General features: G+C 38.5%; 44 protein-coding genes and 2 tRNA genes (1 of these 46 only partly in view). 22 read left to right on the forward strand and 24 right to left on the reverse strand.

Annotation, left to right across the window (positions count from 1 at the left end; translation table 11 throughout):
* Window positions 1-8: the beginning of a hypothetical protein gene (locus SJY45_RS18920; RefSeq protein WP_400072731.1), read on the reverse strand. 1,225 nt of this gene lie to the left of the window's left edge; the window shows 8 of its 1,233 coding nt (coding positions 1-8); it begins with the start codon at window positions 6-8; its stop codon lies off the left edge, out of view.
* Window positions 5-3,091 (reverse strand): hypothetical protein, encoded by a 3,087-nt coding sequence (locus SJY45_RS18925; RefSeq protein ID WP_400072732.1) that lies wholly within the window; start codon window positions 3,089-3,091, stop codon window positions 5-7. Before SJY45_RS18925 ends, SJY45_RS18920 begins: the two co-directional genes overlap by 4 nt.
* Before the next feature lie 535 nt (window positions 3,092-3,626).
* On the opposite strand from SJY45_RS18925, the gene SJY45_RS18930 reads away from it, so the two are divergent.
* The 8 genes from SJY45_RS18930 to SJY45_RS18965 all read left to right on the forward strand — a co-directional run bounded on the left by SJY45_RS18930 (window position 3,627) and on the right by SJY45_RS18965 (window position 12,126).
* A complete protein-coding gene (locus tag SJY45_RS18930) occupies window positions 3,627-4,883 on the forward strand; it encodes an oligosaccharide flippase family protein (protein ID WP_400072734.1) in 1,257 nt (418 codons plus the stop codon).
* A gap of 56 nt (window positions 4,884-4,939) precedes the next feature.
* Window positions 4,940-6,178: a glycosyltransferase gene (locus SJY45_RS18935; RefSeq protein ID WP_400072736.1), complete on the forward strand. Its 1,239-nt coding sequence runs from the start codon at window positions 4,940-4,942 to the stop codon at window positions 6,176-6,178.
* A 36-nt stretch (window positions 6,179-6,214) separates the two neighbouring features.
* Window positions 6,215-7,354, forward strand: coding sequence for a response regulator (locus tag SJY45_RS18940; RefSeq protein ID WP_400072738.1), 1,140 nt, complete (start codon window positions 6,215-6,217; stop codon window positions 7,352-7,354).
* 159 nt (window positions 7,355-7,513) lie between these two features.
* A complete protein-coding gene (locus tag SJY45_RS18945; protein ID WP_400072740.1) occupies window positions 7,514-8,077 on the forward strand; it encodes a TetR/AcrR family transcriptional regulator in 564 nt (187 codons plus the stop codon).
* Between the two features lie 61 nt (window positions 8,078-8,138).
* A complete protein-coding gene (locus SJY45_RS18950) occupies window positions 8,139-8,702 on the forward strand; it encodes a carboxymuconolactone decarboxylase family protein (RefSeq protein ID WP_400072742.1) in 564 nt (187 codons plus the stop codon).
* Window positions 8,703-8,855: 153 nt separating this feature from the next.
* The gene (locus SJY45_RS18955) at window positions 8,856-9,164 is read left to right on the forward strand and encodes an EthD family reductase (protein ID WP_400072743.1); all 309 of its coding nucleotides are present in this window, start codon (window positions 8,856-8,858) and stop codon (window positions 9,162-9,164) included.
* Window positions 9,165-9,243: 79 nt separating this feature from the next.
* Window positions 9,244-9,888 carry a DsbA family oxidoreductase gene (locus SJY45_RS18960; RefSeq protein ID WP_400072745.1) on the forward strand — a complete coding sequence of 215 codons (645 nt, stop codon included), beginning with the start codon at window positions 9,244-9,246 and terminating at the stop codon, window positions 9,886-9,888.
* A 276-nt stretch (window positions 9,889-10,164) separates the two neighbouring features.
* A complete protein-coding gene (locus tag SJY45_RS18965; RefSeq protein ID WP_400072747.1) occupies window positions 10,165-12,126 on the forward strand; it encodes a DUF5060 domain-containing protein in 1,962 nt (653 codons plus the stop codon).
* 42 nt (window positions 12,127-12,168) lie between these two features.
* Here SJY45_RS18965 and SJY45_RS18970 read toward each other — a convergent pair whose 3' ends face one another.
* The 4 genes from SJY45_RS18970 to SJY45_RS18985 all read right to left on the reverse strand — a co-directional run bounded on the left by SJY45_RS18970 (window position 12,169) and on the right by SJY45_RS18985 (window position 16,239).
* Window positions 12,169-13,422 (reverse strand): mechanosensitive ion channel family protein, encoded by a 1,254-nt coding sequence (locus tag SJY45_RS18970; RefSeq protein WP_400072749.1) that lies wholly within the window; start codon window positions 13,420-13,422, stop codon window positions 12,169-12,171.
* Between the two features lie 142 nt (window positions 13,423-13,564).
* On the reverse strand, window positions 13,565-14,413 hold the full coding sequence (locus SJY45_RS18975) for a universal stress protein (RefSeq protein WP_215441847.1): 849 nt from the start codon (window positions 14,411-14,413) through the stop codon (window positions 13,565-13,567).
* 420 nt (window positions 14,414-14,833) lie between these two features.
* Window positions 14,834-15,325 (reverse strand): DUF2271 domain-containing protein, encoded by a 492-nt coding sequence (locus SJY45_RS18980; protein WP_215441848.1) that lies wholly within the window; start codon window positions 15,323-15,325, stop codon window positions 14,834-14,836.
* Complete coding sequence (locus SJY45_RS18985; RefSeq protein ID WP_400072752.1) at window positions 15,322-16,239, reverse strand: DUF6607 family protein; 918 nt, start codon at window positions 16,237-16,239, stop codon at window positions 15,322-15,324. The genes SJY45_RS18980 and SJY45_RS18985 overlap by 4 nt, the downstream gene beginning before the upstream one ends.
* A gap of 119 nt (window positions 16,240-16,358) precedes the next feature.
* Between SJY45_RS18985 and SJY45_RS18990 the strand changes: the two genes are divergently transcribed.
* The 3 genes from SJY45_RS18990 (at window position 16,359) to SJY45_RS19000 (ending at window position 20,465) form a co-directional block, all read left to right on the forward strand.
* Window positions 16,359-18,485, forward strand: coding sequence for a TonB-dependent receptor plug domain-containing protein (locus SJY45_RS18990; RefSeq protein ID WP_400072754.1), 2,127 nt, complete (start codon window positions 16,359-16,361; stop codon window positions 18,483-18,485).
* An 11-nt stretch (window positions 18,486-18,496) separates the two neighbouring features.
* Window positions 18,497-19,921 (forward strand): HmuY family protein, encoded by a 1,425-nt coding sequence (locus SJY45_RS18995; protein WP_400072756.1) that lies wholly within the window; start codon window positions 18,497-18,499, stop codon window positions 19,919-19,921.
* A gap of 205 nt (window positions 19,922-20,126) precedes the next feature.
* The gene (locus SJY45_RS19000) at window positions 20,127-20,465 is read left to right on the forward strand and encodes a hypothetical protein (RefSeq protein WP_215441851.1); all 339 of its coding nucleotides are present in this window, start codon (window positions 20,127-20,129) and stop codon (window positions 20,463-20,465) included.
* A gap of 127 nt (window positions 20,466-20,592) precedes the next feature.
* On the opposite strand, the gene SJY45_RS19005 is transcribed toward SJY45_RS19000, so the two are convergent.
* Window positions 20,593-20,665: transfer RNA gene (locus SJY45_RS19005), tRNA-Lys, on the reverse strand.
* Window positions 20,666-20,764: 99 nt separating this feature from the next.
* Window positions 20,765-20,840: transfer RNA gene (locus tag SJY45_RS19010), tRNA-Lys, on the reverse strand.
* A gap of 139 nt (window positions 20,841-20,979) precedes the next feature.
* Between SJY45_RS19010 and SJY45_RS19015 the strand changes: the two genes are divergently transcribed.
* Window positions 20,980-21,495, forward strand: coding sequence for a shikimate kinase (locus tag SJY45_RS19015; RefSeq protein ID WP_400072758.1), 516 nt, complete (start codon window positions 20,980-20,982; stop codon window positions 21,493-21,495).
* Here SJY45_RS19015 and SJY45_RS19020 read toward each other — a convergent pair.
* Together SJY45_RS19020 and SJY45_RS19025 are read right to left on the reverse strand one after the other, a co-directional pair.
* A complete protein-coding gene (locus SJY45_RS19020) occupies window positions 21,487-21,984 on the reverse strand; it encodes a phosphoribosyltransferase family protein (RefSeq protein ID WP_215441854.1) in 498 nt (165 codons plus the stop codon). The genes SJY45_RS19015 and SJY45_RS19020 overlap by 9 nt on opposite strands.
* Before the next feature lie 52 nt (window positions 21,985-22,036).
* On the reverse strand, window positions 22,037-22,438 hold the full coding sequence (locus SJY45_RS19025; protein WP_215912744.1) for an RNA-binding S4 domain-containing protein: 402 nt from the start codon (window positions 22,436-22,438) through the stop codon (window positions 22,037-22,039).
* A gap of 77 nt (window positions 22,439-22,515) precedes the next feature.
* On the opposite strand from SJY45_RS19025, the gene SJY45_RS19030 reads away from it, so the two are divergent.
* Window positions 22,516-23,367 carry an FKBP-type peptidyl-prolyl cis-trans isomerase gene (locus tag SJY45_RS19030; protein WP_400072760.1) on the forward strand — a complete coding sequence of 284 codons (852 nt, stop codon included), beginning with the start codon at window positions 22,516-22,518 and terminating at the stop codon, window positions 23,365-23,367.
* 83 nt (window positions 23,368-23,450) lie between these two features.
* Here SJY45_RS19030 and SJY45_RS19035 read toward each other — a convergent pair whose 3' ends face one another.
* The 3 genes from SJY45_RS19035 to SJY45_RS19045 form a co-directional block, all read right to left on the reverse strand.
* A complete protein-coding gene (locus SJY45_RS19035) occupies window positions 23,451-24,044 on the reverse strand; it encodes a porin family protein (RefSeq protein ID WP_400072762.1) in 594 nt (197 codons plus the stop codon).
* Window positions 24,045-24,091: 47 nt separating this feature from the next.
* The gene (locus SJY45_RS19040; RefSeq protein ID WP_215441858.1) at window positions 24,092-25,045 is read right to left on the reverse strand and encodes a transketolase family protein; all 954 of its coding nucleotides are present in this window, start codon (window positions 25,043-25,045) and stop codon (window positions 24,092-24,094) included.
* A gap of 63 nt (window positions 25,046-25,108) precedes the next feature.
* Window positions 25,109-25,978, reverse strand: coding sequence for a transketolase (locus SJY45_RS19045; RefSeq protein WP_289041482.1), 870 nt, complete (start codon window positions 25,976-25,978; stop codon window positions 25,109-25,111).
* 267 nt (window positions 25,979-26,245) lie between these two features.
* On the opposite strand from SJY45_RS19045, the gene tgt reads away from it, so the two are divergent.
* The 6 genes from tgt (at window position 26,246) to SJY45_RS19075 (ending at window position 33,454) form a co-directional block, all read left to right on the forward strand.
* Entirely contained in the window at window positions 26,246-27,376 is a 1,131-nt protein-coding gene (tgt, locus tag SJY45_RS19050; RefSeq protein ID WP_215441860.1) for a tRNA guanosine(34) transglycosylase Tgt, read from the forward strand.
* Window positions 27,376-28,458 carry an LptF/LptG family permease gene (locus tag SJY45_RS19055; protein WP_215441861.1) on the forward strand — a complete coding sequence of 361 codons (1,083 nt, stop codon included), beginning with the start codon at window positions 27,376-27,378 and terminating at the stop codon, window positions 28,456-28,458. Before tgt ends, SJY45_RS19055 begins: the two co-directional genes overlap by 1 nt.
* 25 nt (window positions 28,459-28,483) lie before the next feature.
* Entirely contained in the window at window positions 28,484-29,377 is an 894-nt protein-coding gene (locus SJY45_RS19060) for a DMT family transporter (RefSeq protein WP_400072765.1), read from the forward strand.
* A 45-nt stretch (window positions 29,378-29,422) separates the two neighbouring features.
* Window positions 29,423-30,376: an acetyl-CoA carboxylase carboxyltransferase subunit alpha gene (locus SJY45_RS19065; protein WP_215441863.1), complete on the forward strand. Its 954-nt coding sequence runs from the start codon at window positions 29,423-29,425 to the stop codon at window positions 30,374-30,376.
* Window positions 30,377-30,531: 155 nt separating this feature from the next.
* Window positions 30,532-32,079: a replicative DNA helicase gene (gene dnaB, locus SJY45_RS19070; protein WP_215441864.1), complete on the forward strand. Its 1,548-nt coding sequence runs from the start codon at window positions 30,532-30,534 to the stop codon at window positions 32,077-32,079.
* 109 nt (window positions 32,080-32,188) lie between these two features.
* On the forward strand, window positions 32,189-33,454 hold the full coding sequence (locus SJY45_RS19075) for an asparagine synthetase B (RefSeq protein ID WP_400072767.1): 1,266 nt from the start codon (window positions 32,189-32,191) through the stop codon (window positions 33,452-33,454).
* 38 nt (window positions 33,455-33,492) lie between these two features.
* Here SJY45_RS19075 and SJY45_RS19080 read toward each other — a convergent pair whose 3' ends face one another.
* The 6 genes from SJY45_RS19080 to SJY45_RS19105 all read right to left on the reverse strand — a co-directional run bounded on the left by SJY45_RS19080 (window position 33,493) and on the right by SJY45_RS19105 (window position 41,622).
* The gene (locus tag SJY45_RS19080; protein WP_400072769.1) at window positions 33,493-34,467 is read right to left on the reverse strand and encodes a hypothetical protein; all 975 of its coding nucleotides are present in this window, start codon (window positions 34,465-34,467) and stop codon (window positions 33,493-33,495) included.
* 36 nt (window positions 34,468-34,503) lie between these two features.
* Complete coding sequence (locus SJY45_RS19085) at window positions 34,504-35,688, reverse strand: PepSY-associated TM helix domain-containing protein (protein WP_400072771.1); 1,185 nt, start codon at window positions 35,686-35,688, stop codon at window positions 34,504-34,506.
* A gap of 5 nt (window positions 35,689-35,693) precedes the next feature.
* A complete protein-coding gene (locus tag SJY45_RS19090; protein WP_400072773.1) occupies window positions 35,694-36,191 on the reverse strand; it encodes a DUF2271 domain-containing protein in 498 nt (165 codons plus the stop codon).
* A gap of 6 nt (window positions 36,192-36,197) precedes the next feature.
* On the reverse strand, window positions 36,198-37,703 hold the full coding sequence (locus SJY45_RS19095; RefSeq protein ID WP_400072775.1) for an ankyrin repeat domain-containing protein: 1,506 nt from the start codon (window positions 37,701-37,703) through the stop codon (window positions 36,198-36,200).
* A gap of 88 nt (window positions 37,704-37,791) precedes the next feature.
* The gene (locus SJY45_RS19100) at window positions 37,792-39,189 is read right to left on the reverse strand and encodes a hypothetical protein (RefSeq protein WP_400072777.1); all 1,398 of its coding nucleotides are present in this window, start codon (window positions 39,187-39,189) and stop codon (window positions 37,792-37,794) included.
* Between the two features lie 18 nt (window positions 39,190-39,207).
* Entirely contained in the window at window positions 39,208-41,622 is a 2,415-nt protein-coding gene (locus SJY45_RS19105) for a carboxypeptidase-like regulatory domain-containing protein (RefSeq protein WP_400072779.1), read from the reverse strand.
* Window positions 41,623-41,749: 127 nt separating this feature from the next.
* Here SJY45_RS19105 and SJY45_RS19110 point away from each other — a divergent pair, with 127 nt between their 5' ends.
* Both SJY45_RS19110 and SJY45_RS19115 read left to right on the forward strand, forming a co-directional pair.
* Window positions 41,750-42,739 carry an AraC family transcriptional regulator gene (locus tag SJY45_RS19110; protein ID WP_215441871.1) on the forward strand — a complete coding sequence of 330 codons (990 nt, stop codon included), beginning with the start codon at window positions 41,750-41,752 and terminating at the stop codon, window positions 42,737-42,739.
* A 264-nt stretch (window positions 42,740-43,003) separates the two neighbouring features.
* Window positions 43,004-43,444 (forward strand): hypothetical protein, encoded by a 441-nt coding sequence (locus tag SJY45_RS19115; protein ID WP_215441872.1) that lies wholly within the window; start codon window positions 43,004-43,006, stop codon window positions 43,442-43,444.
* 57 nt (window positions 43,445-43,501) lie between these two features.
* On the opposite strand, the gene SJY45_RS19120 is transcribed toward SJY45_RS19115, so the two are convergent.
* A complete protein-coding gene (locus tag SJY45_RS19120) occupies window positions 43,502-44,305 on the reverse strand; it encodes an HAD family hydrolase (RefSeq protein WP_215441873.1) in 804 nt (267 codons plus the stop codon).
* Between the two features lie 93 nt (window positions 44,306-44,398).
* On the opposite strand from SJY45_RS19120, the gene SJY45_RS19125 reads away from it, so the two are divergent.
* The gene (locus tag SJY45_RS19125) at window positions 44,399-44,821 is read left to right on the forward strand and encodes a secondary thiamine-phosphate synthase enzyme YjbQ (protein ID WP_215441874.1); all 423 of its coding nucleotides are present in this window, start codon (window positions 44,399-44,401) and stop codon (window positions 44,819-44,821) included.
* Window positions 44,822-44,876: 55 nt separating this feature from the next.
* On the opposite strand, the gene rplT is transcribed toward SJY45_RS19125, so the two are convergent.
* From rplT to thrS, 4 genes are all read right to left on the reverse strand, one after another.
* Window positions 44,877-45,221 (reverse strand): 50S ribosomal protein L20, encoded by a 345-nt coding sequence (gene rplT, locus SJY45_RS19130; protein WP_215441875.1) that lies wholly within the window; start codon window positions 45,219-45,221, stop codon window positions 44,877-44,879.
* Between the two features lie 89 nt (window positions 45,222-45,310).
* Window positions 45,311-45,508 carry a 50S ribosomal protein L35 gene (rpmI, locus tag SJY45_RS19135; protein WP_038239114.1) on the reverse strand — a complete coding sequence of 66 codons (198 nt, stop codon included), beginning with the start codon at window positions 45,506-45,508 and terminating at the stop codon, window positions 45,311-45,313.
* A 102-nt stretch (window positions 45,509-45,610) separates the two neighbouring features.
* Window positions 45,611-46,159, reverse strand: coding sequence for a translation initiation factor IF-3 (gene infC, locus SJY45_RS19140; RefSeq protein ID WP_289041480.1), 549 nt, complete (start codon window positions 46,157-46,159; stop codon window positions 45,611-45,613).
* Window positions 46,160-46,197: 38 nt separating this feature from the next.
* Window positions 46,198-48,138 (reverse strand): threonine--tRNA ligase, encoded by a 1,941-nt coding sequence (thrS, locus tag SJY45_RS19145; protein WP_215441876.1) that lies wholly within the window; start codon window positions 48,136-48,138, stop codon window positions 46,198-46,200.
* Between the last annotated feature and the right edge of the window lie 350 nt (window positions 48,139-48,488).

The raw sequence follows: 48,488 nt of genomic DNA on the forward strand, positions 1-48,488 counted from the left end.
GTTCTCATTTGGGATTACCTATGTAACTGTTCAACTCAAATTTTAAATAGTCAAAACCATTTCCAGAGTATGGTTGGAGTTGGTCTTCCGCATGCGATGTATCTCTATCGGGAAAAAGTTTTTTACTGATTTCCGAGTTGGGACTTCCGTTTACGAAACAATTCTCTAGGCTGCTGTTTATAAGTTTTATATCCGTTAAACAAGCGGGTTCATACTCAAAATAGCGCTTTCTTTGAATACGTACTCCATCGGTCAAAAACTCGTGTTCCACCCACAAAAGGTCTTTGTTTTCACCATAATAGGAAATTAAAAGTTGAGGGATGGTCACTTCCTGTATTCCCGAATTAAATAGCGTCCCACTTATTTTATCGCCTTCAAAAACCAACTCCTGTAGGCTTACCTGTTTGTATAGGTCTGTATTGGCAACATTACCTGCACATTGTAAATTGAATTTAGTTGGTTGCTCTTCAAACGTCATAGGGGTAAACTGGTCAGGATTGAATGTAGGGGGCAAAGTATCCTTTGTAGAAGACCATGCGATACCCTCAAAATCTATCCTGAACGTAGTAGTTTCTTTAGGCATTAACTTATGTTTGGCTACGTCCTTGGCGTTGTACGTAGCCAATTCTTTGTTCAGGTCATTGTATAAAGTTCCTTTTATAACCACATCTGCAGGTACATGGTCTACATTTTGCAATTCGCCTATAATGCTATAACTCCCTTGGTACTGCACTAGTTTGGCTTTGAGCACCTCAAGAACCGGTTGTTTCAATACATCTTCATGATGCGTTTGCTGGGTAGTTATTTTTCTCCTACCATGATTAAAGAAGGTAGTGTTGATAGAAGTAAACAATTGGTCCGGAGGCAAATCATTATCCAACGAAGAGGGTTCTATATACCACTTACCCTTCTTTTTTATAAGACTGTGGTAATAATCTTTGTTTATACTTTCCAAAGGGGTAATCCATCGTGTGGCCGCTTTTACTCGTGCACTGGTATCGTTTTCCTGTAAAAATTCAATACCCAATGAATCCAGTTTGGCATAAGAGCTAAGAATACCATCTGTGACGGAAACCTCTAGCATGTACTGCGCAATGGTTTTTCCGCTATCGGGATTCAGAAATGAATGTGCTTTGTTAAACTCTTTAAAATCCAAAGCATCATAATAGGCTTCCACTACATTGGTAGGAGCTATTTGGTCTACATTTTTGATATAGAATAGGTAAATACCGTACCCAAGCACAATCAATAGTATAAAGGCCCAAATATGATTTATAACCACTAGTTTCTTAGGAAAATTTTTGTGCTCAATGGCATACTTCATAAATTCTCCTTGCGGTAAAGCTTTTGCCTTTAACGCTCTGATCCATATCCATTGAATATTGATTACAAATGCAATCAGTACGGTTAAAATAGGAATGATGCCCCACATAACCTTTAACGCCACGTGCACATCTTCCTTGGGCATAATGGTAGGAAAGGGCGGGACGTTCAGCTTTTCCCAGACCATAATACCGTTCTCCAACTGTTGCAGTCGTTGCCATCCACAGAAATAGAGAATGGGATCATAGAATTTATCGTTGGAAAATATGTATTTCAGGTTGTATTTTTCGGGTACGGTCAAAAATTGCTGTAATGAACCAATACCTTCTACACCCCTAAATTTTGAATTTTCAAGACGTTCAATAGCTCTTGTGGTCAACTCGGGTAAACGCCGTGCAGAATGGTAATTTCCGTCTACGGTCATAGCTCTGGTCTGCGCCGATAACCACGCCATTTGATCACCGAATCCTAAGGGTAGATAGCGCCAATGGTCATGTGAATCCTGACTCAGGAAATTAACAATAGGCTGCATCTTTATTTTCTGGGGTTGCGATGGTCTAAAATAACCCAAGCTCATAGTGAAAATAACCATGAACAAGATACCGCCCATAATGACGCCACCAAGAATACGGTGATATACGCGTCCCCAATTTTCTTGAATTCGGTCTTTTAGGTCTCCTTCAACCATACGGTAGGCAAACTCCCCAAAAAGGGGCAATGCCATTATGGTAGCCCAGAGTGTAAAGCGATCCAACGTCAAAATATTAAAAGCAGTTTCACCCAACAGTATTAGTGGAAGAGGTGTTGTACCTCCAGTTCCCAAGAGCGTAAGTGCGGAAAAAGATAAACCAAAAAAGATGTATCGCCTACTATAATACCTATAGAATAGAAAAGGGAGGATAAAGGTTAAAATCCCCCAAGGGATAACGAAAAACACGAGTCCGGATGAAGTAACCTCAAGAAAATTATCGCGAGATCCATGTGGTATAGGTACTTGAGTAATCGGGTTTTTCTTTGAATTTATCCAGTAGGGCAGGATACAAGTAACGATAAGTACTAAAGAGGAAAATCCAAAAATAACTATTCTCCAAAAGCACTTTTTAAATTGCTTGAAAAAGACCCAAAAACGAACTTCCTTAAAACTATTTACCTGATCTCTGGCAGAATCCATTACAGCCATCCCCAGAAGTGGGAATATGAAAAAAACCATGCCGAATATTGGGGTAACATGATGAGAAGTTACGGTTACCGCAATTAACGACAGACTGGTGGCTATGTATCTGGATTTTCCGGTTTTTACCCATAGATATATCTCTGGCAAGGAGTGCAGAAGTACCGATAAACCAACGATACTGGGCAACTGACCAAAAGTATGAAGGGTTTCCACAAACGTAGAAGAAAATACGGCTAGAAGCGCTGTGTACCCGGCAATTTTTCTGTCTCCGGTCATGAGAAGCCCAAACCTATAGGCGCCGGTAATAAAAAGGATAATGCCAACCAATGCTACGCTGAACATTCCAAATTTGAGTCCGCCAATATAAGATAAGATTCCAATAGACTGATGTACGAGTGGAGGATAGGCCTGTACTGTAAAACCTGTATACCAACGGTAATCCCAAGGTTCAAACCAACTATTGGCGTAATGGTCCGCAAAAAATAGATGTATCAAAGCGTCATAGGTAGTCTCAAGGGTAAAGAAGATACTAGACCCGTGAAAAGCGATACCTATGACCAGTGCTAAGATTAATAAAACATTGGTGCGTTGCATTCCTGAATAATTGTCAGAAAATATAACATTATAATGCTATTAATATTGTATTTCGTCGATGGTATTGCTTGTCTATTGCTTTAAGCCATTCATCTACGGTTAAGTGTAGATGGACTTTTATAGGTCTGAATTAAGGTAGTTTGACTGAAATTTGTTTTAAAAAAGCGGCCTATCTAAAGCCATTAAAGAACTGTTTTAGTTTCCAATTATTGATTTTAAAGGGTTCTATTACAGACGTTAGAAGGCATCCTAGGAATAAATCATTAATACTCTAATGAAATATGAAGGTTCTGCTTTTGCATGTACATTTTATCGATAAAATGCCGATTAGTTCTATGAAATGCTACATTTTATCGATTATAAGTTTAATCCTACAATAATCTTATAAAATTCCGTTTAGGTATCAAGCTTATATTTTGAACAAAATCTTGCTGCTACATATTTGAATCCCAGATAGCTATATATTTTAAAAACTAAAATGTTCAAGAAAGCACATAATAAAAGAAAAACAGCATAAACTAAGACCATACCAAATATGACTGCCATTAAGTTAATGTTTAAGAAAGTTTCTCAGGAACAATTGTTCATGGGAAGCGTGCTTTTGGTCAATGGGGGAAACTACTTGTATAACCTTTTATTAGGTAGGTTATTAGGACCAGCGGCATTTTCGGAAGCGGCACTCCTTGTCACCTTATTATTGGTACTATCCTTTATGGGAATGACCTTTCAACTGGCTACGGCAAAATTCGCGGTTATATTCTCTGGTAAGGAATGGGATATTTTCAAAAACATAACCTATCGTCAAGCTAGTGTAGTTGGTCTCATCATTGGAGTACTCATTCTTATTTTTTCTAAACAATTACAAGCACTTTTCAATACGGAAAGTCATTGGATGTTTATCATATTTGGTCTGGGTATACCTATTTACTTTTTTATGAGTGTAAATAGAGGAGCATACCAGGGCAGACAGGAATTTGGAAAACTGTCGATCACCTACCAGACGGAGATGTGGAGTAGGTTGGTGCTTACGATGCTTTTACTTTTTCTATTGGATATAGAACCGGGAACATTGGTGGCATTGGGCATTTTCCTTTCTTTTCTTTTTGGACTTTTTCCATCCGATAGCACATCAATATCCTTTAGGGAAACTAGAAAGCTTGATGGAGAAAACACAAAACGGGTTTCTCAGTTTATTTGGTTGACTGCCTGTTATGAGTTCACGCAAATCATAATCAATAATAGCGATGTGCTTTTGGTAAAGCATTACTTTGAACCTATGGAAGCCGGTCTTTACGCTTCACTGGCCTTAATTGGAAGGGTGGTGTATTTTGTAGCATGGATGTTCGTCATGTTATTGCTTCCGGTAGTGGTGCAAAAACAAAAAGATGGCGAGCCAACAGCTCCCGTTTTATTTAAATATGTATCCTACATCGGGCTACTTTCAGCAGGCATTGTTGTAGTATGTTATTTGTTCCCTGAATTGATAATATCATTAATGTTCGGCGATTCCTATATAGCCATGTCCAGTTTATTATGGCAATATGCTTTGGCAACATCGCTCTTTGCCATCTCCAATATTTTCGCTTATTATTTTTTATCGTTGGATCATTATGTGCCGGTTATATTATCCGGTGTATTGGGTCTTTCGCAAATTGTGTTAGTGGTATTGTATCATGACACTTTAGAAAGTGTGGTGTATATGCAATTAATAGCCATGAGTATATTATTGGTAGTCCAGTTGATGTATTTTTCGAATAAAGAAATAAGAAAGAAAAGTATATCCGAAAGTTGAAAAAATTAAAATCCAGAAATATAATTAAATAGTCCCAAATCTATCAAACCTATAGTATGAAACTAGCCATTGTAACTGCATATCCGCCCAGTAAGGTAACCTTAACGGAGTACGGATATTATCTTGTAAAGCATTTTAGATTACAAGAAGAAGTAACTGAAATCATTTTAATGACGGATAAGACCGAAGCTCCAAAGGATCTTTCTTTTGAAGGGGAAGGTTGTAAGATAACCGTTTCGGAATGCTGGGAGTTCAATAGCTATTCTAATTTACTTACAGTAAACAAAGCTATTAAAACCCATAAGCCAGATGCCGTACTTTATAATTTACAGTTCCTGAAATTCGGTGATAAAAAAATACCTGCAGCTTTAGGATTAATGTTGCCTTATGCAACCAAATTTAAAGGAATTCCTACCATATCATTATTGCATAATATTTTAGAGCAGGTAGATTTGGATAGTGCCGGTTTTACCAAAAGCAAAATATTACAGAGCATATATGGTTTTATAGGTACGACCTTGACCAAGTTTGTTCTTGCATCGGATATTTTAGCCGTGACCATAAGCAAATACGTAACCATCCTTGAGAAGAAATATAAAGCAAAAAATATAGCATTAATTCCTCACGGCTCTTTTGAAACTCCACCAGAACCGGATTTTAATCTTCCAGCTGGACCAAAACAGGTAATGGCTTTCGGGAAGTTCGGGACCTACAAAAAGGTTGAGGTACTTATTGAGGCAATAGAGGTAATTCGTAATAGGAGCAATGAAGATATAGAAATTGTAATTGCCGGAACGGATAGTCCTAATACACCAGGCTACCTTAAGAAGATGGAAGAAATATACAGCCATGTACCGCAAATACGATTTACAGGCTATGTAGCCGAAGAGGACGTGCCCGTTATTTTTGGAGAAAGTGCGGTAGTGGTCTTCCCGTATACCTCTACCACAGGTAGTTCGGGTGTATTGCACCAAGCCGGAAGCTACGGAAAAGCAGTTGCCCTTCCTGATTTGGGAGACTTAAGCGTGCTAGTTAAAGAAGAAGGGTATAGGGGCGAGTTCTTTTTACCCGAGGACAAAAATTCATTAGCGGACGCCATAGAAAAAATACTCACGGATGATGCCTATAGAGCGGAGTTGGCCAAAACCAATTATGCGGCTGCATGTTCATTGCCTATGAGTACCATTACCCAGATGTATCTGGATTATTTTAAGGCTATTCAGGTTCAAAAATCCAAAGGGCAGATTATAGACGTTAACGCCATTGGACTAACCCACGAAAAAGTAAAAGCATAAAAAATAGGTTCCCACTTCTTAATAAAATATACCACCATGAAAATATTAACCATAGACGACCAGCAATTGATTTTGCTTTCAGTTGAAAAGAGATTACTAGAATTAGGTTATGAGGTTAAAACGGCCAGTTCTGGAGAACAGGGCATAGAAGTATTTGATAGTTTTCAGCCAGATTTGGTCTTGGTAGATATAAATATGCCAGGTATGTCCGGTCTTAAAGTAGTTGAGCATATACGGGTCGATAAGAAATCCGAAACACCTATTCTGGTTATGTCAGGTAATACCGATGAAAAAATCATTGTAGATGGTTTTGATTTAGGAATTAACGACTACATGAAAAAGCCCGTGAGCCTAGACGAAATGGCGGCACGTATAAAACGAATTATCGGAGCACCTGATATTCAGAAAGAAACGGTAGCGAGTGATAATGCGCGTATGCTTCAAAAGAATTGCGTGGGTGTAATAATTCCTTGCTATAATGAAGAAGACCGTTTGTCCGGTCCTGAATTTAAGGAATTTGCACACAAGAATTTGGGCTACCATTTATGCTTTGTAAATGATGGAAGTACAGACAGAACTTTAGAAGTACTGCATGAACTACGCAAAGGGCATGAATCCAATATAAGCGTTTATGATTGTGAAAAGAACGGTGGTAAGGCGGAAGCGGTACGACAGGGAATTTTGCACATGATAAAAGATGAGCAGTTAGATTATCTAGGATATTTAGATGCCGATCTTTCAACTGATTTTAGAGATTTTGATGATTTAGTAAAAACCATTGAAAACTCGGAGTTTAAAATTGTAAGTGGTTCCAGAATCAGTAGAATGGGGGCGAACATCACCAAAGAGTCGGCTCGTAAAATTATAAGCATGACCATCAATATGATCATACAGACTATTCTTGGTATGCCGTTTAAGGACACCCAATGTGGGGCCAAAATAATGGACCGTGAGATAGCTTCTACCATGTTCAACAAAAAATTTATTACCAAATGGCTTTTTGATGTGGAGATTTTTATGCGCATGAGAAAACACTATGGTAAAGAAGAAGCAAAACGCGTTATTTGTGAGCAACCATTAAAACGATGGATTCATGCAGACGGTTCTAAACTTTCTATGAAGGATTCAGTTAAAATTGTTGGCCAACTCGCCAAGATTGCTGTATCGTACAGATAATTCAATATATTCCTTAATTAGTTGACAGTTCAAAATTTTAATTCATGGGGCTATGAATTAAAGGTTTGAGCTGTTTTTTTATGCCCTAAAGCTAAAGTATTCTTAATTTTTTGTTCGTTTCAAAGCAAGTGCTTAGTTTTGTATTGTAGTTTAGAAATAATGGCTAGAAGAAAGCAATATAACGAAGATGAAGTAATTGAAAAGGCCACAGCTCTTTTTTGGAGAAATGGTTATGAGGCTACTACGGTTCGTATGCTTGAAAAGGAAATGGGGATTAACCAATTTTCTATTTATTCTAGCTTTGGGAATAAGCAAGGGGTTTTTGTTGAAAGCATTAATGCCTACCGAAAGCGTGTACGCGTCATAACGGATAAACTTTCTAAGTCTAATAATGGTAAGGAAGGTATTAAGCAATATTTTTATGATTTCTTGGAGTTTGCAAAAGAAGATGGGAAAAATAAGGGATGTTTGGTAACCAATACCGTAAATGAAATTAACGCAGATGCAGACCCAGTAATTATGGAGCAGTTAATAGAATTTGCCAATAGCATCAAGCAACTATTTGTAGATAATCTTTTGCAAGAGGAAGGAAAAACTCAAGAAGAAGCTATTAGGCAGTCAAATTATTTAATGAATAGTTTGTTGGGTTTGTCAGTTTCATCAAAAGTTTTCGACCAAAACCAAATCAATGATACGATTGAAATAACGTTTTTGAATATTTAAAAATTTTTTAACCATAAACTAAGCGTTTGCTTAGAAATATAAATAAATTAAAATTAGAACTATGAGTACATTAACGATTCACACTTTAGAAACCGCACCGGAAGATAGCAAGCCACTATTGGAAAAATCAATAAAGGCGTATGGTAATATACCTAATCTACATGGCGTATTGGCCTCGGCACCTGGTCTTTTGGAAGCATACCAATCTATACACGAGCTTTTTGTAAACTCTTCATTTGATAATGATGAACTTACAGTAGTATGGCAAACCATTAACGTGGAGCACGAATGTCATTATTGTGTACCGGCACATACCGCAATCGCAAAAATGATGAAGGTAGATGATGCTATTACGGAAGCGCTAAGAAACGGAACTCAATTGCCATCCGAAAAGTTACAGGTACTTCATGAGACTACCCTTAAAATTGTTCGCAATAGAGGGTATATTGACCCTAAAGATGTTAAAACATTTTATGCAGCGGGTTATGAGGAAAGACAATTGTTGGAAATCATTTTGGGACTTTCTCAAAAAGTAATTAGTAACTATGTGAACCACATTGCAGAAACTCCGGTTGACGCTGCGTTCGAGAAATTTGCTTGGAAAAAGGAAAACGAAGTTGCCTAATGTTGTAAGCTAATGAAGCTTGATGGCAACATATAAACCTTCCGTTTTATGCGGGAGGTTTATTTTTTCATTTATAAATAAGGATTGAACACACAATGCTTGTCAATTTTTTCGCATAGATGGCCTATTCATGAATTTTTAAAAAAAAGTACTATGATAAAGTTAACCGTATTGTACCCGAACAGTGAAGATTTAGAGTTCGATAAAGAATATTACACAACAAAACACAGTCAATTATTGGAAGACTTAATGGGGGATGCCATTAAGGGGTCGGATATTAATTTTGGACTAACCGGAGCAACCCCTGCGGATCAAGCCCCATACGCGGTTATTGCGAATTTACTTTTTGATTCGTTAGAATCCTTCCAAGAATCGTTCGGTTCCAATGCAGAAAAGATTTTAAGCGATTTACCTAATTTTACAAATGCTAAACCTCAAGTTCAAATTAGTAAGGTTGTATAGGCAAAATCGTCTTAGATAGAGAGTTTGCCAAACGAGATTGGCAAATTATTTATTGGTTAAAAATGATATGATATAAATTATGGCAGATAAGATAAAGATAGATTTGGTTTCGGATGTGGTTTGTCCTTGGTGTGTAATTGGTTACAAGCGTTTAGAACGTGCTATTTCCGAGTTGGGTGTTGAGGATAGGATCGAATTGGAGTGGCAGCCTTTTGAACTAAACCCGAATATGCCTGCAGAAGGACAAAATGTTCAAGAACATATTGCCGAAAAATATGGTTCATCTCTTGAGGAACAAAAATTGTCTCAGGAACGTATGACGGAATTTGGTGAAGATTTAGGTTTTACATTCGATTATTTTGATGAAATGAGAATGGCCAATACCCGAGATGCACATGTTCTGTTGGAATACGCTCATGAAAAAGGAAAGCAGACCGAACTTAAGATGCGTTTGGTTTCCGCATTTTTTAGCGAAAGAAAGAATGTGTCCGATAGAGAAGTTCTAGCTCAAGAATTGAAAGCCGTTGGCTTAAATGTGGAAGAAGCAATGTCCCGTTTAGATGATGATACCGCCCGTTACGAGGTAGCTTCCAAGGAACAGTATTGGCAGGGGCTTGGCGTATCTTCCGTACCCACTTTTGTTTTTGATAAAAAGAGCGCACTTACAGGAGCACAACCCGTAGAAACGTTTAAGAAGGTACTTGCAGACCTTATAGAAAAATAGACCCGAACGTGGTACGCAAAATTGTGAGTTACTCATAAACGAATGCCTGTTTGGTATGAAAGCCATAAACTAATTTTAGTTTATGGCTTTTTTTAGTGAGCTATTTAAAGAAATAGGGTTGGAGAAATGAATTTCTTATTCTATTTTCGGACTTGCGGTAAAATATGCTGTACCGTCTTTAGGCGGATCAATGGGCAATAAAATGCCTTTTGAATATAAGATTCCCTAGAGTGTTCGGTTCAAAAACCAATCTTCTTAATTAATTAACCTATGTCAATGAAAATACATTCACTCTCCAGAACACGTTTTTTAGTATCAAAGTGCATCACTATGTTGGCACTGCCCGTATTTTTTATAGTATCAAGCTGTAATGTGTCCAAAACCGGTACGGACAATTCAAGAAGCGAGTCAGAACCGGTAGTCACAGAAGTATCAACTGTAGACTCTCATACCGCCCAAACCATCAACACTACAATATCTAGTGAAATTTACCGGCAATGGCACACGGTAGAAATAGATTTTGAAGGTCCTGAAACTTCGGAGGATGCAGAAGACAATCCGTTTTTAAATTATCGTCTAGAGGTGGTTTTTACAAATGCACAGACCAGCTATAAAATTAGAGGGTTTTATGCGGCAGATGGGAATGCTTCGGAGACTAGCGCAAAAAAAGGCAATATTTGGAGGGTACGTTTTTCACCGGATTTGCTGGGAGATTGGAGCTATTCCGCAAAATTGTACCACAAAGACAGCATCGCCATTCAGGAAAACGTGTCAGAAGCAAAAGAGGTGTCTATTTCAAATGCCAAAGGCAGTTTTAAAGTAATTGAATCCGATAAAGAAGGGGTGGATTTCAGGGCAAATGGAAGGCTTGTGGTCTCCAAGGGCTATTACAAATTTAAAAATACGGATACTTATTGGTTAAAAGTGGGGGCCAACAGTCCAGAAAATTTGCTGGGTTATGTAGATTTTGATGGTACGTATAGGATAGCTTCTTCTAACGATGAAGGGGAGGCGAGCACTACAGATGAAATACATTCCTATCCATCTCACATAACTGACTGGAAAGCTGGAGACCCAACGTGGAAGGATGGTAAAGGAAAAGCTTTGATCGGGGCTTTAAATTACCTTGCAGATACAGGAATGAATACCGTTTATTTTTTGACCATGAATATTCTTGGTGATGGAAAAGACGTATGGCCATATACAAAACCGGAGGAGCTTAGCCGTTTTGATGTGAGCAAACTGGAGCAATGGGAAATTGTTTTTCGCCATATGCAATCAAAGGGGTTGATGCTTCACGTTGTATTACAAGAAACAGAGAATGAAACGCTATTGGATAATGGAGAAACCGGGCCTATGCGAAAGCTTTATTTAAGCGAGTTGATAGCCCGTTTTGGCCACCATTTGGGCCTTACTTGGAACTTGGGAGAAGAAAATGGACCTGCGGAATGGTCACCTTTGGGCCAGAACGATGCGCAAAGAAAAGCTATGGCCAAATTTATTAAGGAGACAGACCCTTACAATCATCCGCTATTGTTACATACGCATGCTCATGCCCCTTTGAGAAGCGAAATTCTAGACTCTATTGTGGGCTATAAATATGTAGATGGGCTCTCATTACAGCAAGACGAAAGAAAGCATGCTGCTAATGTTGTTGAAGAATGGAGGACGAAATCTAAGGAAACGGGTCATGAGTGGATGATTACCATGGATGAGATAGGGAAATGGTTTCAGGGTGCTGTTTTGGATAGTGAAGATCCAACCCATGAAACTTTACGAAAATACGTGCTTTGGGGAAGTTTACTTTCTGGTGGAGCCGGAGTGGAGTGGTACTTTGGAGCCAAGCATCCGCACAACGATCTTACTTCAGAAGATTGGCGCCAGCGGGATAGACTTTGGAAAATATCAAACCACGCACGTTTGTTCTTTCAAGAAAACCTACCGTATTGGAACATGCAGCCACAACATGATTTGGTAAATATAGATGAGGCGTATTGTTTCAGGGAAAAAGGTAAGGTCTATGCGGCATTCCTTCCCCAAGTAAAAGAGGCTACGATCAACCTTTCAGAGGAATCAGGAGAGTTTGAGGTGCTCTGGTTTGACCCTTTAAATGGAGGAGAACTTCAAAAAGGCTCTATCCCGATCGTTGCCGGAGGTGCTGTTAGAGCTCTCGGAAACCCGCCGGCTACATCCGGGTTAGCACATGAAGACTGGGTGGCTCTTTTAAAGAAGATGTAACCGTCGTCCGGTCAATCTAGTTTTAATTTTAGTAATGGAGGCTTAATTAGCTGTTGGCACATTCAAGGAAGTGGGAAGCTCAAAAACCTCTAAATTGAAATAGGGCAATGCGGCCAAGAGGTGGTCAAAAATATCGGCCATGATATACTCGTAATTTTCCCAGCGCTTATCAGCACTAAAAGCATATATTTCCAAAGGAATACCTTGTGCTGTTGGTGCTAGTTGGCGTACCATTAAGGTCATACCCTTATTTACGGCGGAATGGTTTTGAAGATAATCGTTTACATATTTTCGGAACACACCAATATTGGTCAGGTTCCTGCCGTTTATAGCTAGATTTTTATCTATTTTATTGGTGGTGTTGTATGAGTTGATTTGCTCATTCTGATTGATAAGATAAGGCTGTATAAGCTGAATTTTTTCAAGTGATTCCATATCCTCATCGGTTAGAAAACGTATGCTTTTTTGACTGATGATCAAAGCTCTTTTAATGCGTCTTCCACCCGAAACTTCCATACCTCTCCAGTTTTTAAAAGAATCAGAAATAAGGGAGTAGGTAGGAATGGTGGTAATGGTCTTATCAAAATTCTGGACTTTTACGGTGGCCAAGGTAATTTCTATAACATCGCCATCTGCGCCAAATTTTTCAAAGGTAATCCAGTCGCCAATACGCACCATATCGTTTATACTAACCTGTATACTGGCAACCAGACCTAAAATAGAATCTTTAAATATGAGAAGAATAACGGCCGAGCCTGCACCAAGTGCCGTGAAAAACTTCCAGATGAGAACATCTGTGATTATGGCAAATATGGTTAGGATACCAATGAACCATGCAAAAATCATAAAAACTTGAATGTAACTGTCCATGGGTTTATCTCTAAACCTAGGCTTGGTCTTTAAGTAATCATTGGTACTTGTAAAGAGACTTTTAACTATTAAAATCGTTAGGACAACAAATAAAATCTGCAGCAATTTAAGCGCCAGTTGGCCTGCATAGTCAAAATGAAAAAATGCAAAAGGAATAAACTCGAACAGAATTAGCAAAGGGATTATGTGGGCTACGTAACGAGGTACTTTATTGATAACAAGAAAGTTGTCAAAGTTGGTTTTTGACTTTCGGGCAAACCTTAAAGAGATGTAGCGTAAAACGCGCCAAATAATTAGGTCTAAGAACCAGGCTAGGATAAGTGCCGCCACCAGTACTATTCCTAAATTTAGGTATGATGCTAGGCTGTCGCTCATTCCTGTTTTTAATAGGTAATCGTATAGTAATCTGTGTAAACCTTCTTCCATGGATTTTATGCTCTTTATTGCCGGTGCAAAATTACATCAAAGAAGGAATAAAGAACGGATAAAAGGGGGAATAATTGATGGGTTTAGAAAAGTGATAGACAGATGTAAATCTGCTCTTATAAGGTAGTTTAACAGACGTGTTCTACCTATCATTTAATGCGAGTACGGGTATATTTTCAAAATAGCCTAATTTGCCCAATGTATGTTTTCCAAAACCTAGCCTCTCCCAAAACGTTCGTTTTTTATTAACGTAACTTACCATGTTACTTTTTCTAATTTTAACGAAACAGTTCAATGCAATATCCATTTTTGCATTATGTACTATGTTGAAGCCAAGGTCTATATCTTCAAAATATTTGATAAGCATTATTTTATTCTCTTTTTGCTTAGGGTTTAAAGTAGCATCGCTTTCTAAACTGAGTACTTGAATACTGGATTTGTTCAATTTTGCTATTTCAGCCAATTGCTTAACATCAAAAAAATTGAAATCGGTTTTAAAGTCCGTAGCAAGAACGATTTCTTTTGGATGATTAAAGATGGCATTTCTCGGCACTACTAAAACAGGACATTTTCTAACGCTTTCTATTACAGAGAGTGTGGTTTTTCCGTATTTTCCAGTTCGCTTGTTTGTCATGCCTTTGGCCCCCATGATGACCATGTTTATATGCAGAGATTTAATAATATCATCTATGGCATCTAATAGCAGTGTGGAACGAGAAAGAACATGAAAGGCATGTTTGGGGTTTTTATCCTCAAAAGTCAAGTGAGTTAAAATATCTCCTAAACCTTGTTTTGAACGTTTTTCGGATAGCTTATTAAAAGCATCGTCCGGGTCTAGACGGTTGAGGCTATCAAGGCCATACCTATCTTGGGAATAGATGTTGAGAATATAAAAATCGCATTTTTCATGCTCATATAGTTTTATGGCATATTCAATTGCGTTCAAAGAATTTTTTGAAAAATCTGTTGGTAATAGAAGCTTTTTCCCCATGATCATAAATTTTTAATTGTTTTCCTCAATCCAAGATGAGTAGGTATTGGATCTCACAAACTTCTGTTTACGGTATTTAGATGTACTAAGACCTTATGGTTTTCATAGATTAGTATGAAGTATGGGGAACAAGTACATTCTTTTCTATGATACCTAAAGAATTATAAGCAAAGAGCGTGCCTTTATATGTTATTTTTTCTTTAAACAATTGATTATAAGTAAATTATATTATTTTCTTAACGAATAATCATATAACCGAGTGAGGAAAATTTACCCGGTTGATCCATTATAGGCCAATGGATAGTTGGCAATATTTTGTAGCCCATGTTTTTTGAAGATTAAAGAAACATGTTATGGTTTGAAGTCGTTTAAAAAATTAAGCCCTAAAATTTTTCGTTTTAGGGCTTAATAGTAAATATGCTATTGTGGTAAAAGCCGAATATAGCGTATATATCCAGTACCCTCTATTTTTGATTTTAAGTTGTCCGAAGTCAAATTGAACAGAACGTCATCTTTATAATACTCTTGGTCTTCAACTGCAGATTCAAACCGTATTTTAAAACCCTTGTCAATTTTGTCTTTAGGTATTTCTAAGATGGCCATCTTGCGTTGGCCGCCGGTTATAGTTTCACCAACTATGGCGTCTATATCTGGCCGTTTTATACCGTAAAGTTGCTTCCACCATTCTTCAACATCTCTATACCACTCCTTATCGTTTCCTTGTACGTAAAGGGTCTTTATATACTCTTCTTGGTTGTTCAGCAAAGAAACTACAAGATAGGCACCTTCACCCGTGTAATTCGTAAGCTGAATTAAACATTTATAGTTAGCGGCTTCAACGGGTTTGGTAAAACTTACCAAGCTTACGAGGCATAAAGTAAGAAGGGTTATGACTTTATAAATCGTTTTCAATTGGCTTCGTTTTGTACAAATGATTCTATTATTGTTTCAATTTCTTTCTTCTTGGTGATATCATCATCAAACAGATATTTGTAAAGTACTTTATTGTCTACTTTTTCCGCTAGATGTAAATCTTTTTTTCGGTTAAATACATCATCCCATTTGGAGCGAACAATATCCCATTTTTTGTTGTGGTCTTGCCACCACTGGGCTGCAGCACTACAGCGGGAGTCGTCTACTTTTACATAAGTGTTGTATCCTTTTTCTTTTGCTATAAGTACGTCTTCGGCGCCTTCTTTGCGTAATATTTTGTCATTATCCTGGTCGTGCAACCAACCGTAGGAAGTAATTTCATGCCGGTTGCCCCGCATGGTCAGGTTGTAATCTCCTCTAGTAGTATATTCTCTACGCGGCAGTGGAGCGGGAGTGGTGTTTTCCCAATAACTTTTACCGTCAACATGCACCCATGTGGCTGTGCCCTCATATCTAGGGCTGTCATCTACTTGATGGACTTTTTGTGTCCATTGTCCCTTAACATCTTCATTGGTTTTGCTATCGTATTTCCAATTATTGCCGGCATTATAGAGATAGAAATCTGTATTTTCAAATAACCAATCTTGGCGCCAATGCTTTATGATCATGGGTTCGGCAGGGTTTCCTACTTGTAAGATATGCTGAATAGAAATTTTATTGGGTTTATCCGTAACCAATTGGGCCCATTCCAGTCCTTTATCCACTTTTGTTTTAGAGGGCTTGTAGAGCGAGTCGTTGCTGTAATTAAAGGTTTCCGCAAAATTAAAAGTTACCTCATAGCAGCCGCACATCTTTTTTATGGCTTCTATATCTTGATTTTTTTTGTCCTTCTGGGCGTTACTCTGGTAACTCATTGATAGACAAACTAGGGATAAAAAAAGGAGTTTTTTCATTTTAAATATAGGTTTAATAGGGTCAATTGTTTCCGGAGCAAAAATATAAAATTTATTTAGACTGATTAAAAATAAAATATATATTTGCAATCTATTAAGAATCATTCTAAACAATTTTCATGTCCGTTCGCGTTTTATCCCTAGTATTTTCAGTAATCTTACTGCGTTCAGTAAATGCCCAAGAAAAACGCGATTCCACAAGAACAACAGAGCTTGAAGAAGTTGTTGTAACAGGACAGTATAATGAGCAGAGTGTAGATAGGTCCGTCTTTCAAGTAAAAGTCATTTCACGTGCGGTAATAGATAATTTAGCTGCCAATAACTTGGCAGATGTACTCAACCAGACATTGAACATAAACATTGTGCCAAATGCGTCTACCGGAAAAAGTGGGGTGCAGTTATTTGGACTGGATTCTCAATACTTTAAAATATTAATAGACAATGTTCCACTAATTAATGATGAGGGGCTGGGCAACAATACGGACTTAACGCAATTAAACTTAGATGATGTTGAGCAAGTTGAGATTGTTGAAGGCTCTATGGGGGTTCAATACGGAGCCAATGCAGTATCTGGGATTATCAACATTATTACAAAAAAATCTTCAGCATACAAGTGGCAAATAACACCTTATGTACAAGAAGAAACTATTGGTAAGGAATATGGTTTTTTTGATGAAGGACGCCATATTCAATCGTTAAAAGTAGGACATAATATTTCTCCCAAATGGTATGTGAACGGTACGTATACGCGAAATGATTTTGCGGGTCATTTAGGTACACGGAAAGGGCAGTTTTATGAGTTTAACGATGGTAAACGTGGTTATGAGTGGTTGCCCAAATTGCAAAATAATGCCAAGGCACTTTTACGGTATACCGGCGGAAAGTTTAAAGCCTTTTATAGGTTTGAGTATTTTGACGAAGAAGTGTCCCGATACGATTCATTGGTACGTACTAATTTGAATTCTGCGACCCAAACGACCAACCCAACAGCATCCGATGAAATTTTTAATTCGCAACGTTTCAATCATCATTTAAATTTATCCGGAAATCTTGGCCAGACGGTAAATTATGATGCGTCTTTCTCTTATCAGCAGCAAAAACGGGATGTTGAAACCTATAATTATAGAATTAGGGCAGAGGAAAAATTTGATCAAGAGGGGTTTGAATATGAGTCTAGAAAGGGATTTTATTCAAGGGGCACACTTAATAACCTTTTTACAAACGATTGGTCAGGTTACCAGCTAGGGTACGAGCTAAGTGTTATAGATGGATATTCTTCTTCTTTGGCAGGAGATTTTGAGACAGATCATATTAAACGACGGTTGGAGTCGTATGATGCATTTGCTTCGGCTGAGTACGCTTTAAGCAAAAAACTGTCCGTTAGGCCAGGAGTGCGAGCACTTTTTTCGTCAAAATTTAATCCTCAAGCAGCACTTTCTTTGAGTTCTAGGTATCTTTTTGGAAACGGATATCAGTTGCGAGCCGTATTGGGAACTTCGCCCAGAAGCCCTAATTACGATGAGTTGTTTACTTATTTTGTAGATATCAATCATGACCTAAGGGGTAATGAAGCGCTTGATCCAGAAAGAGGGTATTCGGCATTTTTACATTTAAAAAAGGAGTTTTGGGCAGAGGATAGCTCATGGTCCTTGAAAAGCAAATTATCTACTTGGTTCCTGTCGGTTGATGACAGAATTGAGTTGACTATAGTTAATACCAATCCGTTAGCCTTTCAATATAACAACATAGACAGCTATAAAACGTGGGGGCTTTCACTTACCAATGCTTTATCCTACAATAACGTACAATTAAGTGGTGGAGTGTCATTTTCCGGACAGTCCAAGACACTGGAAAGTCAGACGGAATTTAATGATGATTACCTCTATTCGTTGCAGTTAAACGGTAACCTGTCCTACAAATTTCCGAAATGGAACACCTTTTTTTCGGCCTACTACAAATACACCGGCAAACAATACCAATTTTTTCAGGATCAGAATGAAGATGGAGATGTCATCTTTATTAAGGGTGAACAAGACCAGTACAGTTGGCTAGATGCGACACTGAAAAAATCATTTTATAACAATAAACTTCAGATAACCCTTGGGGCACGAAACCTTATGAACGTTACACGTGTGAAAACGGTTTCTGCTGGGGGAGGGGCCGTACATTCTAATCCAACAAGCAGCGCTCTGCTTGGTTACGGAAGATCATATTTCTTAAAACTATTATACAACCTTAATTTCTAATACTTACACTTATGAAAATTACAATCAAACTCACATCTATTTTTTTACTCCTTCTACTGGTTTCGGCCTGTGATTCGGATGACGGTACTGTTATGAAAGATGATTTTGTGGTCGCTTTTGAAAATCCGTCAGTGAGCTTTGGGGCTACTGAAGCTGAAAAGGACATTAATCTGGTGTTTTCTACTGCTGCAACCGAAAGCGGTTCCATAGATATATCCTTTACAAGCACAAATGCAGTTTATGGAGATACGGAAGATTTTGTAACGGTTCCTGCTGCGGTAAACGGTGTGGTTACCGTTGAGGTTGCAAGTGGAGCGGAAAACGCATCGTTCGTATTCAAAAAACTAAAAGATGCCGTTGAGGGAACGGAGAAGAACATCAGCTTTGAAATCAGTACAGTCAATGTCACAGGAGGTCTGTCTAACGGAACCACAACAACACAAGTGGCGTTTGAGGAAACCGCTGCGCTAGGCGGTAATATGGCTCCAGAAGTTGGTGGGCCAAACCAACCAAACCAAGTATATGTAGACCTTAGTGCTCAAAACCAGACCAGCATAAATCGTGAAGCCTGGGATTTGGCTTTTTATAATGGAGATGAATTTAGGGTGGCCATTAATGGGTCGTTATATATGGCGGTTGCTGAACTAGATGAGACAAATATTGATGAAGTTACTACGGAACAAGTGGCAGATTTACAAAGCAGTGTGGCCGTGGGTACTTTTGATGCGGCCAATACGGTATATGTAGATATGCCTAACGGCGATGTTAATGGAACAGCAATTCAAGAAATTTCTGCTACAGATACAGAAAACAAGGTCTATTTGGTAAATATGGGTTCTGAGATAGGAACAACGGAGCCAGAGACGGGTAGTGTCAGTACTTCAGGCGATTCTAGAGGTTGGATGAAAATTAGAGTGCTGAGGAGCGGTACGGATTATACCTTGCAATATGCAGGTCTTGATGATACAACGCATAAGGAAATCAGTGTTTCCAAAGATTCTGGGTTTAATTATCAGTTTGTGAGTCTTGTATCGGAATCTATTGTAAGTGTGGAGCCTGAAAAGGAAAAATGGGATCTTAATTTTACAGTCTTTACAAATGAAATAGAAGGTTTTGGTTCGTATGGATATTCTGATTTTGTCACGACCAATACTATAGGTAATGTTAGTGCATATATGGTTAACACAGAAACTTTATCCTATGGAGACTTTACCATTTCTGATATAGACGAGGCCACTTTTGATGCTGACCAAAGGGCAATTGGTAGCAATTGGAGAAACGGGGGAGGTCCCGGTACATTACCATCATTAAAAGAAAATGTCTTTTTTGTTGTAAAAGACGTTGACGGCAATATCTACAAACTAAAGTTTACCGCTTTGGTAAATGAAAGTGGGGTAAGAGGGTATCCTTCATTTGAATATGCACTTCTACAATAAGAAGATTATAAAAAATTTGTTTGAGTTGAGTTAGACAAGGCCGGGCATAGTTAAGTGTGTCCGGCTTTTTGTAAGATAAACAGTACTCCATCCAATTCAGATTATATCAATATAGAAGAGAGGCGGGCACAAGAATAGAGCAATCCTGAAATTAATTAGGAACGGCAAACTAATAGAAACCATACAAATTAGTGAACAGTATAAAATGGAATTACTATATCAGAACGGTTACGGGGCAATATATAAAATGCCAAAGGTTGCAAGTCATATTTGTGAAATGCAGATGATTGTAGATACTATTGGAATATTTCTTTCTAGAGAAGATCTAGATCACCTTTTGAGTATAGTGTATAAGTCAACAGAACCGTGCACTTGTGCAGATTGCGGAGGCAATTTTTGTAATAAAATTTGGTGCTCTAACCCACTAATAGACATTTGCTTAAAAGTAGATGAATCTATTCTTGATCATATGGAAGACCTTATAAAGGGAGCTCAGTTTATGTTGGATATGAATGCTACTCTAGAAAAATACCGACTAAAGTAACCGGAGGTAATAGGTGTTCAAGTAAAACTTAGATTAGTTGGTTTTGTACATATGAAATTTCAAAAAACTTAAAAACCTCGTAAATCCATGATTTACGAGGTTTTTACTTTAGGTTTTTCCCAAATTGTGACCTGGCTGGGGCTCGAACCCAGGACCCTCTCCTTAAAAGGGAGATGCTCTACCAACTGAGCTACCAGGTCATAATGTCAAAAATTAATGTGTGTATTTTTCTAAAAAAAAACGGCTCACATAATTAAATAAAAAAGCCTCTTTATTTGTTCAAGAGGCTGTTATTTAATTGGTGACCTGGCTGGGGCTCGAACCCAGGACCCTCTCCTTAAAAGGGAGATGCTCTACCAACTGAGCTACCAGGTCAATAACAAATAAGGATTGATTCCCTCAATGCGGGTGCAAATATAAGTCGATTACTTTATTTTCCAAGCCCTTTTTGAGATAAATTTATTTTTTTTTGAAAACCCCTAGAAATAAGCCACTTTTACATTAAAATAAAATTGTGAAAATAGTATTGTTGGGTTATATGGGTAGTGGCAAGAGCACAATTGGCAAGTTGCTATCCAAAGAAAGAGGTTTAGAATTTATAGATCTGGATAACTACATTGAGGAAGCAGAGCAAATGTCCGTACCCGATATTTTCAAAACTAAAGGAGAAATTTATTTTAGAAAAAAGGAATACGCATACCTAAATGAAGTACTTGCCCAAAAGGACAATTTTGTGTTGTCCTTAGGAGGTGGTACCCCGTGTTATGGTAACAATATGCATGCAGTTCTGGATGCTACAAAAAATGCTATTTATCTAAAGGTATCTATAGCCGAACTTGTCAATCGTCTCTTAAAGGAAAAGGACCAACGTCCGTTAATAATGAATATACCGGAAGATGAATTACCGGAGTTTATTGGTAAGCACCTTTTTGAAAGAAGTTATTTCTATAACCAAACAGATAAGGTCATTAGTTCGGACGGAAAAAACCCAGAGGAAATTGTGGCCGAAATGGGAGCCTTATTAGTCTAGGTAGACCATATCATTTTTGGCCTGAAACAGTACATGTACATGCTCTTGCAGTGAAGTAGATAAGGATATACCTTTATAATCTGCCTTCACAGGATATTTTTTATGGTTTCTATTTACTAGAACAGCGGTCTTAAGTTGTTTTACCGGTGTTTTTAGAAAATGATGAACACCATAAATAAGGGTAGTACCGGAGTTAAGCACATCATCTACCAACACAATGGATTTATCTGTGTATTCCGATTCTGGAATAGAAGTCTGTACGCCACTTTGTAATGGATTTTCTTTGTCCATCATAACCTTGCAAAGTGTTATTTCGGCATCGGTTACTTTTTTGAGTACCCGTTGCAATTTTTTGGCAAAATTGAGTCCTCCACCATCTATACCGGCAATAATAATTTCTTTTTCCTCAACATTGGCCTCGTATATCTGATAAGCTATACGCTCTATTTTATGCTGTATTTGCTGGTGGGTAAGTATTTTGTTCTCCATAAACGGGTATTTTCAATTCAAAGATAGCCAACGCTATGCAAATTCACTCTTTTTATTCGGTGCTTTTAAAATCTTCAGGAGCTTGGTTCGGGTCTTCCAAATACTCCTCAATATCACGACGGTCTTTTTTAGTAGGTCTTCCGGTTCCTTTCTTGCGGTAATGTTCTTTAGCCTGTTTAAGAAGTTCGTTATGTTCAAAAGCTTCTTTAGGAGTCGTATCCGTACGGTAAATATCAACCAATTTGGCACCCACTCTGCTTTTGGGAATGTCCAGAACCGTTAGTTGTAGGTTAATTTGTTCCTTCCTCACTATAATTTTATCCATTGGGTACACTTCTCGAGAAGGTTTCGCCACTTGGTCATTAATTCTTACCTGACCTTTTTTACAGGCCGTAGAGGCAATGTTTCGGGTCTTAAAATAACGGGTACTCCACAAGTACTTATCAATTCGCATAACTATTAAAAATCTTTGTTAAGGCTCTCTACAAAAATAAGGGAAAATTGTATCTTGCCGCCTGTAAAAATGAATTGATGAATTTGAATCGAATAGTTGCCTTATCGGCGTTAGTGGTTGTACTGTACTCTTGTAATAATGATGATGGAGGTGTAACGATTGAACCACCAAGACCGTTAAGTGAAGTTTTAAGTGAAGATGAAGCGGAGATTCAAGAATATCTTAAAACGCATTATTACAATTATGCCGAGTTTGAAAACCCCGCTGAGGATTTTGATTTTAAAATTGAAATAAAGGAAATACCTGAAGGGAATACAGAGCTTGTACCTTTAAAGGATCAGGTGGTTCCTGTTGAAGTAAACGTACCTTCTACACATTTCTTGATTTCTGGGGAAGAAACGAATACAAAACACACGTTGTACTATTTGGAAGCTCGGGAGGGTGTTGGTGATGCTTTAAGCGTGGCCGATTCTGCTTTTGTACGCTACAGTGGAAATCTTATTGATGGTACTGTCTTTGACGATAATAATGAAAATGATCCAGTATGGTTTGATTTGGCAAGTTTACAAGCGCCGGCAACATCCACTGTTTCAGGTACTCCTGCTAGGGGTTTTTCTGAGGGAGCGGCACTTTTAAAAGGAGGAGCACCTGCGGAGATTAATGAAGATGGTACGTATTCTGTAAACGGATATGGTGTTGGAATGATAATTTTTCCATCTGGTTTGGGTTATTTCAATATAGCAAGAGGTAGTATACCTGCCTACAGCCCATTAATTTTTAAGATGGATATGTTTGCGGTAAATCAGTCAGACCATGATGGTGATGGTATTCCGTCTATTGAAGAGGACACGAACAAAGACGGTTACTTGTTCAACGATGATGCCGATGGAGATGGTATTCCTGATTACCTAGATGCCGATACAAACTAAGAAGTAGAATTATTTACTACCTATAAATAAAAAGAAAGCCCGAAACATATGTTTCGGGCTTTCTTTTTATAATATCAGTTTCCTTATAACGTCAAAGATAAACTAACGATCAACTGGTCTGGGCGCGCATCTACACGACTAGGGCCTAAGTTGGTAATGTTCGTATTGATAAAGGTAGCCTCGTTGCTGTTAAAGCCTCTTTCGTACCTAATATCAATTCCCAGCTTTCCTAAATCTACACCCGCGCCTATATTGGCTCCTACGCTAAAATCATTTTCAATATCATCTATTGAGATACCATCAAACTCGGTATCAAGAATGTACTGAAACGAAGGACCTGCAAATACACGCAGCGGACCTATAATTTTTACACCTACCAGTAAGGGCAAGTCTAACTTACTTATGTCAAACTTATCACCGCTATAATCAGACTTGGTTTTGGTGTACATTAACTCAGGTCTAAAATAGATGCGGTTAACGCCTATTTTAGTGAAAAGACCTAAGTGGTAACCCATGTTTCGGTCTGGATCTCTGGCCGCGTCACCAATAGATTCAAAATAATCTCCGTTGGCGCTATAGTTAAGACCGGCCTTAACGCCAATTTCAACTAAATCTTTTTGTGAAAATGCAGCAATGCTTATCAAAGCAAAAACTGCCGTAAGGAGTGTTTTTCTCATATGTTCTCGTTTTTAATACCACAACAGTATCAAAAACGATACCATTGTTATTTCCTTTTCAATACCTTTAAAACGGCCTTTTCAATAGCTTTATTGTTTAAACCGTACTTCTCCATAAGCTGTTCAGGAGTGCCACTTTCACCAAAAGTATCTTGGGTTGCAACAAACTCTTGAGGCGTAGGATTATGAATACTAAGGGTTCTAGCAACACTCTCGCCAAGACCTCCTAAGAAATTGTGCTCTTCAGCAGATACAACACAACCTGTTTTTTTAACGGATTTTAACAGAGCTTCCTCGTCAAAAGGCTTAATCGTATGGAAATTGATAACCTCTGCAGAAATACCTTGTTCTTCCAATTTCTCAGCAGCGATCAACGCTTCCCAAACTAAATGTCCTGTAGCAACGATGGTAACATCTGTACCTTCGCTAAGCATAAGTGCTTTTCCAATTTCGAACTTCTGGTCAACCGGAGTAAAGTTGGCCACTTTTGGTCTACCAAAACGTAGGTAAACAGGTCCTTCATGCTCGGCAATGGCCAAGGTAGCTGCTTTTGTTTGGTTGTAATCACATGGGTTGATAACGGTCATGCCAGGAAGCATTTTCATCATACCTATGTCTTCTAGAATCTGGTGGGTAGCACCATCTTCTCCAAGGGTTACACCGGCATGGGAAGCACATATTTTTACGTTCTTACCAGAATAGGCAATAGACTGGCGAATTTGGTCATAAACCCTTCCTGTAGCAAAGTTGGCAAATGTACTTGCAAAAGGAATTTTACCACCAATGGTAAGACCTGCAGCAATACCCATCATGTTAGCTTCGGCAATACCTACTTGAAAGAATCTTTCCGGATTCTCATCAATAAAAGGTTGAATTTTTAGCGATCCAATTAAATCGGCACAAAGGGCTACAACATTAGGGTTGGTTCTTCCCAATTCCGTCATGGCAGCTCCGTAGCCACTTCTAGTATCGTTTTTTCCTTGATCTATATATTTTGTCATTGTGTTTCGTTTTTGTCGTTTCCGTAAAGCGGAAAACTAAAATTTTAAGATAGTTGCGGAATTTTAATAATCACCTAAAGTTTCAGGATTTTGACCCAAAGCGTTCTCTAATTGCTCATCACTTGGCGCTTTACCGTGCCATGCGTGCGTGTGCATCATAAAGTCTACACCATTACCCATCATTGTATCCAAAATGATACATACAGGTTTTCCTTTTCCGGTTCTGCTTTTTGCTTCGTTAAGACCGTTAACTATAGCTTCAAGATTATTACCTTCTGCAACCTCAATAACATCCCAACCAAAAACTTCAAATTTTTCTTTTAGGTTTCCTAGCGGAAGGATTTCTTCCGTAGGGCCATCTATTTGCTGTCCGTTTCTGTCAATAGTAGAAATTAGGTTGTCTACTTTGTTTCCTGCGGCATACATGATTGCTTCCCAGTTTTGACCTTCTTGAAGTTCGCCATCACCGTGAAGGCTGTATACCAATTTATCGTCTCCGTTTAATTTTTTACCTAAAGCGGCACCAATTGCTACAGACATACCTTGGCCCAATGAACCTGAAGCTACACGAACGCCGGGAAGACCTTCATGAGTGGTTGGGTGACCTTGTAGACGGGAGTCCAATAAACGAAATGTGTTCAACTCTTCTACCGGGAAATATCCTTTTCTGGCCAAAACACTGTAAAATACAGGAGATATGTGTCCGTTGGAAAGGAAGAAAAGATCTTCGTCTTTACCGTCCATATCAAAACCTTCTTTAAGGTCCATTACCTCATTATAAAGTGCTACCAAAAATTCAGTACAGCCCAAAGACCCCCCTGGGTGACCTGAATTTACTTTATGTACCATACGTAGAATGTCCCTTCGGGTCTGTACTACGATATCTTGTAGTTCGTCTAATTTTGCCATTTGTAAATGTTCGTTTTTAGTAATTTTCAAATGTAATCGCAATCTTTTGGGAATACAAATAGGACCTTGTTTATTTTTGCCCTCAAATCAAAAAAAGAGTGACAAAAGCAACAGATGTCAATATTTTGAACAATAAGGGGTTGTTTGACCAAAAAGGCCCATAATTGAGGAGTGCCTGCCGATTCAAAAGTATAATTATGGTCTAGGGCTATTTGGTAGAAGCAAACTTTATTTTTTCGTTAAGCCTTTTATGCTAGGCAGTTGTTTATCTTTGCGCCCATAAATACTATTTTGAAGTTTACATTACACCACACAGACCCCAAAAGTAAAGCTCGTGCCGGAACTATGGTTACCGATCACGGAGTAATAGAAACCCCTATATTCATGCCGGTTGGTACGGTTGCATCCGTAAAAAGTGTGCATCAAAGGGAGCTAAAGGAGGAGATAAACCCAGATATTATTCTTGGGAATACATACCATCTTTTTCTTCGGCCTAAAACCGAAATATTAAAGAAAGCTGGAGGACTCCATAAATTTATGGGGTGGGATAGAAATATTCTAACGGATAGTGGAGGATACCAAGTATACTCACTTTCCGGAAACCGAAAAATAAAAGAGGAAGGGGTAAAGTTTAAATCGCATATAGACGGTTCTACACACCTTTTTACACCGGAAAACGTAATGGAAATACAGCGTGTGATCGGGGCCGATATTATAATGGCCTTTGATGAATGCACACCTTACCCCTGTGATTACCGGTATGCAGAACGTTCTATGCACATGACACATAGATGGTTGGAGCGTTGTATTGCGCACTTAAAGAAAACACCTTTTGAGTACGATTATTCACAAACGTTCTTTCCTATTGTACAAGGTTCTACCTATAAAGATTTAAGAAAACGCTCTGCGGAGTACATTGCTGGCGTTGGTGCCGAAGGTAATGCCATAGGCGGTTTATCCGTTGGGGAACCTGCGGAAGAAATGTATGGTATGACCGAGGTGGTCTGTGAAATTTTACCGGAAGACAAACCTAGGTATTTAATGGGGGTAGGTACGCCTATTAATATTTTGGAGAACATAGCCTTAGGAATTGATATGTTTGATTGTGTGATGCCAACGCGAAACGCTAGAAACGGAATGTTGTTTACCGCTCATGGCACGATAAATATTAAGAACAAAAAGTGGGAAGATGATTTTTCTCCGGTAGATGAAATGGGAATTACCTTTGTAGACCTAGAGTATTCAAAGGCCTATTTGCGTCATTTGTTCGTAGCTAAGGAGTATTTGGGAAAGCAAATAGCCACTATTCACAATCTAGGATTTTATCTTTGGTTGGTTCGTGAAGCTCGAAAGCATATTTTAGCAGGAGATTTTACGGAATGGAAAGACCGTATGGTTAAACAAATGGATAAACGATTGTAGTGCTTACCATATTAGATAAATATATACTTAAGCGATATTTGGTCACTTTCTCGGTGATGATCTTGCTATTTATTCCTATTGGAATCATGGCGCATTTGGCCGAGCAGATTGGAAAAATGCAAGCCAATGAAGCTCCGTTGGATGAAATACTCGTCTATTTTGGAAACTTTACTATCTATATAGGAAGTCTTCTATTTCCTATTTTCCTCTTTCTGTCTATAATTTTCTTTACCTCTAAATTAGCAGGAAATACGGAAATTGTGGCCATTCTTAGTTCAGGTGTATCGTACTCTAGATTCTTGCGCCCCTATATTATTGGTGCCTCTATTATAGCGGTAATTATGTTTGTCATGGGTATGTTTATAGTACCTAATGCTAGCAAGGGTTTTAACGAGTTTAAATACAAGTATCTTAAGAAAGGAAAGCAGGACCGGGTTACCAATAATATTTTTACACAGTTAAACGCCAATGATTTTATTTATGTGAGCAGTTTTGACCCTGCCAGACAGATTGGATACAACTTTACTTTTGAAAGGTTTAACGAAGAAAATGAGTTGGAGTTCAAAATATCGGCGGCCAATATCAGATATGTAGATAAGGATAGTGTGTACCGTTTAACTACCTATAAAAAACGAAAGATTCTTAATGATACGGCTTTGGTGGAAACCAAGCGTCGTTTAGATACCCTTTTCTCTTTTCAAATTGGAGACCTTACCCCGGTGTCCTATGCCGCGGAAACCAAGAATATTTTTGAACTGAACCGGTTTATAAAGGACCAAAGGTTAAAAGGGGCATCCAACATCAATACCTATATCTTGGTAAAGTATAAGAGATGGGCTCTGCCTATTACAGCTTTTATATTAACGATAATCGCTGTAGCCGTGTCGTCAGTAAAGAGGCGTGGAGGTATGGGGGTTAACCTTGCCTTTGGAATTATAGTGGCCTTTGTCTTTGTTTTCTTTGATAAAGTTTTTGGTACCCTTGCGGAGCAGTCTGGCTTTTCGCCTTTATTGGCAGTACTTATACCCAATATGATTTTTGGAGTGTTGGCCGTAGTTTTACTGCAAAAGGCAAAGCGGTAACGCGTTTTCGTTTAAATAGGCTTTTATGGGGGCTCAGCTAAAAAATTACCTGCACTTACATCTTATTGTTTTTATTTGGGGCTTTACGGCGGTATTGGGTAAACTTATTACGTTAGAGGCTATGCCTTTGGTATGGTACCGGATGCTTATTGCCTCAATATTTATCTTGATCTATATTTTAGCCAAGAAATACTCCTTAAAGGTTTCAAGGGGTATGTTTTGGGCGCTCATAGGAGCGGGAATAGTAATTGCGCTACACTGGGTGACTTTCTTTTTGGCCATTAAGGTATCCAATGTATCCATTGCGTTGGCCACGATTTCTACGGGTGCTTTTTTTACGGCGATAATTGAGCCCTTTTGGTACAAGCGGAAGATGATTTGGTATGAAATTGTTTTTGGTATCGTTGTTATGCTTGGACTGTACCTGATTTTTAAGGTAGATACGGAGTATCTGTACGGTATAGTTTTAGCCTTAATATCCGCGTTTTTGTCGGCGTTTTTCTCATTGATCAACGGGAAGCTCATACAAAAGGAAAGACCTTCTGTAATTTCTTTTTATGAATTGGTAAGTGGGGTGGGGCTATTGACTATATTTTTAGCGTTTCAGGGAAGGTTTACTACAGAGTTTTTTAGTCTATCGCAAAACGACTTGCTCTATCTGTTTATACTTGCATCAATTTGTACCGCCTACGCTTTTATAGCATCGGTTAAAATTTTGAAATATATAAGTCCGTATACGGTAATGCTCACAATAAATTTGGAGCCTATTTATGGAATAATTCTGGCGTTTATTATTTTTGGCGAGTCGGAGAAAATGAACCCCCTATTTTATGTTGGTGGAGGCATCATCCTATTGACGGTCATTGCCAACGGAATACTGAAAAATAAGAGAAGGTTTAAAAAACCCTTCAGGACATAAGCTTAAAATCCTATATTTGCCTATCAAACTAAACCTATTACACTAATGGAATATCTCGATTTTGAACTCCCTATAAAAGAGCTTGAAGACCAGCTGGATAAATGCATGATTATTGGGGAGGAAAGCGAAGTAGATGTGTCGGAGACCTGTAAGCAGATCGAAAAGAAGTTAGCCGATACCCGAAAAGAAATATATAAAAACCTTACCGCATGGCAACGCGTACAGTTGTCCAGGCACCCTAATAGACCTTATACCTTAGACTATATCAACGCTATTTGCGGCGATACATTTTTGGAACTTCACGGTGATAGGAATGTAAAGGATGATAAGGCCATGATCGGTGGTTTAGGTAAAATTGGTGATCAGAGCTTTATGTTCATTGGTCAGCAAAAAGGGTACAATACAAAAACTAGGCAGTATCGGAATTTTGGTATGGCCAACCCGGAAGGTTACCGCAAAGCTTTACGTTTAATGAAATCTGCGGAGAAATTTAATGTTCCTGTAGTATGTTTCATAGATACCCCAGGTGGTGCCGCTGGTATTGAAGCGGAAGAACGTGGTCAAGGAGAGGCAATTGCCCGTAACATTCTTGAGATGACTCGCCTTAAAGTACCTATTATAGTGGTTATCATTGGAGAAGGAGCTTCTGGTGGAGCCTTGGGCATAGGAGTAGGAGACAAGGTATTGATGTTGGAAAACACATGGTACTCCGTAATATCCCCAGAATCCTGTTCTTCTATTCTATGGAGAAGCTGGGAGTATAAAGAAGTAGCTGCAGAAGCGTTGAAACTTACGGCTACGGATATGAAAAAATTAAAGTTGATCGATGAAATCGTGCGCGAACCGGCAGGTGGTGCCCACGCAAATCGGGAGAAAACTTTTGAGGTGGTAAAAAACAAAATATTGACTCAATTTGAGGCTTTAGAAAAGTTATCCCCAAAAGAATTGGTCAATACCCGAATGGAAAAATACGCCCAAATGGGTGTTTTTAACGGTTAACGGACACTTTTATCAAGCTGACTAAAATCTGAGAAAGACTTTTCTCAGATTTTTTTTGTTATCAACATAAAATTGTAACTTATTAACAGTATAATGTTCATTACCTGTTAACTTTACTTCGCTTTATTTTTTAGTTAATTGCATAATTTCGTGAAATGGAAAAAATTAATCCGGTCGTAGCCCGTAAAATAGATAAATCTACCCTAATCAATTTAGAGCGTGGTAAAATTCCGCCACAATCTGTTGATTTAGAGGAGGTTGTTCTTGGTGCGATGATGATTGATAAAAAGGGGGTAGATGAAGTAATAGATATCCTACATCCTGATGTTTTCTATAAAGATGCCCATCGTTTTATCTATGAAGCCATTTTTAAACTGTTCGAAAGTTCCGAACCAGTGGATTTATTAACGGTTTCGTCACAATTAAAGCGAGACGGACGATTGGATGCCGTAGGAGGGGATTTTTACCTTATAAAACTCACTCAAAAAGTGGCTTCATCTGCCCACATTGAGTTTCATGCGCGTATTATTCTTCAGAAGTATATTCAGCGTAGCTTAATAAAAATATCCAACGAGATCATTGAAGAGGCTTATGATGAATCTACGGACGTTTTTGACCTTTTGGATAGTGCGGAATCTAAATTGTACGACGTAACTCAAGGGAATCTTAAACGATCTGCGGAGACAGCTATGGATTTGGTAATCCAAGCCAAGAAAAAGATTGAGGAAATTTCCAATAAAGAGGGGATGAGCGGTATTGCTACCGGCTTTGATAAATTGGATAAATTAACCTCTGGATGGCAGCCCAGTGATTTAATTATTGTTGCCGCGCGTCCTGGTATGGGTAAAACGGCATTAACCTTATCTATGGCACGTAATATTGCGGTAGATGGTGGGCAGGGTGTTGCTTTCTTTTCCTGTGAGATGTCTTCGGTACAGCTAATTACCCGTTTGATTTCTTCGGAAACCGGACTGTCGTCCGAAAAATTAAGGACCGGTAAACTGGAAAAACACGAGTGGGAACAATTGAACGTTAAAGTAAAAGCGTTGGAGAAAGCCCCATTGTTTATAGATGATACACCGTCCTTATCCATTTTTGATTTACGTGCAAAGGCCAGACGTTTGGCCTCGCAGCATGACATTAAGATTATTATCATTGACTACTTGCAGTTAATGACCGCCGGTGGAACCGGTAAAGGGGGTAACCGTGAACAGGAGATTTCTACAATTTCGCGTAACCTTAAGGCCCTGGCAAAGGAATTGAATATTCCTGTAATTGCACTTTCTCAGCTGTCTCGTGCCGTTGAAACCCGTGGCGGTAGTAAAAGACCTTTACTTTCGGATTTACGTGAATCTGGTGCGATTGAGCAGGATGCGGATATTGTATCGTTCATTTTCCGTCCGGAGTATTATAAAATTGATGAGTGGGATGACGAAGAAAGAAGCCCAACCCAAGGTCAAGCAGAGTTTATTGTAGCAAAACACCGTAATGGTGGTCTTGAGAACATTCGTCTGAAATTTATCGGTAACCTTGGTAAGTTTGACAACTTGGATGATTTTGATTCTCCATTTGAGTTTCAATCCAAAATGAACGAAAATGAGGATAATCCGTTTATCACAAAGAACTTGCCGGATGCCAACCAAGCATTTGGTAGCTCTATGAATGATCTAAGTGCGGATGAGGATAGCGATGTTCCTTTCTAAATCAATGTAACTAGGCAAAATCCAGCAGTTTTCGAATAGCTTTAACTTTGTGTGCCTTAAAAAGCGCGGTTTTTCAAGTATCTTTAGAAAAAATCTAAGTGCTAGAAACATGGTGAAATCGTTCTTGTCAATTTTTTTCATACTTGTTGGGGTTCTACAACTTTCTGCATCTTCCATTTTAATACCTATGGATGCCGAGAGTCAAAGAGATCATCTAAAAGCTTACGGAATTACCTATTGGGTGCTAAGTAAACAACAAAAGGTACAGTGGCTTTTAAACTATAGAGGCGGATCCTTTTTATTGCCTGATGGAGATGTTATCCGAAAGGAATGTCAAATACGTGGGGTTTCCTTTGAAATTTTATCGGATGGCCAGACACAAGGTATACTGGAAGAAATTAGTAGTCCTTCCAAAAATCAAGATGCCGTAATTCTTGAAAAGGCCCCGAAAATTGCCGTTTATTCCCCAAAAGGAAACCAACCTTGGGACGATGCCGTTACCATGGTTTTGACCTATGCCGAGATTCCCTATGTTACCGTTTATGATGATGAGATACTGGGAGATAAATTGGCTCTTTATGATTGGTTGCACCTGCACCACGAAGATTTTACCGGTCAGTATGGAAAGTTCTATGGCGCATACCGTGCCGCTCCTTGGTATATAGAACAAAAAAAGGAGGCTGAAGCAATGGCTGCGGAGCATGGTTTTTCTAAAGTTTCGGAGGAGAAAGGTGCGGTAGCGCAGAAAATTAGGAAATATGTCATTGGTGGAGGATTCATGTTCGCCATGTGTTCGGCTACGGATAGTTTTGATATAGCGCTTTCCGCGGAAGGAGTGGATATTTGCGAGCCCATGTTTGACAATGACCCCAGTGATGCCAACTACCAAAGTAAGCTGGATTATAACAAAACTTTTGCCTTCACGGACTTTACTTTGGAGCGAAACCCGCTTAAATACGAGTTTTCTTCCATAGACATGACCAGCAAACGGGGCAACGTTCCCAAAGAATCCGATTATTTTTCGTTAATGGATTTTTCCGCCAAATGGGATGCCGTGCCCACCATGCTTTGTCAGAACCATACGGCTTTGGTAAAAGGTTTTATGGGACAGACCACCGCCTTTAACAGAGACGAGGTAAAACCCACGGTAATGGTATTAGGTGAAAATAAACTGAATGGAGAGGCACGATATATTCACGGGGTTAAAGGAAAAGGCTTTTTTACATTTTATGGCGGCCATGATCCAGAAGACTATCAGCATAGGGTAGGAGACCCCAAAACGGAACTAGAGCTGCACCCCAATTCTCCGGGGTATCGTCTAATTTTGAATAATGTTTTGTTTCCTGCAGCACGTAAAAAGAAGCAGAAAACTTAATGCGATAACCCGTTGTTCAAGCTTAATATTTCACTTGTCTAATAGCAGTCCATTTTAATCTGCTTCCGGTTTTGATAATGGCTGAGGTCTTTACCTAAATATGCGTTGCTCAATTCCTGTAGTTCTTGTAGCACTTCTTTTTGCATGGCTATGGAACCACAGATCATAATGCATCCCTTATTCTTCAAAACCTCTAAAAACAATTCTTGGTCTTGTTTAATTAGGTGCTGAACATATATTTTATCGGCTTGCTGGCGAGAATAGGCGGTTTTAAAATTGGTCAACTTGCCTTCTTGCAAAGCCGTTTCAATATAATCTTTATAAAGATGGAAGGCATCTTTGGTGCGTGCTCCCCAGTACAAGTGAATTTCCTTTCTTTTTATATTCTCTTGTATCATCCCTAAAAAAGGACCAATACCTGTTCCGGTTGCTATAAATACTGTTTTTTTAGAGTTTTTAGGAAAATGGAAATTTCTGTTGTTTACCACCGTGGCGTTCAGTTTTTGTCCATCTTCCAGTTGATGCAAGTAGTTGGAACATAGTCCATTTTCGTGTCTACGAATGCTGATTAAAAGGGTGTCCGTATTTAACTTGCCAATGGAATATAACCGCTCTCGTGCTCCATCGGCGGGTACGACCGATAATAAATCCCCCGAAACCGGTTTTGACCCGTTTAAATTTTTAAGGCTCAATAAGAAGGTATCGTCTTCAGGTAGTTCCGCTTTATGAATGACTTTAAAAGTGGAGGCAGGTTTTGAGCTGGTAGCCAGTTTTGGTTTTTCCAGATGAATGGGCAATCCCATTTCGTTGGCCCAAACCGAACACCAATTGTTGAAAGACTCAAAAGATTGGTCGTTAACCGTAAAGACCTCTTGTAGAGCAGTACTGTTATTTAACCCTCTTAAAGCTTCATGAGTTTCATAAGCAAACTGGCAAAAATTGGGATAGGCAGTAGATCCAAAGCCCACTACGCTAAAATCAAAAGCCTGTTTCTGGGGATTCTTTTTAACCAATTGTATAAAATTCTCTGCGGATGCCGGTGCTTCTCCTTATCCGTATGTTGCCGTAATGACAATTAAATGCTCCATTTTCTTGAAATGGGTGTATTGGTTCATTAATGCTAAATGACTTTTTTTACCCGATTTCAAAATTTGTTTGTGTAACTCTTGAGCAAATTGAAGCGTGGTACCCCCTTCGGTGCCTACCAAAACCACATATTCACTTTCATTTTTTGAATGCTCATTTTTGATCTTGGTTTTAGGCCTTTTAAAATAAACGATAAATCCAGTAACCGTTAAAAAGGGAATGGCTAGACTTCCCAAGCCAAGTACGATGGACCATAGAATGCTTCCTTCTCCGGTGTGTAATACCGTAGCCCAAGAAGACATGACCTGTACGGTAGGATATTTTTCTTCGGCTAAGATATCTCCGGTAACTTGGTTGAGATATAATTCCTTATCTCTTAAGCGGATGATGTAGTAATCCTCTACAAACTCGGAAAAGGGGTATTCCAGTTCACGTAGTTCGGAAAGAGAGGTAGTTTTAAAAAAGTCAAATTCCGTGTACTTTTTAAAAGGTTCTTCTTGGATAGCATCAAAATCTACTTGTAATGAAACTTTGGAATCCGGAATAACATCAAACCGAAGTAGTGAAAGATATACGCCCGTAATGGCTAGCACTAATAATGGAAGTAAAGAAAACCTGGCGTATACAACATGATGGTATTGTGAAAAATTTTCACGAACAACGGGTGCAAAGAATTGCTTATACCCGCCTTGTCTCTTGGCAATTAGAACAATACCCGAAATGCTGATGAGAATTAGTAAAAACGAGGCGAATCCGATTAGAAAACGCCCCGTAGATTTTAGAAATAGCGATCGGTGTAGGTTGGTAGCAAACTGGAAAAGAGGTTTTTTTTGAATAAGATTTCCCAATTTTTCACCGGTAAATGGATCAATATAGAATTCTTCATTCTTTCCATCTAAGATAACCGTAACGCTTACAAAACCATTTCGGTCTCGTTTTACCGCAAGTACTTCTTCATATTTTGTATTGATATGTTCTAGGGTTTCCGACAAAGAAAGTTTATCTGCGCCGGAAACACTGTAGGGTTCAATTTTGTTGGAAATTGGTTCTACAGCTAGAATAACACCGGTAACCGATGCAATCAAAAGAAAAACAGAAGAGGCAATGGCAAAAAGCAAATGGCTATACCTCCATACCGATACGATCATAAAAATTATCTGTTTGGTACCATTCTAATATAACGGATGTAACCTTTACCGTCTACTTTCTCTTTTATAGTTGCCGAATTCAAGTCTATCTCTGCATCTATGGCATAATATTCCTGATTTTCTACAGCTGACTCAAAGCGAACCTTATAACCGGCATCAATATGCGAGGCGTCAAAGCCTAAAGAAATGATGTTTCTTTCGCCGTTACCAATGGTAGCGCCCGAAATGGCATCAACGTTTTCTTTAGTGCCATCACTGAATTCCCACCATTCCTTTAAATCAGGAAACCACTCTTTATCATCTCCTTGAACGTAAAGTGTCTTCTCGTATTTTCCTTCAGGGTTGATCAATGAAACCACCACGTAGGCTTTCTCACCTGTGTAGTTGGTCATTTGAATCATACATTTGTAACTTACTTTAGGCTCGTTTATAAAAGAAGATAATACAAAGAATGCAGAAGCCAAACAGAGGGCACCAAGCGTCTTAACAATTATATTTTTCATGTACTATTAATTTAAAAATTGAAGATTAACCTTGTTTTTGGCCAACAGTTCATTTTCGCTTGCCAGGTCGTGTGCAGTTTCACCAAACTCTGTGGTAGATTTTAGGTCGGCACCATTAGCTATCAAGTACTTTAAAATTTCTGCATTTTCGGTTTTCATTGCCGCGTAATGCAATGGGGCATTTCCGTCTTTGTCCTTACCGTTGATGTCAGCACCAAATGCTTTCACCTTTTTTAGAAGGCGCAGATCATTCTTTGCAACCGCTAAATGCCATACGGTGCTGTTATCGCCTTGTACTTGCGCAAAATCAAGTCCTTTGTCTTTTAATACGGCAACCTTAGCATCAAAATCACGAGGTTTACCACGACCGTTAAAAAGGTAAGAAACCAAATTGTTTCCTTTGTTATCAAGCACATCAACACTAGCTCCTTTAGAGATTAAATAGGTTACTACATCCGCTCCGTTATTTTGAATCGCAATGGCCAAAGCGGTTTGTCCTTTCTTATCGGCGTGGTCAATATCCATTGACTTTTCGGCAAAGTATTTTACAACCTTAAGTTCATTTCTTTCTGCAGCGTTTAAAAGAGGGGTATTTCCTTCGTCATCAATTGCATTTGGATCTACACCTTTAGATATGAAAAAATCAAAAATTGAAATGTCTTTAGCTGAGCTGGCTAAATTGTGCAAAGGATTCTGTCCTTTTTTGGTCGTAACATTGGCAGCAATACCTAGTTGCTCCAAATATTTGAAAAGGTCATCGGATGCATCTCTACCTTTACTTGCAAAGAAAATAGCATTTTCACCGGTAGTTTCATTCTTTGAGGTCGAAATGCCGCGTTCTATCAATTGCTTAAGAATAGTGATATTTCCGCCTTGTGCTGCGTAATGGAATGCCCCGTTACCATCATTATCTTCACTGTCTAGTGACAGACCTTTTTCTATAAAATAGTCTATAATTTTTAGGTCTTTAGCTCTTCCAATAGCCACTAATAAGGCGTTTTTTCCGTGGTGGTCCTTCTCGTTTTTTAACTCGGCACCTCCGGCGATAAATGCATCATATATAGTGAAATCTTGTTGACCGGTAGCTGCCGTAAAAGAAATAGGTCCGTATCCATGGGAATCAACAAGGTCTAGATTGGCGCCTTGTTTTATTAAATGTTTTACAAGGTCTACATTGCCACTTGATGCGGCCCAAAAAACATAGGTGCGCGAATCGTGTGTACGCTTGTTTATATCATTACCTTGTTCCATTAAAAATTGAACGGTACTTACAGGATTATTGCCAAAAATGGCAAAAGTAGTAGCATCAAACCCACCTCTGTTTGCTTGAGTAACTGAATGGCCCTCCTTCATTGTAGCTTGAATGGTACTAATACTTGGTTGTTTTTCCCAATAGTCCCTATTTAAGAATGGATTGGGGGCTTTGGGTGTATTCCTTTGTGCAAAGGCACTTAAAGAGATAAATGCAAAGCTGAGAACTAAGGCAAAAGTTCTGATACTATTTTTTTTCATGGCCGTGTATATTAGATTTCAAATTACTAAAACCATTACCGGGCTTTGTTACCCGATAATGGTATAGTTTACTAAAAGTTATAATGGTTTACCAAGCGCCGATAAAATGGCTTCCTTCCACATTAATTAGCTCGGCACCTTTGGTTACAGTTCCTGTTTCGGTATCTATAACATAAATATTTCCGTTTTTACCAACGGGTGCTTGAGTAAGGTAAATTTCGTTTCCGTCTACGGCATACCCTTGGTACTGGAATAATTCAAAATCTACCTCGTAAGGAATATCGGTTATTTTGGTTGCTGTTTTTGCATTCAAGTCAACTAGGGCAAAAAAGCTTTCTCCTCTCCCCGAAATACCTTCTGCGGAACCATCATGACGGTAGGCTAAAACTGCTTTTCCGTTTGGTGCTGGTCTCCAGGCCAATACATAAGCACCATCAACACCCAAGGCATCATCTAAATTAAAATCATACGAATCGTCATACAAATTGTCAGCTCCAATTTTTAAAATATGAGAACCTTCAGGATCACTCTGGTTAGCTTGGTATACGCTTCCGTCATACAAAAATGCGTTGATGCTACGGTAACCGTTGGTATTACCGTGTCCTACGCTAGAAGTAATTAGCGTTGGGTTCAATAAAGAAGGATAGTCCAATACAATAGTTTTGGAACCAAGAATCTCATAATCACCACTATCACTTTCTAAAGTAGTCGGGTCTATCTTGCTTAAGCGCGCACCAATGTATAATTTGTCTCCAGCGGCATTAAGTGTTGGCATATCTATTCTAGAGATGTAGTAGCCTGCTGCAGATTCTTCTTCGCTTAACGTAATAACATGCTCTTCAAAGTTGTTGATTTGAGAATCCACTAAGTCTAAAGTAACAACGCCAACAGTAGAATTTGTGTGCAGATAGGTGTCATCGGTTACATCATCAGGGGTGTCATTGTCATCAACTTGGTGCTCTGTAGAGACGTAAACGGCAGCACCGGTTTTGTCCCCATCAAACAATTTGATCCATCTAGGAGCAGTACCAACATAAGGGGCTATACTTATTTCAGACCCGGTTGGATTGAAAGTTCCACCACCTTCTACGGTATATTTACTGTAATTTCCTCCGGTATCTCCGGCATAACTAATATTGAAAACGGTATTGCCGTCTTCAGAAGCTTGTAGTCTTGCCGTTCTGTTAGATGGTGCTACAAAACCATTGTTAAAAGGATCTATTTGAACCGTAGGGTCCTTAGCATCTTTACTGGTTACGGAATAAATTAAGGTTCCCCCGTTTCCGTCACCAGGGGTATCACCCATTTTGGCTCCGGCAATGGTTATCCATCTACCGTCTTCTTCGGTTTCCGTTTCTGTTTCGGTCTCAGTTTCTGAGTCGGTATCGGGTGTAACAGTACCATCATCGCTACTACAAGCGGTCATTAAACCAGCTAGAAGCCATACGGAAGCCAATGTTTTAAAGTTTAAAAAAGTTGTTTTCATGTTAGTTCTATTAAGTGATTAAAGATTATTGATTATGCAGTTCAATTTTAAATAAAAGCCTCGTCCTGGTTTTTGTACGGATAGGTTATCATAAATGGCCTGGTCAAAAATATTCTTGACATCAAAACTCATTACAAAATTCTTTTTGGGAAATGTATAGCTCAATCCAAAGTCATGAGATATCTGTTCAGGAATAAAGAATTCCTCTTCTCCTGTAGTATTAGTACCTGCTGCGAATTTGAATGCAAATTCATCTGTATAGTAGGTGTTATAAAATAGGTTTAAGAGTGATTTTGATTGTATAAAATCCTTGATAGTATACCGTAATCCGGCATTCATGGTAAACAAGGGAACGTTGGGAACATTTGTTTCAACTCCCGAATTTACCGTGGTTAAGCTCATGCGGGTTATGTTAAAATTGAAGCCAAGATTATTGTCATACGTATAAAAGAATTCGGCTTCAATTCCTTTGGATTCCGCAGTGTTCTCTAGATTGGTGTATTGAACAAACTCATCACTTTCCCTTAGTCCGTCTGCATTGGCCGGTAACCCTATTCTGTTTTCAATATTTCTAGCAAAGAAGTTAGAGGTCAATGTAAAACCGTGTTTGTCAAAATTGAATTTCCCAAGCCTAAAACCAATGTTAAGATTATTACTGGTTTCCGGTTGAATGGTTAAGTTGGGGAGCAAATTGTCTCCTGCATCCCCAAAAACCTCATTTTCACTCGGTAGACGAATGGCTTTTTCGGCCGAGGTTAATAGTGTAAGGGTTGGAAAAACAATATATGAAGCCGCAAAACCGTATCCGGTATAGTCATTATCGCTTTGGTAAACTTCATTTATTACTTCTGTATTATCTTCATTAAATACGGGCCTAGTGTTCAGTACTTTTTGCATATACTGTTTTCCAAAAGCATTGATTTTAAACTTATTGTCAAACGCTTTAAGTTCGTAGCTTAACGAAATAATATTCTTGTATAGGTCACTAGTTTCTTGAAAGGTGTTTTCTAATAACGATACCATTTCATCGCTGTCTTCACGGTCTACACCGCTATAAACATGGTTTAGTAAGACTTTATGGTTGTCATTTATAGCATACGAAAGACCTGAACGGATAGAAGAAACATTTCGGGTTATCTTGGCTAGTGTTGGCCCATTTTCACTTTGTGAACCCCAGGTATATTCGTGTGGTTCTCCATCAAAACCAATTAATCTGGTTCCTGCCCATGTATAAGCTTGCGCCACCGTATCATTAATTATACGATTACGTTTGCCGTACACACCAGTAACGTTTACGTCTAAGCCTTTAGTGAACAAATCTTTCTTTTGATAGGTTAGATTGCCCAGTACGGCATCCGACTCTAAAAAACGACCTTTATAAGGTGATATGGTAACGAAAGTACCGTGCTGTACTTCATTGTATTCATCAGAAGCGGTAACGCCCACTAAAAATTGATCGGCCCAATTAACATTGGTAAACCCTATTTGGGCCATGCCTCCCGTAGACCGGTAAGCGTCATTGAACCTTCTGGCTACAATTGGTGTTTGAACTCCATTGGGAGCTATATCTACAATAGTCCTGCCCCAGATTTTGTAATCGTTGTCCGAGTAGTTGTGAAAGGCTGATGCTTTTACGGTGAATCCTGATGTATCATGTCTATAGGCTCCGTTCAGATTGGTTTGCAGGGTGTTGAAAGATCCGTATGAAACAGATGCATTTAAATTGTTCTTACCTCCTTCATGGAGTACAATATTAATGGCCCCACCAACGGCGTCACTGGATAAGTGTCCTGGTACTACGCCTTTGTAAACTTCAATGTTTTTGATCATAGAAGGCGGAATGCTGTTCAAGCTAAAGGAAGAACCATATATAGAAATAGGAATACCATCTATAAAAATGCTGACCGATCTTCCGGACAAACCGTTTAAACTGTATTGTACATTAGACCCCAAACCACCGTTCTGTCTAATTTTTACGCCCACTGTAGTGTTCAGTAGTTCATTAGTTTGAATACTTCTAAGCCCAGCTTCTTTGGTCTCAATTGAATTTACCGAGAAACCCTTAGTCTCAAGGGCTGTTTTCTCTGTTTTTCCGCTTACGGTTACCTCGTCTAGATTTTCCACATTTTCCCGTAGAGAGAAATCAAGGCGTATGCTATTTGTGTTTTCATTGACTTCAATAGTCCGTGACCGCGTGCCGTACCCGATAAAGGAAATTATTATCCTGTGGTTTCCACTGGGGACTTTTTCAATAGTATACGCCCCGTTATCATCTGTAAGAACACCCAGTTTTAGTTCTTCTAAAACAACACTAGCAAAGGATAAAGGTTTTCCGGAAGCATCGGTAACAATACCGGCTATTGTTGCGGAAGGTTCTTGGCCCAAGACGGACAAGGAAATTAGAAATAGGAAAGCCGTAGCTAGGTTCTTCATAATTAGTTTAAAAAAAAATCAATTGTTTTTATTAAGATTTAGTCTAAATAAATAACTTTGCAAAACTAATCTAGGATTTCAGGTAGCACTAACGCAAAAAGAAGTTTTAGTTACGAATTAGGAATAAATGAGAATAGGTCTTTTTCCGTCTGCAAATTATAGTGCCAAAAATGGTATTGATCCCATGAAACAGATGGGTGATACTCATGTGATATCTGATGAACTTGCTTTAGGAAAAGGGGTTGCAGGAAGCCAACAAGTATTGTGTTTAGATGGCGCTTCCATACTATTGCGGAAGTTAAGTTTAAATAGTATTTCTAAGGTAGAATATGAAAATAATCATTTCTGTTTTGGAGTTCATTTTTTGCTTGAAGGCAATTATAGCTTTGTTAGTACGGAAAGTAAATCTAGACTTAACATTACTTCTGGCAGCTATAACCTTGTGCAGTGGCCAAAGACCAATGGAGTCGAAAAGCTTAAGGGAAGGGAATATACTTCTATAGAAGTTTTCTTTACTCAGGAGTTTCTTGAAGATTTATTAGGAACTGAGTACAATTCGGCTTTTATAAAATTTGCTGATGCCTTCGTGGATAAACCTAAATATCTGTGGAATGAAATGAAACCAATACCAGGTAGGTTAAGGTTGTTGCTACTGGATATTTTACATTGTTCATATACCGGAATCGCCAGAACCAATTTTATAGAATCTCAAATACGATGTTTGCTGATAGAGGTCTTTTTGGGAAAAGAGAATGGTATGGAGCAGATAGCAGGGGAGACAACGCTATCTACTTTGGATAAGGAGGCCATAGATGAAGTGGTTTCATATATCAAACAGAATCTTAAGCGGAAATTAACCATTAAGGAACTGTCCGAGGTAGCTGGATTTAATACTACCAAACTAAAAAGTTGTTTCAAGAAGGTGCATCAAACCACAATCTTTAAGTTCATTACACAGCTTCGCATGGAAAAGGCAAGACTTTTGGTGTTAGAAGAAAATTACACTGTTGCTCAAGCATCTTATGAAGTAGGGTATTCCAACCCACAACATTTTACCGTAGCCTTCAAGAAGACTATGGGCTATTTGCCTAGTCTTTTGCTTACCAATTTGTCTTAGGTTTTTTATCGCCAATATATAATTCCAATCATATCGTTATTCATCCCATTAGATTTGATTAGATACGCTTTCTAATGGTATATTGATTTCGGTTTTCAATTGGGAAAAATTTTAAGAGTTATGGCGCTTTTAAAGAGACTCTTGGTAAAAGATGTAAAAATTGTGTGACTTTTTAGAGAACATTGGTGTCTTAAATATTGAAGGAAGAGGTGATATTTTACTATTCCCATAATCAGTACTATTTAAATTAAAACGATAAAAACTATGATCGATCAATTGAAAAGCTTGGCTTTTGATAAATTAAAAGATGCGATGGCATCCAACTCTTTAGGTGAAGGTGAAACTACAGCTGCAGCGGAACAAGGTTCTGCCGCTTTGGTGAATAGTTTGATGGAAAATATATCGACCGGGGATTTGGGTTCCATTACCAGTTTGTTTTCTAATGATGGTAATGCTTCTGAAGACAATGGTGTTTTTAAACTTATTGTAGGTAAACTTGCTGGAATTTTACAAGGACAGGGTATGGACGCTTCAGCGGCACAATCTGAAGCGAGTAATATAGCACCGGACTTAATAAATAGTCTAAAAGAAAAATTTATGTCAAACGATGCTGCTGATAGTAGCTTTGACCTAGGAAGCATTGGAAGCCTTCTTGGAGGAGGCGAAGCTGGAGACCTTCTTAGTAAGGCTAAAGGCTTGTTTTAGTAAGATTGTATTTGAGTTGGTAATTAAAAAGGTTGCTCTTTACAGGAGCAACCTTTTTTATATATGTGAATCAATTAGTTTTTGTAATACTGTTTCTACACCAAATTCGTCATTGTTCAAAGTTTCAAATTTTGCTGCTTTTTTTACATTGGGATGTGCGTTTTCCATGGCAAAACTGAAATCCGAAAGAGCTAACATTTCAAGATCGTTATTGTAATCGCCAAAGACCATGGTTTCTGCCGGGGTAATGTTAAACCGTTCCTGCATTTTTTGAAGAGCGTAACCTTTATGGGCATTTGGGCTGGATATGTCTACCCAATTTTCTCCGGATACCTTAACTTTTAAAGACCCTTCTAGATGGGATACGGATGGATAAATGTACTTTTCCGAACTTTCAAAGTGGTAGATGGCAATCTTGAGTATTTCGCCATCAAAATCCTTTAGGTCGTCAACAACATTATAATCGGTGTAATACTCGCGTAACTTGGCTTCAAATTCCTTGGAGTCACTCTTTATGTAAGCATTGTGTTTACCGCAAAGTACAGGGTGAATGTTGTCTACGGTGTCCAATATCTTAAGAACTGAATTTTTTGCATCATTGGGCAATGGTGTAGCAAGTAGTTCGGTAGTCTTTTGCATGGCAAATGCACCGTTCTCTGCAATTACAATAATGTCGTCCTTAATGGGTTCTAATTTATCAACTATACTATGATACTGTCTGCCACTGGCAGCTATAAAAATGATGCCTCTTTCTTTCATTTGTTCAAAGAGCTCAAAAAAGCGACTGCTCACTTCGTGATTGGAGTTTAATAGCGTGCCGTCCATATCCGTGACGACCATTTTTATATTTGATAGATCCATGTGTATTTTTTTAGAAGATGCAAAGGTATCTGTTCATAATTTAATTAGGGTTCGTATTTAGAAAGTTTTACATTTATTTGATATATAAAATGTATGAAATTCTATCAAAAAGAAATTAAACTAAAAGCTTATAATCGTGGTTTTCATTTAGTAACCGAAGCTATTTTAAGCTCGTTTCCAGAGCTTAATACTATAAAGAAAGGAATGTTTCAGGTTTTTATTAAGCACACATCTGCTAGTTTGACCATTAATGAGAACGCTGACCCCACGGTGCGATTGGATTTTGAAAGCCATATGAATAAAATGGTGCCGGAAAATGCTCCCTACTATATACATACATACGAAGGTCCGGACGATATGCCCGCGCATATAAAATCATCCTTAATGGGAGCATCCGTACAGATTCCAATAACAGGGGGAAGGTTGAACTTGGGGATATGGCAAGGTATATATTTGTGTGAGCATAGAAATTATGCCTCCGGAAGAAACTTGGTAATTACCGCATTTGGGGAATAAAAAAAGCCGGTACACAAATGCACCGGCTTTCTTATAAGTGAGATATATTCTTAATTTATTTAACCTTGTCTACGATTGCTTTAAAAGCTTCTGGATGATTCATCGCTAAATCTGCAAGAACTTTTCTGTTCAATTCAATTTCACTAGCTTTTAATTTCCCCATAAACTGAGAATAAGACAATCCGTGTAAACGGGCACCTGCGTTAATACGTGTAATCCAAAGAGCACGAAAAGTTCTCTTCTTGTTTCTTCTATCGCGGTAAGCATATAACATTGCTTTCTCTACCGCATTTTTGGCTACTGTCCAAACGTTTTTACGTCTTCCAAAGTAACCTTTGGCTTGCTTCATCACCTTTTTTCTTCTGGCTCTGGAAGCAACTGCATTTACTGATCTTGGCATAATTTTAAATTTTTGTAGTAGGCGATGCTTTCTTTTGCACACTTTTTGAGCCTAACTCCATGGTTAATACTGTTTTACCGTAAAGAATATTACTTTAAACGTAATTGTTCTTTAATACTGTTAACGTCATTGGCGTGAACCAATGTGTCATGCGTTAACTTAAGCTTTCGCTTTTTTGATTTTTTAGTCAAGATATGACTCTTAAAAGCGTGCTTTCTTTTAATTTTACCAGTACCGGTAAGCTTAAAACGCTTCTTGGCACTCGATTTTGTTTTCTGTTTAGGCATTTTTCCTATTTATATGAATCTCACTTATTTATGCTGAAACCGCCCGTAAATAACGGACAGATATCAGTATCTTTTGTAGTAACTTAGAAAAACTAGGTTACTTTATTTTTTAGTTTTAGGGGCAATGAACATGGTCATTCGCTTACCTTCTAATCTTGGTAATTGTTCTACTTTTCCCCACTCTTCCAAATCTTGGGCAAGTTTTAAAAGTAGAATCTCACCTTTGTCTTTATAAACTATAGAGCGTCCTTTAAAAAACACGTAAGCCTTTAATTTGGCTCCGTCTTGCAAAAACTTTTCTGCATGTTTCTTTTTAAAGTCATAATCATGGTCATCAGTATTTGGACCAAAACGGATCTCTTTTACGATAACCTTTGTGGCCTTGGCCTTCATGACTTTTTCGCGCTTCTTTTGTTCGTAAAGAAACTTCTTGTAATCTATAATCTTACATACCGGAGGCTCGGCATTTGGTGATATTTCCACCAAGTCCAAACCCATTTCTTCCGATTTATCTAGAGCTACCCTTATAGGGTATACACCTACTTCAACGTTGTCACCTACCAACCTTACCTTAGGTGCTAGTATTTTTTCATTGATTTTGTGAGGGTTTTTGTTTTCCCTCCTAGGTTGGGGCCTAAATCTCTTTCGTATTGCTATGACTAATTCTTTTTAGTTAAACTTTAAATTTTTTAAAACGACTTTAAGGTACTATTTATTTCTTTAGTTACCAAGTCTGAAAACTGTTCAAGGGAAATAGAGCCTAAATCCTCACCACCATGTCTACGTACAGATATGGTATTTGACGCTTCCTCGTTTTCCCCAACGATCAGCATAAAAGGAATTTTATTCATTTCTGCTTCACGTATTTTCTTGCCTACCGTCTCATTTCTAGCATCAACAAGGGCGCGAATTTCGTCATTTTCTAAGGATTTTAAAACTTTTTCCGCATATTTTTCATGTTTCTCGCTCACGGGCAGCACAATAGCTTGCTCTGGGATAAGCCATAAAGGAAAATTACCGCCTGTATGTTCCAGTAACAGGGCTATGAAACGTTCCATGCTACCAAATGGGGCACGGTGTATCATAACCGGTCTGTGCAACTCGTTATCACTACCTTTATAGGTAAGGTCAAAACGTTCAGGTAAATTGTAGTCTACCTGAATGGTTCCTAACTGCCATTGTCTGCCAAGGGCATCTTTAACCATAAAGTCTAATTTAGGGCCATAAAATGCAGCTTCACCTTGTTCAATTATAAAGTCAAGACCCTTTTCTTTCGCAGCGTTAATAATGGCATTTTCTGCTTTCTCCCAGTTTTCTACAGTACCAATATACTTCTCCGGAGTGCTCAAATCCCTAACTGATACTTGTGCCGTAAAGTTTTCAAATCCTAATGAACCTAAAACATATAAAGATAGGTCAATAACATTTTTGAATTCTTGATCCAATTGGTCCGGAGTACAAAAAATGTGTGCATCATCCTGTGTGAAGCCTCTTACTCTTGTAAGACCATGAAGTTCACCGCTTTGTTCATATCTGTAAACTGTTCCAAATTCTGCATAACGTTTTGGTAATTCTCGATAACTGTAAGGGCGTACATTGTAAATCTCACAATGATGTGGGCAGTTCATTGGTTTCAACAGAAATTCTTCATCTTCCTTTGGTGTGTGAATAGGCTGAAAACTGTCTGCGCCATATTTTTCGTAATGCCCGGAAGTAACATAAAGTTCTTTTTGTCCTATATGCGGCGAAACCACCATTTCGTATCCTGCCTTTTTTTGAGCTTTCTTTAGAAAATTTTCAAGACGTTCTCTAAGTGCTGCGCCTTTAGGAAGCCATAATGGTAGTCCTTGACCAACTTTCTGAGAAAAAGCAAACAGTTCAAGTTCTTTGCCTAGTTTTCTATGGTCGCGTTGCTTAGCCTCTTCAATTAAAGCAAGATACTCGGTAAGTTCTTTTTGTTTAGGGAAAGAAATACCGTAAACCCGGGTTAATTGAGGGTTCTTTTCGTCACCTCTCCAGTAGGCGCCGGCAACGTTCAGTATTTTTATGGCTTTAACAATACCGGTGTTAGGTATGTGCCCACCTCTACATAAATCCGTAAAAGTGTCATGATCACAAAAAGTAATGGTTCCGTCCTCAAGATTTTCTATAAGCTCAACCTTATATTCGTTTCCTTGACTCTTATATAGTGATAGAGCTTCGGCTTTTGATATAGGGCGCATTTTAAAGTCATGCTTACCGCGGGCAATTTCCAAAGCTTTCTTTTCTATAGCGGGAAAATCTTTTTCGGAAATAGAATGCGCTCCAAAATCAACATCATAATAGAACCCGTTTTCAATAGCGGGCCCAATAGTTAATTTTATGCCAGGGTATAATTCTTCTAGAGCCTGTGCTACAATATGTGAAGAAGAATGCCAAAAAGCTTTTTTACCTTCTTTGTCGTTCCAAGTATAAAGAACAAGTGCCCCGTCTTCGGTAAGAGGGGTGACAGTTTCTACCACCGTATCGTTAAATTTTGCCGAAATAACGTTTCGTGCAAGACCTTCACTAATACTTTTGGCAATGTCCAATGGAGTGCTTCCATTTGCAAACTCTTTAATACTTCCGTCAGGTAATGTAATTTTTATCATGCCCATTTTTTGTAATAAGGGTGCAAAGATAGTATACGCGTACAAGGCACACAATATATAGGGTTAAGTTTATTGGTTGAATGTTGTGGGTGTTTTGTAATCTTTTTTGGAAATCTAGTGTGTATGTCAACTATTACTGTTTGTGGTCATAGTTTTTTCGTTAGAAGGGAATGTAAAGTTGAGGTTAGGAAAAAAATATTCTAAAATTTGGAAGGAAACTATAGTTTGGGTCTTGTGGGAATGAATAAAAAGTTCTAATTTTAAGGCCCTTCTTTTTTGGTGGAATTGTAATTTGCTGAAGTGTAGGAGGTTGTGTAAAATCCAAAACTTTATTCAAAAAATTCTTTGAG

It is taken from the genome of Zobellia russellii (assembly GCF_044597075.1).
Taxonomy (GTDB): domain Bacteria; phylum Bacteroidota; class Bacteroidia; order Flavobacteriales; family Flavobacteriaceae; genus Zobellia; species Zobellia russellii.

Coding starts and splice junctions, on each gene's coding strand:
- SJY45_RS18925 (WP_400072732.1), bottom strand. CDS start 3,091: ATGCAACGCACCAATGTTTTATTAATCTTAGCACTGGTCATAGGTATC.
- SJY45_RS18930 (WP_400072734.1), top strand. CDS start 3,627: ATGACTGCCATTAAGTTAATGTTTAAGAAAGTTTCTCAGGAACAATTG.
- SJY45_RS18935 (WP_400072736.1), top strand. CDS start 4,940: ATGAAACTAGCCATTGTAACTGCATATCCGCCCAGTAAGGTAACCTTA.
- SJY45_RS18940 (WP_400072738.1), top strand. CDS start 6,215: ATGAAAATATTAACCATAGACGACCAGCAATTGATTTTGCTTTCAGTT.
- SJY45_RS18945 (WP_400072740.1), top strand. CDS start 7,514: ATGGCTAGAAGAAAGCAATATAACGAAGATGAAGTAATTGAAAAGGCC.
- SJY45_RS18950 (WP_400072742.1), top strand. CDS start 8,139: ATGAGTACATTAACGATTCACACTTTAGAAACCGCACCGGAAGATAGC.
- SJY45_RS18955 (WP_400072743.1), top strand. CDS start 8,856: ATGATAAAGTTAACCGTATTGTACCCGAACAGTGAAGATTTAGAGTTC.
- SJY45_RS18960 (WP_400072745.1), top strand. CDS start 9,244: ATGGCAGATAAGATAAAGATAGATTTGGTTTCGGATGTGGTTTGTCCT.
- SJY45_RS18965 (WP_400072747.1), top strand. CDS start 10,165: ATGAAAATACATTCACTCTCCAGAACACGTTTTTTAGTATCAAAGTGC.
- SJY45_RS18970 (WP_400072749.1), bottom strand. CDS start 13,422: ATGGAAGAAGGTTTACACAGATTACTATACGATTACCTATTAAAAACA.
- SJY45_RS18975 (WP_215441847.1), bottom strand. CDS start 14,413: ATGGGGAAAAAGCTTCTATTACCAACAGATTTTTCAAAAAATTCTTTG.
- SJY45_RS18985 (WP_400072752.1), bottom strand. CDS start 16,239: ATGAAAAAACTCCTTTTTTTATCCCTAGTTTGTCTATCAATGAGTTAC.
- SJY45_RS18990 (WP_400072754.1), top strand. CDS start 16,359: ATGTCCGTTCGCGTTTTATCCCTAGTATTTTCAGTAATCTTACTGCGT.
- SJY45_RS18995 (WP_400072756.1), top strand. CDS start 18,497: ATGAAAATTACAATCAAACTCACATCTATTTTTTTACTCCTTCTACTG.
- SJY45_RS19000 (WP_215441851.1), top strand. CDS start 20,127: ATGGAATTACTATATCAGAACGGTTACGGGGCAATATATAAAATGCCA.
- SJY45_RS19020 (WP_215441854.1), bottom strand. CDS start 21,984: ATGGAGAACAAAATACTTACCCACCAGCAAATACAGCATAAAATAGAG.
- SJY45_RS19025 (WP_215912744.1), bottom strand. CDS start 22,438: ATGCGAATTGATAAGTACTTGTGGAGTACCCGTTATTTTAAGACCCGA.
- SJY45_RS19030 (WP_400072760.1), top strand. CDS start 22,516: ATGAATTTGAATCGAATAGTTGCCTTATCGGCGTTAGTGGTTGTACTG.
- SJY45_RS19035 (WP_400072762.1), bottom strand. CDS start 24,044: ATGAGAAAAACACTCCTTACGGCAGTTTTTGCTTTGATAAGCATTGCT.
- SJY45_RS19040 (WP_215441858.1), bottom strand. CDS start 25,045: ATGACAAAATATATAGATCAAGGAAAAAACGATACTAGAAGTGGCTAC.
- SJY45_RS19060 (WP_400072765.1), top strand. CDS start 28,484: ATGGGGGCTCAGCTAAAAAATTACCTGCACTTACATCTTATTGTTTTT.
- SJY45_RS19065 (WP_215441863.1), top strand. CDS start 29,423: ATGGAATATCTCGATTTTGAACTCCCTATAAAAGAGCTTGAAGACCAG.
- dnaB (WP_215441864.1), top strand. CDS start 30,532: ATGGAAAAAATTAATCCGGTCGTAGCCCGTAAAATAGATAAATCTACC.
- SJY45_RS19075 (WP_400072767.1), top strand. CDS start 32,189: ATGGTGAAATCGTTCTTGTCAATTTTTTTCATACTTGTTGGGGTTCTA.
- SJY45_RS19085 (WP_400072771.1), bottom strand. CDS start 35,688: ATGATCGTATCGGTATGGAGGTATAGCCATTTGCTTTTTGCCATTGCC.
- SJY45_RS19090 (WP_400072773.1), bottom strand. CDS start 36,191: ATGAAAAATATAATTGTTAAGACGCTTGGTGCCCTCTGTTTGGCTTCT.
- SJY45_RS19095 (WP_400072775.1), bottom strand. CDS start 37,703: ATGAAAAAAAATAGTATCAGAACTTTTGCCTTAGTTCTCAGCTTTGCA.
- SJY45_RS19100 (WP_400072777.1), bottom strand. CDS start 39,189: ATGAAAACAACTTTTTTAAACTTTAAAACATTGGCTTCCGTATGGCTT.
- SJY45_RS19105 (WP_400072779.1), bottom strand. CDS start 41,622: ATGAAGAACCTAGCTACGGCTTTCCTATTTCTAATTTCCTTGTCCGTC.
- SJY45_RS19110 (WP_215441871.1), top strand. CDS start 41,750: ATGAGAATAGGTCTTTTTCCGTCTGCAAATTATAGTGCCAAAAATGGT.
- SJY45_RS19115 (WP_215441872.1), top strand. CDS start 43,004: ATGATCGATCAATTGAAAAGCTTGGCTTTTGATAAATTAAAAGATGCG.
- SJY45_RS19120 (WP_215441873.1), bottom strand. CDS start 44,305: ATGGATCTATCAAATATAAAAATGGTCGTCACGGATATGGACGGCACG.
- SJY45_RS19125 (WP_215441874.1), top strand. CDS start 44,399: ATGAAATTCTATCAAAAAGAAATTAAACTAAAAGCTTATAATCGTGGT.
- rplT (WP_215441875.1), bottom strand. CDS start 45,221: ATGCCAAGATCAGTAAATGCAGTTGCTTCCAGAGCCAGAAGAAAAAAG.
- rpmI (WP_038239114.1), bottom strand. CDS start 45,508: ATGCCTAAACAGAAAACAAAATCGAGTGCCAAGAAGCGTTTTAAGCTT.
- thrS (WP_215441876.1), bottom strand. CDS start 48,138: ATGATAAAAATTACATTACCTGACGGAAGTATTAAAGAGTTTGCAAAT.